This is a genomic window from Meiothermus rufus DSM 22234 (assembly GCF_000423425.1).
GTDB lineage: Bacteria > Deinococcota > Deinococci > Deinococcales > Thermaceae > Meiothermus > Meiothermus rufus.
Genome location: NZ_AUHY01000003.1, coordinates 1 through 55,061, shown reverse-complemented (window position 1 = coordinate 55,061; position 55,061 = coordinate 1). Strand labels below are relative to the sequence as shown.

Annotated in this window: 56 protein-coding genes (1 of these 56 running past the window's edge); 32 read left to right on the top strand and 24 right to left on the bottom strand. The window is 64.4% G+C overall.

Features of this window, described 5'->3' with window-relative positions; translation table 11 throughout:
- The 4 genes in view from soxA to G552_RS0100265 are tightly spaced (at most 10 nt apart) and all read right to left on the bottom strand, a layout consistent with a single transcriptional unit that may run on beyond the window.
- Positions 1-511 carry the 5' portion of a sulfur oxidation c-type cytochrome SoxA gene (soxA, locus tag G552_RS0100280; RefSeq protein ID WP_027881191.1) on the bottom strand. It extends 281 nt beyond the left edge of the window, so only the first 511 of its 792 coding nucleotides appear in the window; its start codon is at positions 509-511; the stop codon falls past the left edge of the window.
- 8 nt (positions 512-519) lie between these two features.
- Entirely contained in the window at positions 520-846 is a 327-nt protein-coding gene (gene soxZ, locus G552_RS0100275) for a thiosulfate oxidation carrier complex protein SoxZ (RefSeq protein WP_027881190.1), read from the bottom strand.
- A gap of 10 nt (positions 847-856) precedes the next feature.
- Positions 857-1,318, bottom strand: coding sequence for a thiosulfate oxidation carrier protein SoxY (soxY, locus tag G552_RS0100270; RefSeq protein WP_027881189.1), 462 nt, complete (start codon positions 1,316-1,318; stop codon positions 857-859).
- Positions 1,311-1,748 (bottom strand): thioredoxin family protein, encoded by a 438-nt coding sequence (locus tag G552_RS0100265; RefSeq protein WP_027881188.1) that lies wholly within the window; start codon positions 1,746-1,748, stop codon positions 1,311-1,313. The genes soxY and G552_RS0100265 overlap by 8 nt, the downstream gene beginning before the upstream one ends.
- A gap of 348 nt (positions 1,749-2,096) precedes the next feature.
- Here G552_RS0100265 and G552_RS0100260 point away from each other — a divergent pair, with 348 nt between their 5' ends.
- Positions 2,097-2,579, top strand: coding sequence for a TlpA family protein disulfide reductase (locus G552_RS0100260; protein WP_036270061.1), 483 nt, complete (start codon positions 2,097-2,099; stop codon positions 2,577-2,579).
- A 260-nt stretch (positions 2,580-2,839) separates the two neighbouring features.
- Here the strand turns inward: G552_RS0100260 and G552_RS15780 are convergent, their stop codons facing one another.
- From G552_RS15780 to G552_RS0100225, 7 genes are all read right to left on the bottom strand, one after another.
- Positions 2,840-3,292: a CZB domain-containing protein gene (locus tag G552_RS15780; protein WP_051195613.1), complete on the bottom strand. Its 453-nt coding sequence runs from the start codon at positions 3,290-3,292 to the stop codon at positions 2,840-2,842.
- A 138-nt stretch (positions 3,293-3,430) separates the two neighbouring features.
- Positions 3,431-4,195: a sulfite exporter TauE/SafE family protein gene (locus G552_RS0100250; RefSeq protein WP_027881186.1), complete on the bottom strand. Its 765-nt coding sequence runs from the start codon at positions 4,193-4,195 to the stop codon at positions 3,431-3,433.
- Positions 4,186-4,527 (bottom strand): rhodanese-like domain-containing protein, encoded by a 342-nt coding sequence (locus G552_RS0100245; RefSeq protein ID WP_027881185.1) that lies wholly within the window; start codon positions 4,525-4,527, stop codon positions 4,186-4,188. Before G552_RS0100245 ends, G552_RS0100250 begins: the two co-directional genes overlap by 10 nt.
- Entirely contained in the window at positions 4,527-4,856 is a 330-nt protein-coding gene (locus G552_RS0100240) for a rhodanese-like domain-containing protein (RefSeq protein WP_245575068.1), read from the bottom strand. Before G552_RS0100240 ends, G552_RS0100245 begins: the two co-directional genes overlap by 1 nt.
- Positions 4,856-5,518, bottom strand: coding sequence for a rhodanese-like domain-containing protein (locus tag G552_RS0100235; RefSeq protein ID WP_027881183.1), 663 nt, complete (start codon positions 5,516-5,518; stop codon positions 4,856-4,858). The genes G552_RS0100240 and G552_RS0100235 overlap by 1 nt, the downstream gene beginning before the upstream one ends.
- A gap of 9 nt (positions 5,519-5,527) precedes the next feature.
- Complete coding sequence (locus G552_RS0100230; protein WP_051195612.1) at positions 5,528-5,839, bottom strand: rhodanese-like domain-containing protein; 312 nt, start codon at positions 5,837-5,839, stop codon at positions 5,528-5,530.
- 72 nt (positions 5,840-5,911) lie between these two features.
- Positions 5,912-7,354 carry an MBL fold metallo-hydrolase gene (locus tag G552_RS0100225; protein WP_027881181.1) on the bottom strand — a complete coding sequence of 481 codons (1,443 nt, stop codon included), beginning with the start codon at positions 7,352-7,354 and terminating at the stop codon, positions 5,912-5,914.
- A 174-nt stretch (positions 7,355-7,528) separates the two neighbouring features.
- Here G552_RS0100225 and G552_RS14460 point away from each other — a divergent pair, with 174 nt between their 5' ends.
- Complete coding sequence (locus G552_RS14460) at positions 7,529-8,464, top strand: LysR family transcriptional regulator (protein WP_051195611.1); 936 nt, start codon at positions 7,529-7,531, stop codon at positions 8,462-8,464.
- Between the two features lie 47 nt (positions 8,465-8,511).
- On the opposite strand, the gene G552_RS14455 is transcribed toward G552_RS14460, so the two are convergent.
- Entirely contained in the window at positions 8,512-10,110 is a 1,599-nt protein-coding gene (locus G552_RS14455; protein WP_036270060.1) for a DEAD/DEAH box helicase, read from the bottom strand.
- A gap of 325 nt (positions 10,111-10,435) precedes the next feature.
- Here G552_RS14455 and G552_RS0100210 point away from each other — a divergent pair, with 325 nt between their 5' ends.
- Complete coding sequence (locus tag G552_RS0100210; protein ID WP_027881180.1) at positions 10,436-12,118, top strand: tetratricopeptide repeat-containing diguanylate cyclase; 1,683 nt, start codon at positions 10,436-10,438, stop codon at positions 12,116-12,118.
- An 8-nt stretch (positions 12,119-12,126) separates the two neighbouring features.
- On the opposite strand, the gene G552_RS16645 is transcribed toward G552_RS0100210, so the two are convergent.
- Complete coding sequence (locus G552_RS16645) at positions 12,127-12,555, bottom strand: bacterial transcriptional activator domain-containing protein (RefSeq protein WP_245575067.1); 429 nt, start codon at positions 12,553-12,555, stop codon at positions 12,127-12,129.
- A gap of 663 nt (positions 12,556-13,218) precedes the next feature.
- Here G552_RS16645 and G552_RS14445 point away from each other — a divergent pair.
- Entirely contained in the window at positions 13,219-13,503 is a 285-nt protein-coding gene (locus G552_RS14445) for a hypothetical protein (RefSeq protein ID WP_156890650.1), read from the top strand.
- A gap of 57 nt (positions 13,504-13,560) precedes the next feature.
- Positions 13,561-14,430 carry a DMT family transporter gene (locus G552_RS0100195; RefSeq protein ID WP_036270059.1) on the top strand — a complete coding sequence of 290 codons (870 nt, stop codon included), beginning with the start codon at positions 13,561-13,563 and terminating at the stop codon, positions 14,428-14,430.
- Between the two features lie 8 nt (positions 14,431-14,438).
- Here the strand turns inward: G552_RS0100195 and G552_RS0100190 are convergent, their stop codons facing one another.
- Positions 14,439-15,098: a phosphoribosyltransferase gene (locus G552_RS0100190; RefSeq protein ID WP_027881178.1), complete on the bottom strand. Its 660-nt coding sequence runs from the start codon at positions 15,096-15,098 to the stop codon at positions 14,439-14,441.
- A gap of 137 nt (positions 15,099-15,235) precedes the next feature.
- On the opposite strand from G552_RS0100190, the gene pfkA reads away from it, so the two are divergent.
- Genes pfkA through G552_RS0100175 form a run of 3 tightly spaced genes read left to right on the top strand, consistent with a single transcriptional unit; the run spans position 15,236 to position 17,463 of the window.
- Complete coding sequence (gene pfkA / locus G552_RS0100185; protein WP_027881177.1) at positions 15,236-16,204, top strand: 6-phosphofructokinase; 969 nt, start codon at positions 15,236-15,238, stop codon at positions 16,202-16,204.
- A 50-nt stretch (positions 16,205-16,254) separates the two neighbouring features.
- A complete protein-coding gene (msrA, locus tag G552_RS0100180; RefSeq protein WP_027881176.1) occupies positions 16,255-16,797 on the top strand; it encodes a peptide-methionine (S)-S-oxide reductase MsrA in 543 nt (180 codons plus the stop codon).
- Positions 16,798-16,803: 6 nt separating this feature from the next.
- On the top strand, positions 16,804-17,463 hold the full coding sequence (locus tag G552_RS0100175) for a ribonuclease H1 domain-containing protein (protein WP_036270057.1): 660 nt from the start codon (positions 16,804-16,806) through the stop codon (positions 17,461-17,463).
- A 3-nt stretch (positions 17,464-17,466) separates the two neighbouring features.
- Here G552_RS0100175 and G552_RS0100170 read toward each other — a convergent pair whose 3' ends face one another.
- The 5 genes from G552_RS0100170 to cbiB all read right to left on the bottom strand — a co-directional run bounded on the left by G552_RS0100170 (position 17,467) and on the right by cbiB (position 23,462).
- A complete protein-coding gene (locus tag G552_RS0100170) occupies positions 17,467-17,952 on the bottom strand; it encodes a hypothetical protein (RefSeq protein ID WP_027881174.1) in 486 nt (161 codons plus the stop codon).
- Positions 17,953-18,065: 113 nt separating this feature from the next.
- Positions 18,066-20,420 carry a phenylalanine--tRNA ligase subunit beta gene (gene pheT, locus G552_RS0100165; RefSeq protein WP_027881173.1) on the bottom strand — a complete coding sequence of 785 codons (2,355 nt, stop codon included), beginning with the start codon at positions 20,418-20,420 and terminating at the stop codon, positions 18,066-18,068.
- 11 nt (positions 20,421-20,431) lie between these two features.
- Positions 20,432-21,487 (bottom strand): phenylalanine--tRNA ligase subunit alpha, encoded by a 1,056-nt coding sequence (gene pheS / locus G552_RS0100160; protein ID WP_027881172.1) that lies wholly within the window; start codon positions 21,485-21,487, stop codon positions 20,432-20,434.
- Positions 21,488-21,588: 101 nt separating this feature from the next.
- Positions 21,589-22,599: a pyridoxal phosphate-dependent aminotransferase gene (locus G552_RS0100155; RefSeq protein WP_027881171.1), complete on the bottom strand. Its 1,011-nt coding sequence runs from the start codon at positions 22,597-22,599 to the stop codon at positions 21,589-21,591.
- Positions 22,596-23,462, bottom strand: coding sequence for an adenosylcobinamide-phosphate synthase CbiB (gene cbiB, locus G552_RS0100150; protein ID WP_027881170.1), 867 nt, complete (start codon positions 23,460-23,462; stop codon positions 22,596-22,598). The genes G552_RS0100155 and cbiB overlap by 4 nt, the downstream gene beginning before the upstream one ends.
- Positions 23,463-23,531: 69 nt before the next feature.
- Between cbiB and G552_RS0100145 the strand changes: the two genes are divergently transcribed.
- From G552_RS0100145 to G552_RS16875, 15 genes are all read left to right on the top strand, one after another.
- The gene (locus tag G552_RS0100145) at positions 23,532-24,824 is read left to right on the top strand and encodes a M20 family metallo-hydrolase (protein ID WP_027881169.1); all 1,293 of its coding nucleotides are present in this window, start codon (positions 23,532-23,534) and stop codon (positions 24,822-24,824) included.
- Between the two features lie 88 nt (positions 24,825-24,912).
- The gene (locus G552_RS0100140) at positions 24,913-26,301 is read left to right on the top strand and encodes a xanthine dehydrogenase small subunit (protein WP_027881168.1); all 1,389 of its coding nucleotides are present in this window, start codon (positions 24,913-24,915) and stop codon (positions 26,299-26,301) included.
- Positions 26,298-28,634, top strand: a complete 2,337-nt coding sequence (gene xdhB, locus G552_RS0100135; RefSeq protein ID WP_027881167.1) for a xanthine dehydrogenase molybdopterin binding subunit — start codon at positions 26,298-26,300, stop codon at positions 28,632-28,634. The genes G552_RS0100140 and xdhB overlap by 4 nt, the downstream gene beginning before the upstream one ends.
- A gap of 236 nt (positions 28,635-28,870) precedes the next feature.
- Positions 28,871-29,713 carry a xanthine dehydrogenase accessory protein XdhC gene (xdhC, locus tag G552_RS0100125; RefSeq protein ID WP_027881166.1) on the top strand — a complete coding sequence of 281 codons (843 nt, stop codon included), beginning with the start codon at positions 28,871-28,873 and terminating at the stop codon, positions 29,711-29,713.
- A gap of 52 nt (positions 29,714-29,765) precedes the next feature.
- Complete coding sequence (locus G552_RS0100120; RefSeq protein WP_027881165.1) at positions 29,766-31,271, top strand: ABC transporter ATP-binding protein; 1,506 nt, start codon at positions 29,766-29,768, stop codon at positions 31,269-31,271.
- Positions 31,261-32,316, top strand: a complete 1,056-nt coding sequence (locus G552_RS0100115) for an ABC transporter permease (protein ID WP_027881164.1) — start codon at positions 31,261-31,263, stop codon at positions 32,314-32,316. Before G552_RS0100120 ends, G552_RS0100115 begins: the two co-directional genes overlap by 11 nt.
- A 3-nt stretch (positions 32,317-32,319) precedes the next feature.
- Positions 32,320-33,177 carry an ABC transporter permease gene (locus G552_RS0100110; RefSeq protein WP_027881163.1) on the top strand — a complete coding sequence of 286 codons (858 nt, stop codon included), beginning with the start codon at positions 32,320-32,322 and terminating at the stop codon, positions 33,175-33,177.
- A 20-nt stretch (positions 33,178-33,197) separates the two neighbouring features.
- Positions 33,198-34,160 carry an aromatic ring-hydroxylating oxygenase subunit alpha gene (locus G552_RS0100105; RefSeq protein WP_027881162.1) on the top strand — a complete coding sequence of 321 codons (963 nt, stop codon included), beginning with the start codon at positions 33,198-33,200 and terminating at the stop codon, positions 34,158-34,160.
- 52 nt (positions 34,161-34,212) lie between these two features.
- Positions 34,213-35,376 (top strand): BMP family ABC transporter substrate-binding protein, encoded by a 1,164-nt coding sequence (locus tag G552_RS0100100; protein ID WP_027881161.1) that lies wholly within the window; start codon positions 34,213-34,215, stop codon positions 35,374-35,376.
- Positions 35,377-35,525: 149 nt separating this feature from the next.
- Entirely contained in the window at positions 35,526-37,166 is a 1,641-nt protein-coding gene (locus G552_RS16880) for a tetratricopeptide repeat protein (protein WP_342664851.1), read from the top strand.
- A gap of 93 nt (positions 37,167-37,259) precedes the next feature.
- Positions 37,260-37,415, top strand: a complete 156-nt coding sequence (locus G552_RS16175; protein ID WP_156890649.1) for a hypothetical protein — start codon at positions 37,260-37,262, stop codon at positions 37,413-37,415.
- Between the two features lie 76 nt (positions 37,416-37,491).
- Positions 37,492-38,193 carry a WD40/YVTN/BNR-like repeat-containing protein gene (locus tag G552_RS14430; RefSeq protein WP_051195610.1) on the top strand — a complete coding sequence of 234 codons (702 nt, stop codon included), beginning with the start codon at positions 37,492-37,494 and terminating at the stop codon, positions 38,191-38,193.
- A gap of 12 nt (positions 38,194-38,205) precedes the next feature.
- Complete coding sequence (locus G552_RS15775; RefSeq protein WP_051195609.1) at positions 38,206-39,030, top strand: LamG-like jellyroll fold domain-containing protein; 825 nt, start codon at positions 38,206-38,208, stop codon at positions 39,028-39,030.
- A gap of 120 nt (positions 39,031-39,150) precedes the next feature.
- A complete protein-coding gene (locus tag G552_RS0100080; protein ID WP_027881160.1) occupies positions 39,151-40,479 on the top strand; it encodes a S8 family serine peptidase in 1,329 nt (442 codons plus the stop codon).
- A gap of 134 nt (positions 40,480-40,613) precedes the next feature.
- Complete coding sequence (locus tag G552_RS16875) at positions 40,614-42,833, top strand: sensor domain-containing diguanylate cyclase (protein WP_051195608.1); 2,220 nt, start codon at positions 40,614-40,616, stop codon at positions 42,831-42,833.
- Positions 42,834-42,951: 118 nt separating this feature from the next.
- Here the strand turns inward: G552_RS16875 and G552_RS0100070 are convergent, their stop codons facing one another.
- Positions 42,952-44,910, bottom strand: coding sequence for a PhoX family protein (locus G552_RS0100070; RefSeq protein WP_036270054.1), 1,959 nt, complete (start codon positions 44,908-44,910; stop codon positions 42,952-42,954).
- A gap of 116 nt (positions 44,911-45,026) precedes the next feature.
- Positions 45,027-45,392 (bottom strand): DUF309 domain-containing protein, encoded by a 366-nt coding sequence (locus tag G552_RS14420; protein ID WP_036270053.1) that lies wholly within the window; start codon positions 45,390-45,392, stop codon positions 45,027-45,029.
- Between the two features lie 72 nt (positions 45,393-45,464).
- On the opposite strand from G552_RS14420, the gene trxA reads away from it, so the two are divergent.
- Together trxA and G552_RS0100055 are read left to right on the top strand one after the other, a co-directional pair.
- Positions 45,465-45,824 (top strand): thioredoxin, encoded by a 360-nt coding sequence (trxA, locus tag G552_RS0100060; protein ID WP_281167326.1) that lies wholly within the window; start codon positions 45,465-45,467, stop codon positions 45,822-45,824.
- A gap of 10 nt (positions 45,825-45,834) precedes the next feature.
- Positions 45,835-47,061 (top strand): cytochrome P450, encoded by a 1,227-nt coding sequence (locus G552_RS0100055; protein ID WP_027881156.1) that lies wholly within the window; start codon positions 45,835-45,837, stop codon positions 47,059-47,061.
- Here G552_RS0100055 and G552_RS0100050 read toward each other — a convergent pair.
- Genes G552_RS0100050 through mnmA form a run of 3 tightly spaced genes read right to left on the bottom strand, consistent with a single transcriptional unit; the run spans position 47,042 to position 49,787 of the window.
- The gene (locus G552_RS0100050; RefSeq protein ID WP_027881155.1) at positions 47,042-47,731 is read right to left on the bottom strand and encodes a Dph6-related ATP pyrophosphatase; all 690 of its coding nucleotides are present in this window, start codon (positions 47,729-47,731) and stop codon (positions 47,042-47,044) included. The genes G552_RS0100055 and G552_RS0100050 overlap by 20 nt on opposite strands.
- 9 nt (positions 47,732-47,740) lie before the next feature.
- A complete protein-coding gene (locus G552_RS0100045; protein ID WP_027881154.1) occupies positions 47,741-48,667 on the bottom strand; it encodes a sodium:calcium antiporter in 927 nt (308 codons plus the stop codon).
- A gap of 19 nt (positions 48,668-48,686) precedes the next feature.
- A complete protein-coding gene (gene mnmA, locus G552_RS0100040; protein ID WP_027881153.1) occupies positions 48,687-49,787 on the bottom strand; it encodes a tRNA 2-thiouridine(34) synthase MnmA in 1,101 nt (366 codons plus the stop codon).
- Between the two features lie 257 nt (positions 49,788-50,044).
- Between mnmA and pyrR the strand changes: the two genes are divergently transcribed.
- The 7 genes from pyrR to G552_RS0100005 all read left to right on the top strand — a co-directional run.
- Positions 50,045-50,587 carry a bifunctional pyr operon transcriptional regulator/uracil phosphoribosyltransferase PyrR gene (gene pyrR / locus G552_RS0100035; RefSeq protein ID WP_027881152.1) on the top strand — a complete coding sequence of 181 codons (543 nt, stop codon included), beginning with the start codon at positions 50,045-50,047 and terminating at the stop codon, positions 50,585-50,587.
- Positions 50,584-51,528 (top strand): aspartate carbamoyltransferase catalytic subunit, encoded by a 945-nt coding sequence (locus G552_RS0100030; protein WP_027881151.1) that lies wholly within the window; start codon positions 50,584-50,586, stop codon positions 51,526-51,528. The genes pyrR and G552_RS0100030 overlap by 4 nt, the downstream gene beginning before the upstream one ends.
- Positions 51,525-52,835, top strand: coding sequence for a dihydroorotase (locus G552_RS0100025; RefSeq protein WP_027881150.1), 1,311 nt, complete (start codon positions 51,525-51,527; stop codon positions 52,833-52,835). The genes G552_RS0100030 and G552_RS0100025 overlap by 4 nt, the downstream gene beginning before the upstream one ends.
- 5 nt (positions 52,836-52,840) lie before the next feature.
- Entirely contained in the window at positions 52,841-53,329 is a 489-nt protein-coding gene (locus tag G552_RS0100020; protein ID WP_027881149.1) for a hypothetical protein, read from the top strand.
- Positions 53,330-53,368: 39 nt separating this feature from the next.
- Positions 53,369-54,043, top strand: coding sequence for a response regulator transcription factor (locus G552_RS0100015; RefSeq protein ID WP_027881148.1), 675 nt, complete (start codon positions 53,369-53,371; stop codon positions 54,041-54,043).
- A 114-nt stretch (positions 54,044-54,157) separates the two neighbouring features.
- Positions 54,158-54,676 (top strand): DUF11 domain-containing protein, encoded by a 519-nt coding sequence (locus tag G552_RS0100010; RefSeq protein ID WP_027881147.1) that lies wholly within the window; start codon positions 54,158-54,160, stop codon positions 54,674-54,676.
- 66 nt (positions 54,677-54,742) lie between these two features.
- On the top strand, positions 54,743-55,061 hold a 319-nt coding region (locus G552_RS0100005), incomplete at its 3' end, for a helix-turn-helix domain-containing protein (protein ID WP_027881146.1).

Here is a 55,061-nt window from a genome sequence, read left to right as displayed (position 1 = left end):
CCCGAGGGCCCGCCCGCAGGTAGAAGAGTTTTTCCCCTAGTTCGTAGAGCCGCTTTTCCTGCGGCATCAAAGGGCGCACCGTCATGGGCTGGCCGTTGGATAGCGAGGCGATGTAGAAGGCAATGGCCACCACCTCGTTACGGCGAATCTGGTCGGGACGGAGGCCCTGTAGGTTGATCATGCAGCTGCGGATGCGCGAGTCGAGGTCTTCTACCTTGCGGGTATCGAAGAAGTAGCGGGGCAACCGTCCGACCACCCCCTCGAGCCTTCCAGGCCCACGGCCAAAGTCACAGGCCTCGAGGGAGGCATTTTTGGGGCCGCGCTTGGCTTTGAACAGCTCCTCTCCCTGGGCTGCGATCAGATCGGTGGGTAGAATGCCACCGCTTAGCTCCAGGAGTTGTTGTTTTTGTTTTTGGGCCTCCTCAAAGGGATCTACCTCCTCCTGGGCTAGGGCCAGCAAACCCACCAGAGCCAGGAGAATTACCCCTGCTAAACGCCAGAAGCGACCCATGTTCCCCCCTAGGCCAGGGTCAGGTCGGCAGTGCGCTCTCCGGTTTGGCCGTTTAGGTCCTTGCAGGTAACCTTGAGCTGGCCAGCTTTGGTGGCCTTCATCTTGAAGGCGAACAGGGGGTTGGCACTGGTGCCTGGCCCTGGCTTGACCTGGGCGATGAGCTGACCATCCATGGTGACGTTAACCTCGGTGATGTGATCAGCCGGGATCAGCTTGCCGCTGCTATCCCGCCGGGTGCCCGGCTCCATGGGGTGCTGCGCCACAATCTGCACCCGAACTTCCTCGCCGGCTTTGGGCCGGGCCGGATTGAAACGAACCAGGATATTAATCGCCATCTTTTCCTCCTTAACCGCAACCGCCTACCGTGACCCGCACAGCTTGCGAGGCCAGCAAGAACTTGCCGTCTTTGGTCTCCACCACTGCCCGCACGGGGGCGCTCTCGGCCACCCGCACCCGGGTGGCGTAGTAGGGTAGAACCCCGTTCAGCACCACCGAGAAGAGCAAGGGGTTGGCGTTCTTGTCGCAGAAGCAGTGGATGGCCTTGACCTGGTCAGCGGGCAGGCTAGCCTCGATCTCGACCGGTACATTGGCCCCCGACTCGGCGATGGTGGGGGCGACCAGCTTGACCTGCTGCGAAGGGGTCAGATCCTTGAAGCTCTTGCCCAGGGTCTGCTGTAGACCTTTTTCCAGGTTGGCGATGTCCTCACCCTCGAGGCCACCCTGGGCCAGGGCCGAAGTGAGCTGGGAGGCCAGCACCGCACCGGCTACGGCCCCTGCCGAGGCTTTCAAAAACTTCCTTCTATCCACAACCTTCACCTCCTGCTTTGGTGCAGATTTCCTGAAGCTCTTTCAGGAACTGTGCCCGGGTACGGCTGCCAAACAGCCGTCCCAATTCTTTCCACGTACCCCCCTGGGGTACGAGAAAGACGAAACTGGGTGTGCCAAAGGCCCGCATCTGTGCGCCAAGCGCGCGCCCCTCGGGGCTTTGGCTGTCCACGCTGGCCACCACAAAGCGGCGGACAAGAGCGCGGGAGACCGCTTCGTCGGAAAGCACGAAGGTGTTCATCTGGTCACAGTAGGGGCAGGCATGGCTCCAGAAATAGACCACCAGGATGCGCCCGTGCGACTGGGCGTACTGGCTGGCCTGGGCATAGGGATACCAACGGTCGAAGTCCACGCCCTGGGCCTTGACCAGTGGCAGGAGCCAGGTAAGCGCTAGTACAACCCATCGAACCATAACTCCCTTTGAGCTTTCCACTACCACCCCAGTTTATACTACCCAGGGGTATTTGCGTCAATAAGGCTTTGGGGTTTCCAGCTAGAAGCAGGCCGCAGGCGTCAGCCTAGTGTAGGCCTTTCAGGCTACTGTGGTTGAGGTTATTTCATTTGGATATACCCTACATTTCTTTAGGTATATTCCAGGTTTCTCCTTTATGATCTACTATGCCGAATAGTAAGTATGCCGAATAGTAAGGTTTTCCCGAAGTATATGTAACGCAACTCCTGGTGCTTTTGTAGGATATGCTTTTCAATGCTTTATTAACGTTGATACCCTTAGCAGGTATAGAGCGCACTGGGAGGAAATATGCACCGTTGGTTGCTAGTTCCGCTTTTTTTCGCAGTGGCCCTAGCTGTTTCGCCAGGCCAGATGGCTCCGGATTTCCGTCTGCGCGATGCTTCGGGCAAAATGTACACCCTGGCTAGCTTCAAGGGGAAGCCGGTGGTGATCACCTTCTGGGCCAGTTGGTGCCCGATTTGCCGGGCTGAGTTTCCCAAGCTGCACCAGCTTGCCCAAGAGTACAAAGTGCCCTTTGTGGTGATCAGCCGCGAGCCCCGCGACACCGACCAAGTAGTCCTCAACTACATGAAAAACCACCCTGCCTTCCTACCCCTGCTAGCGGCTCCTGGGGGGGATACCCCGGTGGCGGTGGCCAATCGTTACCGGGTGCTAGGGCAGCCTTGGACCTTTGTTTTGGATGGGGAAGGTAAGGTGGTGAACGTATACGCGGGCAGGGTGGAGGTGGAGTCGCTCAAAGATGACCTGGCTTTGGCGGGTTATCCCGAGTAGCGTGGAGCCCCGTCCAAAAACCGAGCAACCATCCGGCAGCACACCGAACGGATTGCCCGTACCGTGTTGGGGGGTGTTTCGTAGTTTGTCGCTGAGCTGTGGTTCAGCCTCTCCCATGCTGCGCCAGGACGTTATGCAGCGACAACCGACCGAAGGGAGGGGTGTCTTCTAGGATTCAGATTGTGCCGTGAGCGGCGCAACCCAGCCTCTGAACGTACTTGGTTTGAATGTTTGTCCTTTTGAATCCAGCATAAGGACGGTCAGTGTAGCGTGCGCTCCTTGTGGATGAGGCTGGCCAGGAGGAAAACGATGTCTTTGGACAGCCGGTCGAACTCGCTTTCCAGCATGGCCTGGGCAGCGGCCACGCCGCGCATCCGTAGGGTCTGAACCACCCGTGCAGCGTAAAGGTGAAAGCGCCGGTGGGCCTCGCGTAGCCGGGCAAACTCCGGGTGGAGCGAAAGGGTGCTGTGGGCGGCCTGACCGTAGAGCCACTGGCCCAGCACGCACTGGTTATCCTGCATGATGACCCCGATGTCCAGCTCTTCTTGGGACTGGCCCAGAATCTGATCCTCGAGCCGTTTGCGCCAGGCCAGATGGGCGTTGATGACTGCCTGGATGTCGAGGCCCATGAAATGCTGCTCGGATTCTTCTAGCTGGGGTGTTTCGGAGGGGGTTTTGCGGTTCCAGTTACGAAGCCAGTCAAATAGATTCATAATTTGAGTGTTATTAGGAAGTTATCAAAGATGTGTGGAAGGAGCCCTTTAGAAAAGCGTTATGCTCGTAACGGAGATTTTTTCAAGGCGACGCCTCGGAAAAAGGGTCTGCAATTGGTCTGATCGAGGTGGGCTGGTCTAGCCGTGCAAAACCCTGGGCAGGCTTTGCCAGAGGATAAAAACGCCCATCAGAAGCAAAAACCCGGCAAAGCCGCGCCTTAGGGTTAGCTGGGGGATGGAGGCAGCGATACGGCCCCCAAACAAGCTACCCACAATGCCCAAAGCGGCAAAGAGCCCGATGAGGTTCCAGTGTAGCGTGTAGCCCTGTTCGGGCAGCAGGTGCAGGTATTTGTAAAAGCCGCTGGCCGATTTCATGGCCACCACCACCAGGCTGGTGCCCACCGCCAGATGCATGGGCAGCCCGCCCAGTAGAACCAGGGCCGGTACGATCAAAAACCCTCCGCCCACCCCTACCAGTCCGGTCAGAACCCCAACCGCCAGCCCTTCCAGGAGAATTTTGAAAGGGGCACGCTTGGGTGGCCGGGCCAGGGCTTGTTGCGGGCGGAACATCATGTAGGCGGCCAGGAGCATCACCACCGCAAACAGCCCCAGTTGCCAAGCACCCGGCACCCAGCGGGAGAGGTAAGCCCCTAGGTAGGTACCGGCCATGCCGGGAAGCCCGAACCAGAGCACGCTGACCCAGTCGATCTGGCGCTTTAGGGCGTAGGGAATGGCTCCCACAAGGGCGATCAGGCCCACGATGGCCAGCGACTCGGCGATGGCCAGTTTATCCGGCTCGCCGACCAGATAGACCAGGATGGGCACCGTGAGGATAGAGCCTCCCGAGCCCAGCATGCCCAGGGCCAGCCCAATCAGCACGGCACCTGCCCAGGCTAGGAGCATGGGGCCTCCTGGGGGTGGAAGGGCGGTTCGGGATGGCTACGCTCGAGCCGGTATCCCTGGGCGGCATACCCCTGGATACCCCCCACCAGCTTACCCACCTCGAGGCCCTCGTATTCCAATACTTCGGCGGCCAGGCCAGCCCGGCTGCCGGTCGCACAGATGGTCACGATGGGGCTTTTCAGCTCGGAAAGATGCTCGAGGAGCTGTTCTAAGGGCAGGTTGCGCGAGCCTGGGATATGCCCAGCGGCATACTCCACCGGTGAGCGCACATCCAGGAGCAGTGCGCCCCGCTTTTGCCACAGGGATAGCTCGTTGGGGAAAACGTCCTGCATCACTTCACCGGGAGTTTTTGCTGCTTCCAGGATTCAATTCCGCCCACCAGATTGTAGACCTTGCTGGCTAGAAAACGCGCCGCGCGGGCACTGCGGCTGCCGCTGCGGCACTGACAGATAATTTCTTCGTTCCTGGGGAGTTTTTCCCACTCCGAAGCCAGCCTATCCAGGGGTAGCGGCAAAGAGCCGGGGATTTTGCCCTCCTGGCGTTCCAGAGGGGTGCGCACATCCAGAAGGATGGCGCCAGCCTTGGCTTTCTCGTAGGCCTCTGCAGGGCTGAGGCGGCCCACTGCCGCCCCACCGCCCAGCAGATTTTTGAGCCAGCCCATCAACGCGCCACCTCGAGCCCCGCGCTCATCCAGCCGTAGGTGCCGCCCTCGAGGTTGCCCACCTGCTCCTTGGTGAAGCCGTGCCCTACCAGGTATTCCGCCGCCTGCGAAGAACGGCCTCCCGAGGCGCAGACCACCACCAGCTTGCGGTCTTTGGGTAGGTTACCCACCTCGCCGACAAACCGGCCCAGCGGAATGTTGACGGCGCCGGGGATGTGCCCCATGGCGTACTCGTAGGGTTCCCGCACGTCCACCACATAGGCCCCCTCCTGAATCCACCGCAGGGCCTCATGGGGGGTGAGCTCGGTAAAAGCGGTGTCTTGGTAGGTTGCTTCCAGGGGCTGGGTGTCCAGGGGCAGGCCGGCCTGGTACCAGGCCATGATGCCCCCGTCTAAGTTGAACAGATGGGCATACCCCTTGGCCGAGAGCCATGCTGCGGCCTGGGCACTGCGGTTACCGCTACGGCAGTAGAGCACCACCGGCTGGTTTTTAGGCAGCTCCTGATAGCGCCCGGCAAACTCCGACAAGGGGATCAGCTGGGCCCCCTCGAGGCGCACCTGGGCGAACTCCTCTGGCTCGCGCACATCCACGAACAACACGTTTTGCCTTTGCAGCTTGCGGGCTTCTTCGGGAGTAATGTCTTTGTAGGGTACGGTCAGCATGGTTCTCCTTTAAGGGCTGGTGCAGGGGATGCCGGCCTCGCGCCAGGCTTTGAGGCCCCCCTCGAGGTGGGCCACCCGAGGGTAGCCGAGCTTCCTTAGGGTTTCCCGGGCTTCTTGCGAGCGGTTGCCGCTGCGGCAGTAGAGCAGCACTGGCTGGTCACGCTTCAGGTACTGCGCGGCCAGGCTGGACAGCTTAGAGAGCGGCAGCCTTAGGGCACCGGGTAGCACGCCCTCCTGCCACTCCTCCGGTTCGCGCACATCCACTACCTGGTAGCGGTCTAGGATCTGGTAAGCGGTTTTGGGGTCCAGATTAACCTGCATCATCTTTTGTGTGCCGTTTGCGTCATCGTCCAGAACCCACGGTGAGCCTTAGCCCACCGTGGGGAGGGAAACCTAAGCCCCTACGGCCTCGCGGGGCTGGCCTTTTTCCAGAGGGAAGCCTTCCTGCTGCCAGGCCCGGATGCCACCGGTCAGGTTGATGAGGTTGGTAAAGCCTGCCGAGAGCAAAGCGCTGATGGCAGTAGAGGAGCGGTCTCCGCCCAGGCAGTGCACCACCACTGGCTTGTCTTTGGGGATGCGGTCAAGGTTATGCATCACCCGCCCGGCGTGGATGTTCTGGGCCCCAGGGATATGCCCGGCCAGGTATTCGTCGGCTCCGCGCACGTCCAGGACGTGGGCCTGGCCTTTGTCCCACAGGGCCTTGGCCTCCGCAGCGGTGATCTGGGGAACGATTTCGAGTTCGCCTTCGGCATAGCCCTCGAGGCTGGGGATATACCCCACCACCCGGTCCAGGCCAATGCGAATGAGCTGAGCTACCAGCTCCTCAAGCCTATCCGGACTGGCCAGCAGAATCAGGTCTTTGTCGTAGGGGAGAAGCCATCCGGCCCAGGTCGAGAAATTTTTGCCTGCCGGGATGTTGATGGCCCCAGGGATATGCCCACCGGCAAAGGCCAGTTTATCCCGGGTGTCTACCAGGATGGCCCCTTCGGCCAGCTTGTGTCGGAACTGGGCCGGGGTGAACTGGTGAGGCCTGGGCAGGTCGCCTAGGATGGGCATTCCATCGCGGTTGAGCCGCTTCATCTGGGCGAAGTAGTAGGGGGCCTCGGGCTGGCCCAAGAGCAGGGCCTTCACAAAGCCTTCCTCGTCGTTCGTGCGCAGGTAGTCGGCCCACCAGGCAAAGCGTCGCTCATAGCCCACGGTGGTGCTGGCCACCGCCCCCAATCCCTTGCCACAGGCGCTGCCGGCTCCGTGGCCAGGCCAGACCTGTACGTAGTCGGGCAGGGTGAGGAACTTTTCCTTCAGGCTTTGGAACATGCGTCGGGCGCCCGGCTCGGCGGTGCCTTTGATGCCGGCAGCTTCCTCCAACAGATCGGGCCGCCCGATGTCGCTCACAAACACGAAGTCGCCGGTCAGGATGAAGCCGGGTTCGCTGGCCGCGGCCCCGTCCTGCACCAAAAAGCTGATGTGTTCGGGGGTGTGGCCAGGGGTGTGCACCACGGTGAGGGTGATGTGGCCCAGCTTAATCTGGTCGCCGTCCCGCACCAGCTGGTAGTCGAAGCCCTCGAGGCCCTTATACTTCCAGTTTTCGTCCCCCTCGTCCGAAAGGTAAAGCTTAGCCCCAGTGGCCCTGGCCAGCTCGCGGGCCCCCGAGAGGTAATCGGCGTGGATGTGGGTCTCGCTCACGGCCACGATTCTCATCCCGTTTTTGCGAGCCTCGTCCAGATAGACCTGAATATCCCGCCGGGGGTCGATCACGATGGCCGTGCCCTGCGACTGGCAGCCGATAAAGTAGCTGGCTTGGGCTAGACCTTCCTCGTAGATTTGCTTGAACAGCATTCGCAGACCTCCTGGCCTTGAGGATATATCCCTGGGGGGTATTTTGTCAAATACCCGGGGGGGATATGAAGCTGCCCGCACTCCTTCTCAGGATTGACCAAGGCCAGCGCTTGTGCAAGTAGCCCTTGGTTATGTGCGGTATGAGGGTGAGGGTATAATCCGAAACGAGCGTATATGCGGCTCAATCCGCGATATTTGGTGGTCTTTTGCGTGGTGGCTGAGCTGCGCAGCCTGAGCCGTGCCGCCGAGGTGCTGCATTTGAGCCAGCCCGCCGTTAGCAAAACCCTGAAGGCCCTCGAGGATGCCGTGCGCCAGCCCCTGTACAAGCGTACCCCGCAAGGGATTGCCCTGACTGAGGCGGGTAAGGCCTTGCTGCCCTATGCCTGTGCAGTGAACCGCAGCCTAGCCCAGGCCACCCGCTTTATTGAAGAGAAGCGGCATCAGCGGGTTCCTAGCCTCGAGGTGGGCCTGGCCTGGAGCCTGATACCCCGTTACCAGGTGGCGCTTTTGCACTGGGCCGAGGCCCAGCAGAGCCACTGCGCCTTTCAGCTGACCCACGGTACCACCTTGGAGCTCATCGCCCAGGTTTACCAACGCGACCTGGATGGGGCTTTGGTTCTGGGGGGAAGCGAGGCTTTGCCCGAGCCGTTGCAGGCCCGCCGCCTGACCACCGATGAGGCCGTGTTGGTGGTGGCACCGTCCCACCCCTGGGCCAGCCTGGGGGGGGTGGCCTTGGGCCAGCTCGAGAACATGACGGTTTTAGTGCCCCAGCGCAATTCGCGCCTGCGCCTGCGGCTAGAAGAGTTCCTCGAGCGCTACGGCATTGTGCCCCGGCGCTGGGTGGAGTGCGGTAGCCTGTTTGGGGTCAAGGTTGCAGCGGCAGCCGGACTGGGGGTGGGCATATCGGCCCGTTCCTTCGTCCAGCCGGAAATAGAGTCGGGAACCCTGCGGGTGCTTTGGATTGAAGACCCCGGCTTCACCCTGGGGGTGCACTGGGTGACCCATCCGGAAGGCTCGCTCAACCTGGCCACCCGTGAGCTATTGGGCTCGTTGTGGCGTGCCCTTAGCACACCCACAGGGGCCAGCCAGGCCCTAGCGGTGGGCGAGTGAGGCAAAGGCGGTGGGCTGAGGTCTAGCCGTTTCAGCGTTTGGGAGGCCTAGCGGTATACCACGCGGCGGCGCTCACCGGGGCCTTCTGGGCGTCGTTCTTTGCGGCCTAGGCGCGAGGGGCGCTCTTGCCGCTCTTCGGGGGGAACCTCAGTGGCCCGCATCAGGTGCAGGTCGCGCAAGGCCGAGGGGTCGAGCTGGCCGGCCTCTTCCGGACGGATGTCTACGTAGGCCGCGGTCTCGCCCTCGAGGCGAATCCGGCCCACCTCCCTTGCCCCAGCGGCCTTCAAGACGGCCACCGCTCGGTTGACGCTCAAGCGCGAGCCCCAGAGCTTGTAGGTGACCCAGTTCTCCTCGCCGGTAAGCAGGCTCTTAGGGGTAGGGGCGCCCCCAAGCAGCAAGGCCAGCAGGCCCGCAACGGCCTCGATGCCTCCTTCGGCGATGAGGCGCTCGGCCTGGTCGCGCCAGAGTTTTTTATCGGCAGCGGATTGCTGGGCAATGCGCCGAGCTAGTACCGCCCATTGGGCCTCCATCACCTCCTCGGGGGTAGGAGGGTTGACCCGTTTGAAGCTACGCTTGACCTCGCGCTCGAGGGCCTCGAGCTCACGCTTTTCCCGTGGGCCGTAGAGTATGACCACCTTGCCCGAGCGCCCAGCCCGCCCGGTACGGCCTGAGCGGTGCAGGTACGACTCGCTTTGATCGGGCAGACGGTAGTGCACCACCAGGTCTACCTCAGGGATGTCTAGGCCCCGAGCAGCTACGTCGGTGGCCACCAACACGCTCACGGCCCCGCTGCGGAAGCGCTCCATCACCCGCTCGCGGTCGATCTGGCCCATGTCCCCGTGGATGGGGGCAGCGCTGTGGCTCCGGTTCTCCAGGCCCACCGCCAGGTCGTTGCACTCGGCCTTAGTGCTGGTGAAAACGATGCTACGCTCAGGGGCATAGGCGAAGAGCAGGTCCGAGAGCAAAGCAAGCCGGTTGTGAAGGGGGGCCTGGATGGCCAGCTCCTGGTAGGAGACGGCCTCGTCTTTGATCACATTGATCAGGATGGCCCCCCGCTGGAAGCGCTCAGAAAGACGGCGGGCCCAGGTGGGTAGGGTCGCTGAGAACAAAAGGGTCTGGCGGGTGGATGGGGTAGCCTCAAGCAGCCGTTCCACCGCTTCTTCAAAGCCCATGGAAAGCATTTCGTCGGCCTCATCCAGCACCGCGATTTCGACTTTGGAAAGCTGGAGAACGCCCTGCTCGAGGTAGTCGAGGGCCCGGCCTGGGGTGGCCACCACCACATCGGTACCCCGGCGCAAGGCCTCGGCCTGCTTGCCATAGCCGGTGCCACCGTAGATGGGCGTGATGCTTAGGTGGGGGGCCAGCCATTCCAGCTCCTTGGCTACCTGCAAGGCCAGCTCGCGGGTAGGGGTGAGCACCAAGGCCCTGGGTGCCCGTCCGCGCTCGCGGGCGGCGTCCAGGCGGTGGGCGATGGGGATGCCAAAGGCCAGGGTCTTACCGGTGCCGGTGCGGGCTTGACCCAACACGTCCTTGCCTTCCAAGGCCAGGGGAATGGCCGCAGCCTGAATGGGGGTGGGGGTGGTGAACCCTTTGGCCTGGATGGCCTGGGCGACTTCGGGGCGGAGGGTGAAAGCAGAAAATTCCATACATGTCCTTTTTGGGTGTGGGCTTTGGAAGAAACCCTATGGGTTCGAGCCGCTCATCCCAGAAAGAACCGAATGTTGAGACTATACCAGTGGGGTAAGGATGTACGGCTTCACTGAACCATGCGCCTGGCCGCACCCGTGGCTTTGAGTAGGCGCAACCCTAGCAGTGTGGAGGAGAGTGGGGGTTTTGTCAAGGGCGGGGTGTGCCCGGGAATAAGGCTGGACTGGGGGCATATGGCCGCCGAATGGGTGGCCAGGGTGGTATTGTGTGTTTGTTGCAGCGAGGTGTCATCGTTGAAGAATCTGCCTTCTAGAGGGCGTTGGGATGGGAGAGGATTCCGATCTGTTTGGGCTCGAGGCCCAGCTCGAGGTGGCCACCGACCCCGTAGTCCGCACCGAGTTGCTCATTCGCCTAGCCTCGGCATGGTCGGCCAGGGATGTGCCGCGGGCCCTTGAACTGGCCCAGCAGGCCATTGCAGAAGCCAGGGCAGCCGGGTATACCTCCGGCGAGGCCAGTGCCTATTTTGAGCTGGCGTGGGCCCACCACAACCTGGGGAACCAGGCTCAGGCCTTGGACAACTTTCAGAAGGCACTGTTGCTTTACCAGGAGTTGCGTGACCCCAAGGGTACAGCAGACAGCTTGCGCGGCTTGGGGATCGTACACGACTCGCTGGGCAACTATGAGAAGGCCATGGAATATTTCGTGGAGAATTATCGGCTTCACCAAAGCCAAGGGGATTTGAGTGGGCAGGCCAGTACACTCAACAGCATAGGGATTATATGTTCGAAGAATGGGCAGCTGGAGGAGGGGCTGGCCTATTATCGGCAAAGTTGCGCCCTGGCACGGCAATTGGGAGAACGGCGGCTCATCTACATGACCCTCAGCAATATGGGAATTGCGCTGAAGAACCTGGGGCGCTTCGATGAAGCTGAGGCAGTGCTGAGGGAGGCTCTCGAGCAGATCGGGGCCTTGGAACACCTATCCAGGGGAAGTGTGTTAAACAACCTGGCCTTGGTTTACGAGCACCAGGGGCGCGCCGAGGAGGCCGAGCGATTGCATTGGCAAAGCCTCGAGCATTTCCGTCTAGGCAAGCAGGCAACAGGAGAGGTGGAGGCGCGGTTGTGCTTGGGGCGGCTATACCTGCGACTGGGACGGCTGGAAGAGGCCCTTATTCTCCTGCAAGAAGCCCTGGCTCTAGCCCAGCACACGGCACAAAAGCCCAAGCAGTCTGAAGCCCAACAGGCCTTAGCCGAGGTATATAAGCAGCGGGGAAGCCTGGCCCAAGCCCTCGAGCACCTGGAGGCTGCCCAACGGCTGGAACGGCAGGTATTCAACGAGAACACCGATCGTCGGCTGAAGAACTTGCAGATTAGCTTCCAGGTAGAGCAGGTGCGTCGCGAGGCTGAACTCGAGCGCCGCAAGAATGCGGAGCTGGCCCAGGCCTATGCCGAGCTGAAGGAGCTGCATGAAGCCCTGCGGGAGGCCGACCGGCAGAAAACCCTTTTGCTACAAGAGCTCGAGCGGCTCTCCTTGGAGGATGCCCTGACCGGGCTTTACAACCGTCGCTACCTAGATGGCCGCCTGGCAGAGGAATTCCACCGGGCTCGCCGCTACCAGCACCCCCTTTCCCTAGCCATTGCCGATGTCGACGACTTCAAACAGATCAACGACCGGTTCTCGCACGCGGTGGGCGATGTGGTTTTGCGCACCGTGGCCCGGTTGCTGCGGCAGGCCTGTCGTGAGACCGACCTAGTAGCCCGCTATGGCGGAGAGGAGTTTGTTTTGCTCTTCCTCGAGGCAAGTCAGGAGCAGGCTCGGAATGTTTGCGAGAAGATACGCTTGATTGTGGCTGAATATCCTTGGCATACCCTTCATCCGGGCTTGCGGGTTACCCTTTCCATAGGTTTGAGCAGCGACCTCAGCCTAGAGAGCCCGGCTCATCTGCTAGCCGAAGCCGATCGCAACCTCTATCAGGCCAAGCGCTTGGGCAAAAACCGGGTTGTCTAAGCCCTAGTTCAGTGGGGTAGGGAAGGGGCCGCTCGAGGGGGTGGGCTTTCGCAAGCCAATGGGCTGGCTTGCCAGCAAGGAGGGAGAGGCAGGTTGTGCTTGATGCGTTCGGCTAGCTCCTGGGTTTCGGGCATAGGGGTGTCGCCCAGTTCCTCTTTCAGAAAGCGGGCCAACCGGCGGTAGTGCTCGATGGCTCGGTAACGCTCGCCCGCGGCGGCCAGGCACCACATCAGGCGCTGGTGGTAATTCTCGCCCAGATAAGGGTCGGCTTGTAGGGCCTGCTCGAAGTACCGGCTGGCCGCGGCCCAGTCGGCCTGCTTTTGGTGGATCAGGGCTACCTCCAGCAAAGCTCGGATATAGGCGTTTTTGTGTTCTTCTCGCGGCTGGGCGACCCAGTTGTCTTTGAAACCGGGTAGATACTCGCCCAGGTAGAGCACCAAAGCCTTTTGATAGGCTTGGCTTGCAAACGCAGAGTCGCACAGGGGGCTTGCTGTGCTTCCTGGAGGGCCTGATAAAAAGCAAACAGGTCACTGCTGCGTAGTACGGCCTCAGCCAGGCGGTAGCGCCCGTATTCCTCCACGATGACCCCAGGGTAAAGGGCGGCTCGAACGCGGAACACCGTTACGCGAAAGCGGTTGTTGGCCATGGGGCTAGGGTCGAGACCCCACAAAGCCTCGAGGATTTCCTCTCTGCGGCGACCCTTAGGATGGGAGAACAGGTAGAAGAAGAAAGCTACCGCGCTGTGGGCGTGCCATTTGGCGGGCTGGCCGCCTACCCATACCCCCACCTGGCCCAAGGTATGAATCCGCAGCTCAGGTGGGGGTTGTTCCGCTCGGGGCAGCGACCTGCTCATGTCTTAATTCTGTTACAACTCCATTACCGTTTCATCCGCCAAAGGAAGTAGAAACTGGCACTAACACCCTGGTAATGTCCTTGCGTCACCCTGAGGTGGGTTGTGGGAGGCGTCCATGTTTCGCCACATCTTGGTGTTCATGGGGCTGGGCGAGGGCAGTTTGGCGGCGGTACAGCATGCTTTCTGTCCCGCTGGCTGGGGTGTAGTGTGACCCTGCTGCATGTGCTCGAGGACACCGAGGCCACCGTTGCCCAGATTTTTTGCGCTGCAAGAGGCTCGGCCTAAACCGGTAGTGCTGCTGGTAGAGGCCCAAGAGCAGAGTGTGGGCGAGGTTGTAGCTGGCGCTATCCGGAAAATCCGGGCCGGCCTGATCGTCGTTGGTCGCTGCGATGGACCCCGGCCAGGCGCGCCCAAGCTAGGACAGGTGGCGCAGAGCATAGTGGCTGGGGCTGGGGTGCCGGTGCAGGTGGTGCCCGCTGGAAAGCCGGCAGGGTCTAGGCTTTGGTCCCTTATGGAGCGGCACGAAATCTGAGGCCCACAGAACCGGCGGGGTAGCCTCCGGCCTGGTTTTGCCCGTAGACTGGCCTTTGTGTGGCAGGGTCGGTGGTTGGGTGTTGTCTATCTCAACCTGGCCACCTTGTTCTGGGGTAGCACCTTCGTACTGGTGAAGGATAGCCTGCAAACCTTAGAGCCAGGCCAGGTCAACTTTTTGCGCTTTGCCATTGCCAGTTTGGCTTTGGCCCCCTTCTTGCTTAGAGGTGAAGGGCGCTTGTGGCGGGCTGGCCTCGAGCTAGGGTTGCTGCTGTTTGTGGCCTACCTGACCCAGACCATTGGCCTGGAATACACCACCGCCAGCCGTAGCGCCTTTATCACCACCCTCTACGTGGTGATCCTCCCGGTACTGCTGGGCCTGCTGGGGCACCGCCTGGGCCGCTCGGTTTGGTGGGCGGCAGGGCTGGCCATCGGTGGGGTGGGGCTTTTGTCCTACGATGGCTCCCCCCCCAACCAGGGGGATGTGTGGACGCTGGGGACTGCCCTGGCCTATGCCCTATACATCTGGCGCCTGGAGCGTCTGGCCCCGCGTTTTCCCGCTTTGTCCCTCACCGCTGTTCAGATGTGGGTAGTGGCTCTGGGCTCGTTTTTCTGGATGCTAGGGGAGAAGCCCGCGTGGAATCTGGCCCAGTTTCCCTATCTTTCCTTGCTCTATTTGGGCTTGGTGGCCTCGGCCTTGTGTGTCTGGCTTCAGGCTTTGGGCCAGCGCCTGGTTTCTGCTCCCCAGGCAGCGGTTATTTTCACCCTCGAGCCGGTTTATGCGGCGGCTTTCGCCTTCGTGCTGTTGGGTGAGCGCCTAGGGGGGCAAGGGCTGGTGGGGGCGGGCTTGATTCTGCTGGCTACCCTCATCAGCCAGCTTCAAAGCGACCGACCCCACCCCGAGCAGGTCACCCCCGACGCGGGGTGAAGGGGCTTTCAGGGCTTGTGCCCACTTTGGGCCTTTGAGAGCAGCTCGAGCACCTCAGCGTCCGAGACCTGGGGGAAGTGTTCGTACCACAGCCCCACCGCCTGGAAGAAAGCCGGGGTTTCTAGGCACACCACCTCGTCGGCTATGGCGCGCAGCTTGGCCACGGTATCCGGTGGGGCTACCGGTACCGCCACCACCAGCCGCTTGGGCTGATGGCTCCGGGCGGCCATGAGCGCAGCCTGCATGGTGGCCCCGGTGGCTAGGCCGTCGTCTATTAGCAAAACCGTCTGCCCCTTTAGGCTGGGGAAGGGCCTATGGCCGCGGTACAACTGCTCCCGCTGCTGAAGCTCGGCCTGTTCCTGGCGTTCTACAGCGGCGATGGTCTTTGGATTAAGACCTAAACTCTCCACGATTTCCTGATTAAGCACCCGCCCACCCCCCGAGGCGATGGCCCCCATAGCTAGCTCCTCATGACCAGGGGTGCCGAGCTTGCGCACCACCCAGACCTCCAAGGGGGCTTTCAGCCTTTGGGCTACCGCATAGGCCACCGGCACCCCGCCCCTGGGCAGGCCGAAGACCCAGAGGTGAGGTTCTTGGCTGTAGCCCAGCTCCAGCAATTTTTGGGCTAAAAGCTCTCCGGCCTGAGCGCGATCTTTGAAGCGTTTCATCTAGCCTCCTAGTCTAGTTTCTAGAACGTTACGATACCCGCATTACCGGACGATTACCGCAAGGGCACAAAGCGGGCCTTTCTCGAGTAAACTAACAGGCGATTTTTGGCTTCTGGCCAAAAAGTTTGGAGTCTGGCATGAAAAGAATCGCGGTTTTTACCAGCGGAGGCGATGCTCCTGGAATGAACGCGGCCATTCGCGCGGTGGTGCGCAGTGCTGTGGCTCATGGCCTGGAGGTCATCGGTATTCGCAGCGGGTACCAGGGCATGATCGAGGGTGACTTCATACCTCTAGGGCCACGGGATGTGGCCAATACCCTGCAGCGGGGGGGAACCATCCTGCTGACCGCTCGCAGCCAGGAGTTCATGACCCCCGAGGGGCGGGCCAAGGCCGCGGAAAACCTGCGCAAGGCCGGGGTGGATGGAGTAATTGCCATCGGGGGGAATGGCACCTATGCCGGGGCAACCAAGCTCATCGCGGAACACCATATTCCGGTAGTGGGGGCTCCAGGTACCATCGACAACGACTTGTACGGCACCGATTACACCATTGGCTTCGATACAGCGGTCAACACCGCACTGGAAGCCATTGACCGTATCCGCGATACCGCCGCCAGCCACTCCAGGGTTTTCTTCATCGAGGTGATGGGGCGGCATGCTGGTTTTATTGCCTTGGAGGTGGGCATTGCGGGTGGGGCCGAGGTGATCGTGGTGCCCGAGGAGCCCACCGACCCCAAGACCTGTGCCGAGATCATCAGCCAGTCGGCCCAGAAAGGTAAGCGTTCCTCGATTGTGGTGGTGGCCGAGGGAGGGTACGAGGGGGGGGCCGAGCAGCTCGCTAAGGATGTGCGCAGTTACGCTGGCTTTGAGGGCCGGGTGACCGTGCTGGGGCACATTCAGCGGGGGGGCAGCCCCACCGCCAAGGATCGCGTGCTGGCCAGCCGACTGGGGGCGGCCTGCGTCGAGGCCCTGCTGAGCGGGGCCAGCGGGGTAGCCATCGGCGAGGTCAACGGGGAGATTCGCCTTACCCCCTTTAGGGAAGCCATCGAAAAACGCAAGGACATCGACCGTAGGAAGCTCGAGCTGGCCCGGGTGTTGGCCCTTTAGGGTGGGTTAGACCACAGCGCAAAGCCTCGAGGCTGGCCACAATGAAGGCCATGCCAAATCTGGAGCGGGCCACTTTGGGCGGTGGGTGCTTCTGGTGCTTGGAGGCGGTCTACAGCGAGTTGGAAGGTGTGGTGAAAGTGGTTTCGGGGTATGCCGGGGGGCATCTGCCTCACCCCACCTATGCCCAGGTATGTAGCCAGCAGACCGGACATGCCGAGGTGGTGCAGCTGACCTTCGACCCCGGGGTCATTGCCTACCGCGAGATCTTAGAGGTTTTCTTTGCCATTCACGACCCCACCACCCCTAACCGTCAGGGCCACGACGTGGGGCCACAGTACCGCTCGATCATCCTTTACCATTCACCAGAGCAAAGGGCCGCGGCCCAGGCGGTGATGCAGGCTCAGGCGGCCTACTGGCCTAGCCCTCTGGCCACCGAGCTGGTGCCTTTCGAGGCTTTTTACCCTGCGGAGGACTACCACCAGCAATACTTTCAGCGCAACCCCTACCAACCCTACTGTGCTCTGGTGATAAGCCCCAAGCTGGCCAAGTTCCGCCGGCAGTTTGCCCGGCGCTTGAAGCGTTCGTCCGCCTAGGTTCGCATGAAAAAGTATTACGTGGTGTGGAAAGGCCGCCAGAGCGGTATTTTTGAGAGCTGGCCCCAGGCTGAAGCCCAGGTCAAGGGCTATCCCAATGCCCAGTACAAGGAGTTCACCAGCCTGGCTGAGGCCCAGCAGGCTCTGCAGGGCCGCTATCAGGACTACGCGGCTTCACCGACCAGTCCGAAACAGCCCCAGCTTCGAACAGCCCCCCCGCCCCTTTTGCCCAGCCTGTGTGTGGATGCGGCCTGTAGTGGTAACCCGGGCCTGCTGGAATACCGCTGTGTGGAGCTTAGGGCCGATGGAGAGGCATGGAATTGCGCCGCGCGCGGCGCAATCCTGGGCCGGGAGATTTTCCGCCGGGGGCCTTTTGTTCAGGGCACCAACAACATAGGGGAGTTTCTGGCCATTGTAGAGGCCCTGATGTATTGTCAGGAGAGCGGTTGCGATTGGCCCATTTACTCCGACTCCGTCAACGCCTTGGCCTGGGTGCGGGCCAAGAAAGCGCGAACCAACCTGCGGCCCACCGAGGCCAATGCCCCTTTGTTTGCCCGCGTGGCCCGTGCTGAGGCGTGGTTGCGCCAGCATACCTACCCCAACCCCATATGCAAATGGCAAACCGAGCACTGGGGGGAGAACCCCGCCGACTTTGGACGCAAATAGGGGCTAGGGGTGGTTGAGGTTAGGCAGCAGGGCCGCTTTGAGGGTGGGGTGGCTGGCGATCCAGTCGAAGAGCGGGCGGGCAAAGGGGCTTTGCACGATGCCCTTCTTGACCCCTAGGGGTATCTGTTCGGAAGGGTAGCGCAAAGCCCCGGTGGAGGCCACAAACTCACTAGGGAAGCTGACCCAGAGGGTTAGGGCCAGCAGCAAGCCCCATAGAAGACCCCCCAGGCCCCCGACCAGGCCCTCGAGGGCTGGTCGCAGAGGGGGCAGGGGCACCCACTGGGCCAGGTAGGCCATGGCCAGCCCCAGCCCCCCGGCCAGCCAGGGCATGCCCCAGGCCGGCAGCAAAGGGGCCAACAGGGGGGCCAGCAACAGGTACAGCAGCAGGGCCGGTGCGAAGGCCAGGGTGAAGGAGGCCCCCTGCCGTATGCCCAGGGCTAGGGCAGCGGAGAGGGCCACCAGGGCCATCAGGTCGAGCCAGCTTAGCATCCAGAAGTCTCCTTGAACACCGCCTTACGGGGGCACCCGGCAGCCCCCTGGCTCAGGCTGAGTATACCCAACCAAGGGGCCAAGGGTGTGCTGGTTTGACCCAAGTATCCCTTTTAGCGGCGGATGCTGTAGCCTTTTTGCTCGAGCCCATCCACCACCTGCTGGATGAAACCGTCGACCTCGAGGTCGGTCAGGGTACGCTCGGGGTGGCGGAAGCGCAGGTGGAAGGCCAGGCTCTTATGGCCGGAGGGCAGAGGGGGGCCTTGGTAGACATCAAAGACCAGAAGCTGCTCCAGATAGGGGCCGGCTTTTTCCCGGATGAGCCGCTCTACCTCGAGGTAGGGGATTTTCTCCGGCACCACCACCGCCAAATCGCGCATGGCCGCGGGGTACCGGGCCACATCGCGGAAGCCCTTTGCTCCAGAGGGCAAGGGTAGGGAGACTTCCCACAGGAAGACCGGGGGTAGCTCCAGGGCTTGGCGGATGGCGGGGTGTAGCGCACCGATATACCCCACCTTTCGCTGGTTCCAGTACACGGCCCCGCTTACCCCAGGGTGTAGATGGGGCGTGGCCTCGGCCTCGACCCAGAGGGTGCTGCCCAGGTGGGCCGCAGCGGCCTCGAGCAGGCCCTTCAGGGCGAAAAACCCTCCTGCCAGGCCCGGCTGCCAGCGGCCTGGTATGGCTTCGCCCGAGAGCAAAGCCGCCAGGTGGGGGGTCTCCTGGGCCTGAAAGACGTGGCCTACTTCGAAGAGCAGGAAGGGCCCCTCCTCACCCTGGGCCAAAGCGGTCTGCAGGTTGCGCAATAGACCTGGGTAGAGTGCGGTGCGCAAGGCGGTACGCTCGGGGGTCTGGGGGTTTTGCATGTAGATGGTGGGGGCTGGGGCGCGCAGCAGGGCGCACTCCTCCGGCGAACTCCAGGCGTAGTTGATGACTTCCTGGAAGCCCAGGCCGGCCATGACCTGCTTGAGCCGCTCGAGGGCCTGATAAGGGGCCTCCACCTCTAGGTTGTCGGGGTGAGGGAAGAAGCTGGGCAGGGTGGTGGGAATCTGGTCGTAGCCCACAATACGGGCCACCTCCTCCACCAGGTCTTCCTCTATGGCCAGGTCGACGCGGTGGCGGGGTGGGGTGACCAGATAGACCCCGCTTTGGGGGCCGGGGGCCACGGCGCAGCCCAAGCGTTGTAATATGCCGAGCTGCTCTGCTTCGGGGTAGTCCATCCCCATTAGCCTTGAGGTGTAGGTGGGGCGGAAGGGGATGGCCTGGGGGGGCTGGGTATGGTTGAGGTCGATCCGCTCGGTGGCCACCTCTACCCCGGAACCGGCCCAGTCCTGCAGCAGGGCCAAGCAGCGGTCGGCAGCCCGGTGCTGGCCGTCGGGGTCTACCCCCCGCTCAAAGCGGTAGGAGGCCTCGGTTTTGAGTCCGTGGCGTTTGGCGCTCTGGCGGATGCGCACCGGGTCGAAATGGGCCACCTCGAGGGCAATGGCGGTGGTATCCTCGCGGATTTCGTCGTCGGCTCCCCCCATGATACCAGCCAGCCCAGCAGGACGGCTCTGGCTGCCTTCCTTCACCGCAATCAGCAGGTCTTCCGGGCTCAAGACGCGCTCCTGGCCGTCTAGGGTGCGCAGCCTTTCCCCTGGCTGGGCCCGCCGTACCACCAACCCCTCGCGGATGTAGCGGGCGTCGAAGGCGTGCATGGGGTTGCCCAGCTCCAGCATGGTGTAGTTGGTGGCGTCCACCACGTTGGAGATGGGGCGCATTCCCGCGGCAAAGAGGCGGCGCTGCACCCAAAGGGGGCTGGGGCCTACCCGCAGGCCTCGGGCGTAGGAGAGGGTAAAGCGGTCGCAAGCCTGGGGGTCCTCGATCCAGGCTCCGAAGGGCAGGGGCAGGGAGCGGGTCTGAGGTTTGGCGTTGGGGGAGACCAGGGTGAGGCCGGTAGCGGCCAGATCCCGGGCCACCCCGTAGACCGAAAGCCAGTCCGGGCGGTTGGGGGTAATCTCTACCTCCAAAACCGTTTCCGGCCCCCAGACCTCGGCTAAGGGGGTGCCGGGGGGCAGGGCCTCGGGGGGAAGCTCTATCAATCCACCGGCATACTCACCCAAGGCCAGCTCCTTGGGGGAAAGGGCCATGCCCCAGGAGGCCACCCCAGCAATGCGCCGCTCCTCCAGCTTGCTGCCATCAGGCAGTACAGCTCCGGGTAGGGCTAGGGCCACCCCTATCCCGGCGCGGGCGTTGGGGGCTCCAGAGACTACCGCTACTTCCTGGCCGATATCCAGGATGAGCTTGCGCACCTGTCGGCCTGGCAGCGGTTCGATCGCCAGCACCCGGGCGAAGACCACCTGGGGGTGGGGGGCGGGAAGGGTTTGGATGGACTCGGTCTCGAGGCCCAGCCCGGCCAAAAGCTCTTCCAGGCGCTGGGGGGCTGGGGCCTCGGGCAGGAACTCTTGCAGCCAGCTATAGACGATTTTCACGCCAACCTCGCTTATCTAAACTGCCGCAGGAAGGAAAGGCGGTTTTGGTAGAAGTAGCGGATGTCGGGGATGCCATAGCGCAAAATGGCCAGGCGCTCTACCCCCATGCCAAAGGCCCAGCCGGTCATGCCCTCATAGACCCGGGGCAGGCCCTGGCGGGCGCGGTAGTCGTCCACCGCGCGGAACAAATAGGGGTGCACCATGCCTGCCCCGCCCAGCTCGAGCCACTTTCCTCGCTCAGGCCACCACATGGCGAACTGGGCCCCTGGCTCCACAAAGGGGAAGTAGGTGGGCTGGAAACGGGCCTTGCCCTCCTTGCCGAAGAGTCCCCGGGCCAGCTCGTGAATGGCCCCCTTGAGGTCGGCCATGGTGATATTGGGCCCCACTACCAGGCCCTCGAGCTGATAGAACATAGCCTCGTGGCTGGCATCGGTCTGCTCGTAGCGGAAGACCCGGCCTGGCACCACGATGCGGAAGGGCGGGGTGTGCTGGATCATATAGCGGATCTGCATGCCCGAGGTGTGGGTGCGCAGCACCGCACCCCCCAGGTCGTTGACCGTCTCACCCAGGGGGCCTTGGAGGGTGAAGGGGGGCTTTAGGTCGACCCAGAAGGTGTCTTGCATGTCGCGGGCGGGATGCCACTCCGGCATGTTGAGGGCGTCGAAGTTGAAGAATTCGCTTTCTACCTCGGGGCCCTCCACCACGCTGAAGCCCAAGCGGCGGAAGAGGTTCACCAGTTCTCCCAGGATCAGGCTGGTCAGGTGCAGCCCCCCAGCGGGAAAGGCATAGCCAGGCAGCGAGACATCGAGGGTTTCTCGCTCGAGCTGCGCTTTTAGAGCCTCTTGGCGAAGCTCTTTTTCCCGGGTTTGCAGGGCTTCTTCCAGGGCTTTTTTCCAGGTGTTGAGCTCTTGTCCCCGCTCCCGGCGGGCCTCGGGGGGGAGCTGGCCCAGGCTTTTGAGGGCCTGGGTGATCTGGCCGTTTTTGCCCAGGTACTGCACCTTGAGGGCTTGCAGGTGTTCCAAGGTGGGGGCTTTGCCTATTTGCTCCAGCGCCTGATTTAGATCCATCGAGCCTCCAAAAGCGAGGGGCGGCCCACAGGCCGCCCACGGGAGACAGGCATCCCCCGCGGGCCTACCTAAAAAACCACCTCCCGGTCATGTGGCCCAGTCTACCATGCTTTCCAGTTGGATGCGAGGAGATCGGCCAGCGCCTCTAAGAGGGCTTTTTGCGCCTCGGGGGGTTGGGCCGAGAGGCGCAGGTACTCGTTTAGGCCGAAAGAGGTGCAGTCGCGCACCCGCAGGCCTCGAGCCCGCAGGGCCTGGGCTACCTGGGTGGCTGGGCCCACCCGCACCAAGAGGAAGTTGGCCTGCCCTTCCTGGACCTCGAGGCCTAGCTTGCGCAGCCCTTGAGCCAGTTCCCGGCGCCAGCGCCAAAGAGTCTGCCGGGTCTGGGCTACCCAGGTCTGGGAAGGGGGCTCGAGGCTGGCTCGCAGGAAAGCCTCTCCGTGAACCGAAAGTACCCAGCTGGGGGCCAGGTGGCGAAAATGGGTCAGATCCACCGGGGCCACCAGGTAGCCCGCCCGCACCCCGGTCAGGCCGTGGGCTTTGTTGGGGCCATACAGCCGCCAGACCCCTTGGGGCAGGGGGGGTGGGTTTTGGGTGAGGGCGTGGTAGGCCAGATCGAGAACCAAAGTCGCGCGGTGCCGCTGGGCGGTCTGGGCCGCCTCGGCCAGGAAAGGGTAGACCTCGCCGGTGGGGTTGTTGGGCACGCAGAGGAAGGCCAGGGTGGCCCGGGGCAGAAGCTGCAGGAACTCCTCCGGGCTGTGGGCCTGCAACAGGGGTAGCTCGGCAGGCTGGGCAGCCCGGGCATACTCCGAGAAGGTAGGGGGCAGGATGAGCATGGGCCCCCGTAGCCAGCGCCAGCGTACCAGCCGGTGAATGAGCTCGCTGGTGCCGGTGCCTACCGCCACCTGCTCGGGCGCTACCTGGTGAAAGGCTGCGATAGCCTGGTGCAACACGGTGTACAAGGGGTCGGGGTAGCGGGAGGGGTCAGCCGCCTGCACCGCTTGTAGGGCGTGGGGGTCGGGGCCTAGGGCATTGGCATTGGTGGAGAAGTCGAAGCGGGGCGGGGGGCCGCTGTCGGTGCCTCCGTGGATGGGTTTGAGTACGTCGTCGATCATAGCAACTCCAGCAGTCCTAAGGTTAGAGCTAAAACCCAACCCACCCGCCGGCAGCGGGCTAGCCCTTGGGTAAAGGCCACAGGACTGGGTGGGGGGGCTTGGGGGTTGAGCAGGTAAACCCCCGGCTTACCCAGCCGCACCCCCAGGTACAGGGCCAAAGCCCCCATGGGCCAGCCTCCGTTGGGCGAGGGGGTGCGCCGAGCCTCGCGGGCTAGGGCCGCCCAGCAGAGCGAGCCCAGCAAGGCCAGGCCGGTGAGGCGGGCCGGCAGCCAGTTGGCCAGATCATCCAGGCGGGCCGCCGCCCAGCCCCAGGCCTGGTAGCGGGGGGTACGGTAGCCCCACATGGCGTCGGCGGTGTTGAGGTAACGGTACACATAGGCTCCCGGCAGGCCCAACAACACAAACCAGAACAGCGGCGCCACCAGGCTATCGGAGAGGTTCTCCGCCAGAGATTCTAAGGCGCTTTCGCGCACCTCATTTGGGCCTAGGCAACAGGTGGGCCGGCTGACCAGCCGGGCGAGCTGACACCGGGCGGCCTCGAGGCTCTGCCCCAGGGCTTCCTCCACCTTTTGCACCTCTCGTAGCAGCAGGCGAAAGGCGAAGCTGGGCTTGAGCAGAATAGCCAGTAGGGGCAGCTCGAGGTAGGCCGGCAGGTGGGCTAAAAGCCAACTGGCTGTCCAGGCCAGGCCTCCGACCAAAAGGCCGCCTACGAGAAGCCAGAAGGCCCCTTGCCCCTTTTCCCAGCCGGGCCGGCGCTGGCCATCGGCCCAGGCCAGGTAGCGCCCCATCCAGACCACGGGATGCAGTGGGGGCGGGGGTTCGCCCAGGCGCCAGTCCAGGAGCAAGGCCAGCCAGATCGTCATGCCCCCGGCATCATACGGCGGGGTGGGGTTGCGATGGGATAGACTTTAGAGAGCGCATGGGGAGCTTTTATGCTTGTACGACCCTTGGTTGACCAGGAACGCATTCAGCGCGAGATTGAGACTCTGGCGGCGTTTTCCGAGACGCCCAAGCCAGCTATTACCCGCGTCGTTTACACCAAGCCCGACCTCGAGGCCCGGGCCTACCTAAAGCAGCTTTTCCTCGAGGCTGGCCTACAGGTGCGGGAGGACGCCCTAGGGAACCTCTTTGCCCGCTGGGAAGGCAGCGCCCCCGACCTACCGGTGGTGGCCACCGGTTCGCACATCGACGCTATCCCCTACGCCGGGATGTACGACGGGGTGGTGGGGGTGCTGGGGGGCCTCGAGGCTATTCGGGCGTTGCAGCGCACCGGCTTCAAGCCCTTTCGCTCCATCGAGCTGCTGGTCTTTGCTGCGGAGGAGCCTACCCGCTTTGGTATTGGCTGTCTGGGCAGCCGGGCCTTGGCTGGGGTGCTTACCCCGGAGTCGCTGCGCCTGCTCAGAGATGCTGAAGGGCGCAGCCTGGAGGAGGTGCGTTGGGAGGCGGGCTACATGGGCAGCCTAGAGGAGGTGCTGCTGCCCTCCGGCTACTATGCGGCCTTTGTGGAACTACACATCGAGCAGGGGCCGGTGCTGGAGCAGGAAGGGATTCCCTTGGGGGTGGTCACGGCCATTGCTGCGCCAGCTTCGCTACAGGTGAGCCTGGAGGGGGCAGGGGGGCATGCCGGAGGGGTGCTAATGCCCGAGCGGCGCGATGCACTTTGCGCTGCCGCAGAGATTATCCTGGGGGTAGAAGCCTTCGCTAAAAACAGCGGCAGCATCAACACCGTAGCCACCACCGGCTTTTGCCAGGTCTACCCCAATGCGGTCAACAGCATCCCCAGCCAGGTCAAGCTCGAGATAGATGTGCGCGATGTGGAGCAGTCCCGCCGCGACCAGGTGATCCGCCAGATTATCCAGGGCGTAGAGCAGGTCTGTACCCGCCGGGATATCCGCTATAGCGTGGAGATTATCAACATGGATCCTCCGGCCAAATCGGGCTCAGAAGTGCTGAAGGCACTGGTGGCGGCCTGTGGCGATGCTGGGGTCAGGTTCAAACTGATGGTGAGCCGGGCCTACCACGACGCCTTGTTTATGGCCCGTATTGCCCCCACGGCGATGCTCTTCATCCCCTGCCGGGGTGGGGTGAGCCACCGCCCCGACGAGTACGCCGCCCCCGAGGACATCGCCCGGGGTGTGCATGTGCTGGCCCTCGCGCTAGCCCGCCTCTCTTTGGCCCAGGAGCGGGAAAGCCCCAAGGACGAACCCACCCCCCTTGAGGACTAAAGGGCTTGTTTGTAAACCGCGCACCGGATCGAGCCTGGGCCAGGGGTAGAATAGACCTTCAAAGTTAGGAAGGCCGAGAGAGGTTTTAGTGGGCGAGATTAGCTTTACGCTGAACGGGCAAAGCGTGCGGGTGGACGGGGTGGACCCCCACCTGAGCCTGCTCGCCTGGCTGCGCCAGCAGGGCCTGACCGGCAGCAAGGAGGGCTGCGCCGAGGGGGAGTGCGGGGCCTGTGCGGTCTTGCTCTTGCAGCCGGATGGGGTGGGCGCGCGCTTCGAGGCGGTCAATAGCTGTTTGCTGCCCCTGCCCTGCCTGGCCGGGCGGGAGGTCTGGACGGTGGAGGGGCTAGGCCGCCCTGAGGCGCTGCACCCGGTGCAAGAGGCCATGCTCCAGGGAGGGTCACAGTGTGGTTACTGCACCCCGGGGTTTGTGGTGAGCCTGGCCGCGGAGTACTACCGCAAAGGCCGGGAAGGCTTCGACCTCGAGGCCCTCTCCGGTAACCTCTGCCGTTGCACCGGCTACCGCCCCATCCGCGATGCCGCCCTTTCTTTGGGGGCTCCTCCCCCTCAAGACCCCCTGGCCCAGCGGCTCGAGGCGCCCGTGGCCCCGCCAGGGCCCCTGGCCTACGAAAGCCCTCAGGGCTGCTTCTACCGGCCTACCTCGCTGGCCGAGCTTCTGGCCCGGCTGGCCCAGCACCCCCAGGCCCGGCTGCTGGCGGGGGGCACCGACTGGGGGGTGGAGGTGAACCAGCGCTTCGCCCGGGCTGGGGTGCTCCTCGACCTGAGCCAGGTGCCCGAGCTACAGGGCCTGGTCTGGAGGGAAGACTATTTGGAGGTAGGGGCGGCTTTGCCTCTTTCCGAGCTCGAGCGCCGTCTGGCTGGGCGGGTTCCCCTCTTGGCGGCGTGGTTTCCCCTGTTTGCCTCCCGCCTGATCCGCAACCGGGCCACCTTAGGAGGCAACCTGGCCACCGCCTCGCCCATTGGCGACGGGCCGCCGGTGCTTTTGGCCCTGGGGGCCCAGGTGGTGCTGGTGAGCCTGGCAGGTGAGCGGGTGGTGCCGTTGGAGCAGTTCTTCCAGGGCTACCGCCAGACCGTGCTGGCCCCTGGCGAGGTCATTAAAGCGGTGCGGATTCCCCTCCCCCTGGCCCCACTGGCCCGCTTCTACAAGGTGGCCAAGCGCCCCTTAGACGACATCTCCACCGTGGCCGCGGCCTTTGCTTTGCACCTGGAAGAGGGCCGGGTGGCCGCTATTCGGATTGGCTTAGGAGGGGTGGCCCCTACCCCGGTGCGGGCCTACAAGACCGAGGCTTTCCTGCAGGGCAAGCCCTGGGAACCCCGCACCGTGCGGGCGGCAGCCGAGCTGGTCCGGGGCGAGTTCAAACCCATCGACGATCACCGCGGCAGCGCGGCCTACCGCAGCGCCATGCTGGCCAGCCTTTTGCACAAGTTCTACACCGAGACCCAGGAGGTGGCGGTATGAAGGTGGTGGGGCGGGCCATTCCCCACGAGTCGGCCAGAGAACACGTAACCGGGCGGGCCCTGTACACCGACGACCTATGGCCGCGCTACCCCCAGGCCCTCCACGCCTGGCCGGTGCAGGCCCCCCATGCCCACGCCCGCATCCTGCGGCTGGAGACCGCGCCGGCCTATGGGGTGCCGGGGGTGGTGCGGGTGCTCACCCGAGCGGATGTGCCGGGAAAGAACGATAGCGGCCTCAAGGGCGACGAGCCGCTCTTTCCTTCCGAGGTGATGTACCACGGCCAGGCGGTCTGCTGGGTGCTGGGGGAGAGCGAGGAAGCAGCCCGGCTGGGGGCCGAGCAGGTGGTGGTCGAGTACGAGCCGCTTCCGGCCATCCTGAGCCTCGCCGAGGCCATCGCCCAGGGGAGTTTCCAGGGGGCCAGGTTGCAGGCCCGGCGCGGCGAGGTGGCCCAGGCCCTGCGGGAATCGCCCCGGGTGCTGGAGGGGGAACTCGAGCTGGGGGGGCAGGAGCACTTCTACCTCGAGACCCAGGCCTCGCTGGCCCTGCTGGACGAGACCGATAACCTCCTGGTGCACGCCTCCACCCAGCACCCCTCCGAGACCCAGGAGATCGTGGCCCAGGTGCTGGGCTGGCCGCGCCACCGGGTGGTGGTGCAGTGCCTGCGGATGGGCGGAGGGTTTGGCGGCAAGGAGGTGCAGGCCAACCCCTACGCAGCAGTGGCCGCGCTGGGGGCCTACCTGACCCGCCGGCCCGTGCGGGTGCGGCTCAACCGCTTGCAAGACATCACCCTCACCGGCAAGCGCCACCCCTTCTTTGCCCGCTGGAAGGTGGGCTATAGCGAGGAGGGCTTAGTGCAGGCTTTGTGGATGGAGCTTTACGCCGATGGGGGCTGGTCGCTTGACCTGAGCGAGGCGGTGCTAGCCCGGGCGGTCTGCCATGTGGACAACGCCTACTACATCCCTAACCTCGAGGTGGTGGGCCGGGTCTGCAAGACCCACAAAACCTCCCAGACCGCCTTCCGCGGTTTTGGCGGGCCTCAGGGTATGGTCTTCATCGAGGAGGTGATGAGCCGGGTGGCGGCCTCGCTGGGCCTGCCGCCGGAGGAGGTGCGGGCGCGCAACCTCTACGGGGTGCGCCCTTCGGCCCCAGGCCGCCCCCCCCTCGACTGCCGCATTACCCATTACGGCCAGGAGGTCAAGGACGCCGAGCGGCTCCCTTTGATCTGGCAGGAACTCTTGCAGATGGCCGACTTTGCCGCACGCCGGGCCGAGATAGCCCGCTTCAACGCGCAAAACCCCCACCGTAAGCGGGGCATGGCCATCACCCCGGTCAAGTTTGGCATCTCCTTCAACCTGACCGCCTTCAACCAGGCCGGGGCCTGGGTGCTGGTCTACCAGGATGGCTCGGTGCAGGTCAACCACGGCGGCACCGAGATGGGCCAGGGCCTGCACACCAAGGTCATGCAGATTGCCGCCCAGGCCCTGGGGGTGCCCCTGGGGGCCATCCGAATCATGCCCACCCGCACCGACAAGGTGCCCAACACCTCGGCCACTGCCGCTTCCACCGGGGCCGACCTGAACGGAGCCGCGGTGCGGGCCGCCTGTGAGAAGATCAAGGCTCGGCTAGCCGAAGTGGCCGCCCAGCGCTTTGGTGTCCACCCTGCCGATGTGGTCTTTGAGGAGGGCCAGGTCTATAGCCTCTGGCGGCCCGAGGAGCGCCTGGGCTTCGCCGAGGTGGTGCGGGCCGCCTACGCCCAGCGGGTGCCGCTCTTCGCCGATGGCTTCTACCGCACCCCTGGGCTTCACTGGGACAAGGGGCGGATGTGGGGTAAGCCCTTCCACTACTACGCCTTCGGGGCCGCGGTGAGCGAGGTGGAGGTGGACGGCTTTACCGGCCAGTACCGCCTCTTGCGGGTGGACATCCTGCACGATGTGGGCGACTCGCTCTCGCCCCTGGTGGACCTGGGCCAGGTGGAGGGGGGCTTTATCCAGGGCCTGGGCTGGCTCACCCTGGAGGATTTGCGCTGGGATGCTAAGGGCCAGGTGGCCACCCGCTCGGCCAGCACCTACAAGCTGCCCAGTTTTGCCGAGCTGCCCCCGGTCTTCCACGTGCGGCTTTTGCCCAGGGCCAGCGAGCCGGGGGTGGTCTACGGCTCCAAGGCGGTGGGCGAGCCCCCCTTGATGCTGGCTATCTCGGTGCGGGAAGCCCTGCGCGATGCGATAGCGGCCTTTGGCCCAGGGGGGGTGGTGGAGCTGGCCTCGCCGGCTACCCCCGAGGCGGTCTACTGGGCCATCGAGCGGGTGCGGCAGCAGGCGCCGGTCTCGGGGGATTGAGGGGGTAAGCCGATGCCTATAGATATCTCCCAGGCCCATCTCCCGAGCCTGCTCGAGCGGGTGTGTAAGGGGGAGGAGTTCATCTGGCCCACGAGGGCCGGCCCTGCGCCCGCCTGGTACCCTTGGAGAGGCCTAAAAAGCGCAGGCTGGGGGCCATTGGGAAGGGTAGACCCAGCCTTTTTCGAGCCTCTTCCCATGGAGGAGCTGGAGGCGTGGGGCTAGTCTAAGGGGAGGTCATGCGCTGGTTTGAGCACCTCGCCCACCTGACCCAGGCCCAGGTGCCGCTGGTGCTGGTCACGCTGCTCTCGGTGCGTGGCCACGCCCCGCGCGAGGCCGGGGCCAAGATGCTGGTCACGGCAGAGGCCACCTACGGCAGCATTGGCGGGGGTAACCTCGAGGCCACCGCGGTGGCCCTGGCCCGGCAGATGCTGGCCCAGGGGGGGCTTGTCGTGCCCCAGCTCCACACCCTGCGGCTCACCGAGAAGGCCCCCGCCGAGTACGGGGTGCAGTGTTGCGGGGGGGAGGTGACCCTTTTGCTCGAGGGGGTGAACCCGCACCGCCCTTGCGTGGCCATCTTTGGGGTGGGGCATGTGGGGCTGGCTTTGGCCAGGGTGCTTTCCCTTCTGCCCATCGAGCTCTGGCTGGCCGACTCGAGGGCGGCCATGCTGGCCCCCGAAAGGCTCGAGGGGCTGGCGCCAGGGCAGGCCCAGGTGAGGCTGTGCCCTGCCCCCATCCTCGATAGCCTGGTGCACGATCTGCCTGCCGGGGCCCACCTTGTGGTCATGACCCACGACCACGCCGAGGATTTATTCGTGCTCGAGGCCGCCCTTCGCCGGGGCGATTTAGGCTTTATGGGGCTTATTGGCTCCGAGGGCAAGTGGCGCCGCTTTCAACAAAAGCTCGCCCAGCAGGGCTTTTCGGCTGCCGATTTAGCCCGCGTCACCTGTCCCATTGGCCTGCCCCTCACCCGTAGCAAGACCCCCGAGGCCATCGCCATCGCCACCGCCGCCCAGCTACTGCCCTTGCTAGAAGGTGGCTTGGTGGAAAGCGCCAAACCATCGGCCCCTGCCGAGGGCTAAAGCTTCAAAACCCCCGCCTCGGTTCACTGGCTTTGCGTTATGATTTGCGGCGATGGCGGAGCCTCTTTTGCGGCTGCAAAATATCACCAAGCGCTTCCCCGGGGTGGTGGCCAACGACGGCGTGAGCCTCGAGGTCTACCCCGGCGAGGTGCTGGCCCTTCTGGGCGAAAACGGGGCCGGCAAGAGCACCCTGGTCTCTATCCTCTATGGTCTCTACCGCCCCGATGCGGGCCAGATACTGCTGGAGGGCCGGCCCGTGCACATCGGCTCTCCCCTCGAGGCCTTGCGGCTGGGCATCGGTCTGGTGCCGCAGCACCCCATGCTGGTGGGCCGGCATACCGTGGCCGAGAACCTGGCTTTAGGTATCGGCAGCCCGCTTTGGCCGGCCCGCCGCATCGTTCCCCTGATTGAGCGCATTGCCCAGGGCTACGGCCTGGAGGTGAACCCCATGGCCCGCATCGCCGACCTTTCCCCAGGGGAAAAGCAACGGGTGGAGATCGTGCGGGCCCTTTTACGCGGGGCCAAGGTGCTCATCCTCGACGAGCCCACTAGCGTGCTCACCCCCCAGGAGGCCCAGGCTCTCTTCCGGGTGATGCGGGAGCTGCGCCAGGCCGGTAAGTCGCTCATTTTCATCTCGCACAAGCTCGAGGAGGTCTTGGCCATCGCCGACCGCGCTACGGTGCTGCGCCGGGGGCGGGTGGTGGGCAGCCTGGCGGCCTCGGAGGCCAGCCGGGAAAAGCTGGCCTTGCTGATGGTGGGGCGCAACGTGAGCTTCGAGCGCAAACGAAAGCCCGCAGAGCTGGGTGAGGTGGTGTTGCAGGTAGAGGGCCTCGAGGCCCGCTCCAACCGGGGCCCGCTGGCTTTGCGGGGGGTGAGCTTCGCGCTTAGGGCCGGCGAGGTGCTGGGCTTAGCCGGGGTGGCCGGCAACGGCCAGAGCGAGCTGGTGGAGGTGTTGGCGGGGCTGAGGCGGCTCGAGGGAGGACGGGTGCTGTTGGCGGGGCAGCCGCTTGGGCCAAACCCGGCCCAGCTCTTCGCGCAAGGGGTGGCCCACATCCCCGAAGACCGCATCCAGATGGGCACCGTGCCCAGCCTGAGCGTGGCCGAAAACCTGGCCCTGCGCACCTTCCACCGTCCTCCCCTGGCCCGGGGGTGGCTGACCCAGCCGGCGGCCTACCGGGCCTTGGCCCAGGAGCGCATCCGGGCCCTGGATATCGCCACCCCTGGCCCCGCCACCCCCACCCGCCTGCTCTCGGGGGGCAACATCCAGAAGGTCATTCTGGCCCGCGAGCTGGCCGGATCGCCCCGGCTGGTTCTGGCGGTGCACCCCACCTATGGTCTGGACGTGGGGGCCACCGAGCTGGTGCACCAGGTGCTTTTGCAAAAGGCCCAGCAGGGCGCGGCGGTGTTGCTGGTCTCGGAGGATTTGGAAGAGCTTTTGGCCCTGTGCGACCGCATCGGGGTGCTCTACCAGGGCAGCCTCAAGGGCCCCTTTGCCGTGGAGGAGCTTTCGCGCGAGCAGCTCGGCCTTCTCATGACCGGAGGGAACCTTGCGGCTTGAATACCTGCCCAGCCCCTCCCCCTGGCGGCAGGCCGCCGCGGTGGCCCTGGCCATTCTGGCGGCTTTGGGGGTGGCGGGGCTGGTCTTCTGGGCCTACGGGGTGCCCCCCCTCACCGCCTACGCCACCCTGCTGCGCGGTACCCTGGCCGACCCCAACGGCTGGGCCGAGGTGTTGCGCCGGGCCATTCCCCTGATTTTGGTGGGGGCCGGGCTCAGCCTGGCCTTCCGGGCCCAGTTTTACAACATCGGGGCCGAAGGGCAGATCGCCATAGGGGCTACGGCGGCGGCGGGGGTGGCTTTGTTCTGGCCTATAGAGGCGCCCTGGATGCTGCCCACTATGTTCCTGGCAGGCTTCCTGGCTGGGGCGGCCTACGCCCTGGTGGCTGCGCTGCTGCGGGCCGGGCTAGGGGTGAACGAAATCCTCACCACCCTGATGCTCAACTACATCGCCTACTACCTGGTGCAGTATCTGGTGCAGGGGCCCTGGCGGGGCCGCAGCCTGTTTGGCTTTGCCTTCACCGACCCCTTTCCCCCCCAGGCGGTGCTGCCTACTTTACCCGGCACCCTGGTGCACTGGCCCACCCTGGTGCTGGGGGTTTTGCTGGCCTTACTGCTACAGTTTTTGCTCTCCCGCACCACCTTGGGCTTCCGCCTGCGGGTGGTGGGGGCCAACCCCCAGGCCGCGCGCTACGTGGGCATCCCGGTGGGGCCGACCTTGCTTGTGGCTGCCCTGATTACCGGTGGACTGGCCGGGCTGGCCGGGGTGGGGGAGGTGGCCAGCATCCACAAAAAGCTGCTCGACTCCAGCAACATCACCCTGGGCTACGGCTTCAGCGCCATCATCGTGGCCTATCTGGCTCGAGGCCAGCCGGCCTGGGCCATCCTCACCGCTTTTCTGATGGCGGTGCTCTTCGCCGGGGGGGATGTGCTCAAGGTAGCCTTCCAGATGCCCTTCAGGGTGATGGACGTGTTCAGCGGGCTGTTTTTGCTCTTTCTGATTGCCAGCGATTTCTTTGCCCAGCACCGCGTGCGCTGGGGGAGGTAGGTTGTGGAAGAGGTCTGGGCTGCGCTGTTGCGCTCGGTGATTTTCGGCACCCCCATCCTGATTGCCGCCTTGGGTAACCTGCTCAACGAGCGGGCCGGGGTGGTGAACCTGGGGGTCGAGGGGATGATGGCGGTGGGGGCCTTGGCGGCCTTTGCCACTGCCCAGACCACCGGCTCAGGGGGGCTGGGGGTGCTGGCGGGGGTGCTGGCCGGGGGGCTGTTTACCCTGCCGCACGCTTTTGTAGCCATCAGCCTGCGGGCCAACCAGTTCGTCTCGGGGCTGGCCCTGGCCATGCTGGGCCTGGGGCTGGCCGGGCTTCTGGGCAAGCGCTTCGAGGGGCAGCCGTTGCTGGCCCCGCTGCCGGAGATGCCTTTTGTCTACCTGGGCTTTGGGCTGGCGGTGGCGTTGTGGGCCTTCCTTTACCTGACCCATGCCGGACTGGTGCTGCGCTCGGTGGGGGAGAACCCGGCGGCTGCCGATCTGCTGGGCATCCCGGTCTACCGGGTGCGCTACTGGGCGGTGGCGGCGGGGGGAATGTTCGCCGGGCTGGCCGGGGCCTTTCTGGCGGTGAGCTACCGCAGTAGCTGGACCGAGGGCATGACCAACCAGCTGGGCTGGATTGCCATTGCCCTGACCATCTTTGTGGCCTGGGAGCCTTTGCGGGCGGTGCTGGGGGCCTACTTTTTCGGCCTCTTGTACTATCTGGGTTTCGCCCTGCAGGATAGTGCCATTCCCTCGGTTTTTCTGCAGGCCTTGCCCTATGCACTAGTAATCGTGGTGCTGGCCCTGGTGGCCTGGCGGCGGCGGCAGGGGGCCGCCCCCGAGGCCCTGGGCCTGCCCTACGAGCGCGGGCGGCGGTAGTTTGGGTATAGTCTGGGACTATGGGCGAGGTGCTGTACCACCACTGGCACCCTGTGGCGATGAGCGCGGCGGTGCGGGAGAAAGGGCTTCTGGCGGCTAGGGTGCTGGGGGAAGAGGTGGTGGCCGTGGCGGTGGGGGAGGGCCTCGAGGTCTGGCAGGATTTGTGCATCCACCGGGGGGCCCGGCTCTCGCTGGGCCGGGTGCAAAACGGCGAGGTCATCTGCCCCTACCACGGCTGGGCCTATGCCGCAGGAGGGCGCTGCGTGCGTTTCCCCGCCCACGCTGGCCAGACCCCTCCGGCCAAGGCCCAGGCCCGGGTCTACCCCAGCCGGGAGGCCTACGGGATGCTCTGGGTGGCCCTGGCCGAGCCCCAGGCTTCCCTGCCGCCCTTCTACGAGTGGGGCCAGCCGGGGTTCCGCACGGTGATGTGTGGCCCCTATGCCTTCCGGGCCAGTGCGCCCAGGGTGGTGGAGAACTTTCTGGATGTGGCCCACTTTCCCTTCGTGCACGCCGGCTTTCTGGGCGACCCTGCCTACCCTGAGATTCCCGACTACGAGGTGGAGGTCTTGGGCGAGCGCATCGTGGCGCGGGACATCCGGGTCTACCAGCCCAACCCCGACGGGACTGGCGTAGGGCGCTACGTGCGCTACACCTACGAGGTGCTGGGGCCCCTGGCCGCCTACTTCCGCAAGCAGGACGAGGAGGGGCGGGTGTTGGCCATCTTCATGGCGGTCACCCCCCGAAGCGAGCTCGAGTCGTTGGGCTGGTTTTATGTGGCCATGAACTACGGCGATCTGTCCGACGAGGAGATTCGCGCCTTCCAGGATCAGGTAGCCGCGCAGGACATTCCCATTGTGGAGTCGCAACGCCCCGAGCGGCTGCCGCTCGACCTCCAGGCCGAGCTCCACCTCAAGTCCGACCGGGTGGCCATCGCCTACCGTTCCCTGCTGCGCCGGCTTGGGGTAGGATTTGGCACAGCCTAGACGGTTGTCCGGGCTCCCGTACAGCGAGGCGTTCTGGCACAAGGAGGCAGGCATGAAAAAGACCCTCTTTTTACTGTTGGCGGTGTGGGTGGTGGGCTTCGGTTTGGCCCAGGACAAGCTCAAAGCGTGCTGGATTTACGTAGGCCCCATCGGCGACTACGGCTGGAGCCACGCCCACGACGTGGGCCGCAAGGAGGCCATGAAGGCTTTGCCCTGGCTCGAGACCGCCTATGTGGAGTCGGTGCCGGAGGCCCAGGTCGAGCCCACCATCGACAAGCTGGTGAGCGAGGGCTGCAAGGTGATTTTTGCCACCAGCTTCGGCTACATGGACGGGGTGCTGAACGCGGCCAAGAAGTACCCCGAGGTGCTCTTCGGCCATGCCACCGGGTATAAGCGGGCCCCCAACGTGATGACCTATCTGGCCGAGTTCAACGAGGTGTACTACCTCAACGGCCTGATTGCCGGGGCCCTGACCAAGAGCGGCAAGGTGGGCTATGTGGCGGCCTTCCCCATCCCCGAGGTCAAGCGCCATATCTCGGCCTTTGCCCTGGGGGTACGCGAGGTTAACCCTCGGGCCACCATCAACGTGCGCTGGATTAACGCCTGGTTCGACCCGGCCAAGGCCACCGAGGCCACCAACGCCCTGATGGCCCAGGGCAACGATGTCTTCGCCTTCACCGAGGATACCCCGGCGGTCATCCAGGCCGCAGCCAAGCGCAACCTGCCGGCTTTTGGCCACTACTCGCCCATGCAGAAGTTCTCCCCCAAGACCGTGCCCTCGGGCCAGCTAGTGCGCTGGGAGAAGATTTACATCGACTTTTTGAGCAAGGTGCGCAATGGCACCTACACCAACCGAAACCTGGACAAGGTGGACTACTGGTGGCTGCTCAAGGAGGGCGCGGTGGAGCTGGGCGGCGAGTTCGGCGTGCCCATCAACCCGGCCTTTGTGCCAGCCCTTAAGGCCAAGCGGGTGACCGATAAGCTCACCGGCAAACAGACCACCGTCTACGACCTGGTAATGGCCCGTTACGAAGCCATGAAAGCGGGCAAGTTTAGCCCCTTCACCGGCCCCATCCGCGACCGCAATGGCATTTTGCGGGTTCCGGCGGGCCAGGTGTACCCCATCTACTCCGACAAGCCAGGGGCCAACCAGGCCAGCATGGAGTGGGCTGCCCCGGGAATTGTGGGGCAGTGGCCCAACGAACCCAAAAACTGACCCGGCCTTTGGGCTGGGCACCCCGCCCCAGATAGGGGTGGGGTGTTTTCACCAAAAGGGGGCCTCGAGGGTGGGTAGACTAGGGCCATGCTGCGTACCTTGGGAGGCCTCGAGCTCGAGGGCAATTCCTTTGCCCGTACCAAACCCTTTTGCTGGTAGCCTACCTGGCCCTGGAAGGCCCCCAGGCCCGGCGCTACCTGGCCGAGCTGTTCTGGCCTGAGGCGCAAGACCCCTTGAACAACCTCTCGGTGGCGCTGAACCAACTGCGCCCTTTGGGTTTGGTGGAGGGAGAGGAGGTGTTGAGCACGCCCCTAAACACCGACGTGCACCGGTTGCGCCAGGCTCTGCACACCCTGAACCTGGCCGAGGTACGTTCGCTGTATGGGGGGGCTTTTTTAGAGGGCGTGGAGGTAAGGCTGGGCGAGGAGCTGGAAGAATGGCGCTGGCGCACCCGCGAGGGGGTGGCCCTCGAGGTCTACCAAGGCTTTGTCCGGGCGGCCCGGATTCGCTACGCCCTGAACCTGGCGGAAGAAGCCCGGGCTTTGCTGCGGGAGGCCCAGGGGCTGCCCGGGGTGCGCTGGGTGCTGGAGGTGGAGGAACCCGCCGCGCCCGACCCTACCCCTTTGCCCCGGGAGGTTCGCCGGGCTTTTTGGGCGTTGTACCTGGACAAAAGGCGGGCTGGGGAGGTGGTGGCCTTGCTACCCGAGGCTTTGGATCTGCTGTACCGCGAGGGGCTGGTGAGCGCGGCTGGCAACCCCCTGCCCAAGGGGCTTCCCCTGCCCCTCGAGGCCCAGGAGGTGGCCCTGGAGCTGGCCCGTAAGCTTCCTCTGGGGGAGGCGCTGGGGTTTTACCGCCAGGCCCGGGACTTGTGGGGCCCAGAAGACCGGGAGCGGGCCGGAACGGCCCTTTTGGCCGAGGCCCGGCGCCTGCTTTCGGAGAACCCCCTAAGGGCCTTGGAAATCCTGGCCGAGGCCCCCGCCCAGGAGGCCACCCAGCTCTACCAGGCCCGGGCCTTAGAACGCCTGGGCCGCTATGGGGAAGCCCTGGGGCTGCTGGCGGGCCTGCCCGCTACAGCCGAGGCGGCAGCGGTACGGGCCAACATTCTCTTCCGCCTGGGCCAGGTGGCCGAGGCTTTGGAAGCCGCCGAAGAGGCGGCCAGGGGTGGGGCTTGGCCCCAGGGGGAGGCCCTGAACCTCAAGGGGCTTCTGGCCTTCGGCCAGGGCCGCTTCGCCGAGGCCGAGGCCCTCTTTGCCCGGGCGGCGGTGCGCTTTCTGGCCGTGGGCGAGATCGCCCGCCAGATCGATGCGCTCAACAACCGGGCTGCCGCGCTTTTTGAGCTGGGCGATGTGGGGGCGGAAGGGGTTTTGGCCGAGGCCCAGGAGGCGGCCCAGGGGGTGCCGCTTCTGCTGGCCAGGGTTACCCTAAACCTGGGGGTGGTGCGGGAGCGCCAGGGCCAGGCCGCCGAGGCCGAGGCTTTGTACCGGGAGTCGCTGGGCTGGAGCCAGAAGGCCGGGAGTCTAGAATCGGTAGGCCGGGCCTGGAACAACCTGGGAGCCCTGTACCACCGCCAAGGACAGCTTTTAGAGGCCGAAAAGGCTTATCAGGAGGCCCTTTCTGCCGCCCGTGGGGCACGCGAGTGGGTGTTGACTGCGGCGGTGCTGGCCAACCTGGCCGAGCTTAGGGCCGACCCCGCCACCCTCGAGGAGGCCGTGGCCCTCTTGGAAGAGGCCAACTACCCGGTTCTGGCCCAGCGCTACCGCAGCCGCTTGGACGGTTTCAAGGAGCGTTAAGGCTGGTTTAAGGGCCCACTACCTACACTCTACAGGCGTAGGAGGTGAACCATGCGGAATAGGCTGATTCCCATAAGTATCCTTTTGATCCTTATGGCTGGATGCGGGGGCGGCCCTCCGCCCTCGAGCTGCCCCTGGCCGGGAGGAACAGCCTGGACGGTACAGTCGGCCCCGATCCTTCCCACCGACATCCTCTACACCGTGACCCGGAGCCCCAACACCTGGGTGGCGGCGGGCCTGGGGGGGTAGGCTGATCACCTCCCTCAACGGCTTTATCTGGACCGCCCAGAACTCGTCCACAACGAACACCCTCCTGGGCTCGGGGGTGAGCCTGAGCCACTACCTGGTGGTGGGCCAAAACGGCACCATCCTGAGCGCCCCCCTGAGCATGCCGGGCAACTGGACCGCCCTCTTTTCTTCTACCACCGATAGCCTCTACGACGTGGCCTGCGGGGCGGGCCTCTACGTGGTGGTGGGGAACAATGGCACCATCCTTACCTCGGGCGGGCCTCCGGGCTGGGGCTGGACCCCCTTGTCCCCCGCCCCCACCCCGGAGAACCTACGCGGGGTGGCCTACGCCCCGGACCTGGGCCTCTTCGTGGCCGTGGGCTGGGGCGGCGTACCCCTTTACTCGGCTAACGGAGCCGCCTGGAGCTTCGGGACGGTCAACCCTCCCAATCCCCTTAACCACCTGAACGGGGTGGCCTATCGGCCGGCTGCGGCGGGGGGGCCTCTCTTCGTGGCCGTGGGCAATGGGGGCTGGATCCTGACCTCCCCCGATGGGATCCACTGGACCCCCCAAACCTCCGGTACCAGCCAGGACCTGCGGGGGGTGGACTACGGGTATGGCTCGGGCCTCTTCGTGGCCGTGGGGGCTGGCGGGACGATCCTGGCCTCGGCCGACGGCGCGAACTGGACCCCCCACAATGCCAACGCTCCTGGCACCTACCTCTTCGGCGTGGTGGGGGATCTCTGCGACCGGTTTGTGGCGGTGGGTGGGAACGCCACCCTCCGCACCCTGCCCTAGAGGAGGTAGGCGATGAAGACCCGCATCCTCGTTGGCTTTCTGCTCCTGCTCGGCCTGCCGGCCTGCTCTCCTCCGCCGACAAGCGGCCCCTGCACTACGGCCGGCCCCATCCTCTCGGGCAACCCCGCGGTTCTCTACTGCTTTAACGAGCCCGTTCTGAGCAACGCGGTCCAGGACACCGCCCCGCCCCCAGGCTCCGCTTCCCCTGACAAGGCTCTAGTGTATGACTCCTCCGGCAACCAGGGATTTTTGGATCCGGTGCCCGACCTAGGGAACCACGGCCCCGCCCAGGATCCCGGCACCCCCAACGGCTCGCTCTACTTCTACGGCCCCTACCTCGAGGCCCCCGATAGCCCCGACTTTACCCCCACCGGGAACGCCACCTTCCTGGCCTGGGTTCGGGTGGTGGGGTGCGGCTCCGGGTTTATCGCCAGCCTCATAGACAAGTACGACCCCCAAAGCCAGACCGGATACGCCGTCTGGCTGGATCAAAGCGGCGGGCAGGCCATCCCCAAGGTTCAGATCGGGGCTAACACCTTCACCGCTAGCGGAGGCTTTCCCGCCAACGCCACCGTCAATAGTGGGATCTGGCACCTGCTGGCCGTGGTGGTGGGGGGTGGGAGCCTGACCTTTTATATAGACGGTAACCCCGCGGGGAGTTTCCCTTTGGGTTCGGTGAACGCGGCGAACAACCTGTCGGTTCTGATCGGGAAAAGCCGGCTTCCGAATACGAATACCCTCTGTGAGTTCGCCATGGCCGGTTTAGGTTTGTACCATCAGCCTCTTTCCCCTGCAAGCATCAATAACATCTACAACCTAGGTGTGGGGGTTTTCTAGGCCTGGCCCCAAGGCCGGGGTTTTAAGCTTGCGTTAAGGGTGCCTGGGCTAGAGTCTGGGGCATGCCAATACGGGTGCTCGACATGGATGGTCGCACCGTTCCTAGCAGAGAGGATGGGTATGCGTTTTTGCTGGTTATGCTGGCTCTTTTTGATAGTCGCCTGCTCGCCCCAGCCGCCTTCGATCAGCCTGTACCCGGGCCGGGCGGCGGTGGGGGAGGAGATCGAAATCCAGCTCTCGGGCCTCGAGGCCTCCTCGGCCCAGGTACGAATCAGCGGAACTGAGGCCCCAGTCACCCGGCGGGAGGGCAGCCGGATTTACGTCACCGTCCCCAGCCTGCCTGGAGGGCCACAAGAAGTGGTGGTGCAAAGCGCAGGCCGGGAAGCCAGGGCCAGCCTGGGGGTGCTGGGCCGGTTGGGGCAGGAGGTGGAGGCCGGGGTGGCCGTGGTCTCCCTCCCGCCTAGGGCCAGCCTAAGCCGGCTGGAGGGCCGAGGCTTTAGCCTTCTAGAGCGAGAAAGTCTAGGCAACACCTGCGCCCGCGATTTGGTGCGGGTAGGGTTTGATAAACCCCTGGGCCAGGCCCTGGCCGAGCTGGAAAGCCTGGACCCCGAGTACAAGGCCGACCCCGAAAGCCTCTGGAACCTAGGCGGGCTGGATGGCCCCGGAGCGGTGGGGGCTCCGGCGGCCCACGGGCGGGGCCACCGGGGCCGTGGGGTGGTGGTGGCGGTGCTGGATACTGGGGTAGACGAAAGCATTCCCCAGCGCCCCGGCTACGACTTTGTGGAGGATGACCCTATCCCCCAGGATGCTTTCCCGGGAGGGCACGGCACCGGGGCGGCCTACCTGGTTCTGGGGGTGGCCCCCGAGGCCCAGATTCTGCCGGTAAGGGTCTGCGACGAGAACGAGATTTGCAAGGCTAGCCGGGTGGTGCGGGGGGTCTGCTGGGTCTTGGACAACGCCCAGGGGCCTACCGTGCTCAACCTGAGCCTGGGGGGGAGTGTGCCGGTGGAACTCCTGCGCGCGGTGTTGGCGCTCGCCCTAGAGAAGGGCTACCCGGTGGCCGCGGCGGCGGGGAACCAGGGCCAGCACGGAAGCCCCACCCACTACCCCGCGGCCTTCCCCCTGCCGGGCCTGGTGGCGGTGGGGGCTTTGGAGGCTACCCCCACAGGCTGGGCCCCGGCGCCCTACAGCACCCAGGGGGCCTATGTGGATCTGGCCGCTCCGGGCACAGAGCTTACGTGTGCCCAGCCGGGAGGGGGGCTGGGCCTCTGCACTGGGACCTCCTTCGCCACCCCCTTGGTGGCGGGGGCCATGGCGGTCTGGCTTTCCGCCCAGCCCGGCCTGAGCCCGGCCCAGCTCGAGGAAAACCTGAAGAAAACGGCCAAGTCCCTTCCTTACCCCCCTCAGGCGGTGGGTAGCGGGATGCTGGACTTGTCTCAAGCGCCCTAGGGTTGCTCTGGCGCTTTGTGGGCTCAGCGGACACCCCGCTGGGCCATTTTGCATGCGGCATATATCACCGCCAAAGCCCCGGCGATTGCGGCAAATTAGGCTCAAGGTGTAGTGTAGGCCAAAAGGTGCTTGGTATGCCCAGACGCCACCTTGCGCAGGTTTACCTGATCAGCGGCCTGGCCCTGCTGGCCTACGTACTGGTGCACCTGCTAGGGCCCTTCCTCCCCCTTTCGGTAGCCCCCACCAGCCTCTACGCCTTGCCCTGGCTGATGATGGCCTTGGCCACCCTGGCCTCGAGCCTGGGCTGGCTCTGGGCCTTGCCCTTAGCGGGTCTGGCCTGGGGGGTTGAAGCTCTGGGCCACGGCCTGGGCCAGGCCCTCTGGCTCCTACCCGTTCTGGCCGCGACCTTGTACCTGGCCGACCGGGTGGGGCATAGCCTGCGCCGGGCCCACCGCCGCCTGGCCTGGCTGCTGGAGGCATCGGAGCAGGTTTCCCGTGCGACCCGCTTCGATGAACTGGTAGAGGCACTGCCCCGGTTGCTGGCCCCGCTGGCCCGGTTTGTAGAGGTATGGCAGCGGGATGCCCAGGCCGACCTGCTGACCGACCTGCCCCTGCGCAAAGCCACCCTCTCCTACCACCCATCGGTAGGCCTGCGCCTGGTGGCCGCCTGGAATAGCGCCCACGCCCTGGGGCAGATGGCTTTGCTGGAGCAGCTGGATAGGGCCGGGGGGTTCACCCTGGTGTTGTCGGTGGAGGGGGAGGGGCTCTACCTGCTCCGCCTGGTCACGGCACGCCCCCTAAGCCCCACCGAGGCCAAAAGCCTGGAGCGCTTTGCCGATATGGTCGGCCAGCGTCTTACCCGGCTACAAGGAAGGGAGCAGGCGGCGTTCTTGCAACGCCTAAGCGAGCTACTCGAGCAGGCCGACCGCGATGCTTTGGAGGACGGCCTCGAGGCCCTTTGCCACTTTTTGCAGCTAGAGGCAGGGTTTATTTTCAAGCAAAGGGGCAGCCGGTTGCTTCTTCTAGTCTCGCGGGGCGATACAGCGGGGCTGATGGCGCTGTACCCCGAGGGCATTCCCTTTGCCGAGGGGCCGGGCTGGCAGGTGTTAGCGACCGGGGAAGCCCGATTCACCAGCCGCTACTGGCTGGAGCCCGATGCGCCGCCCCACCTGGCCCAGGCCGGGGTGGGTGGGCTGGCCTTGTTGCCGGTGCCTACCGGCCCACACCGTGCACGCCATCTGCTGGTGCTGGCCCAGCGCGAGGCCCACTGGTGGACCGAGGGGGAACGGCGGCTTTTGCTGGCGGCAGCCCGCATTTTGGGCCGGGCTTTGCAGCGGCAGGAAATGCTGGTGCAACGGGAGACCATCCTGGGTCTGTCGCAGAAGGCCCACCAGGGCCTGGAAGAGGGTTTATACCAGGAGATTTTGCAAAAGGCGGTGGAGCGGGTGCCCGGGGCGGAGGCGGGTAGCCTGCTGGTGTGGGAGGACTCGAGCTACCGCTACAAAGCCGCTTTGGGCTACGACTTGGTCACCTTTAGGGGCCTGGCGTTCAGTGAAGACCAAGTCTTCCGGTGGTACGACCAAGACCAGCAGAGCTGGCTTCAAGGAGAGCCCCGGCTGCTGCAGGGCGAGGCCTTGCGGCGGGTGATTCAGGCCGAATCCCAGGGGATAGCCGGCCTCGAGGAGGCTGGTCGACTGGAGCAGATCCAGGCCAGCCTAGCCCTGCCGGTGGCCTACCGGGGGCGGGTGGTGGCCTTGCTCAACCTGGAAAACCTGCATGACGCTAGGGCCTTTGCCGAGGACTCCCTGGAAGCAGCCCGCTTTTTTGCCGAACCCATTGGGGCACTAATCTATGGCCTACATCAGCGGGCTTTGCTCGAGGCCACCGCTCGCACCGATCCCCTTACCGGCCTGGGGAACCGGCGGGCTTTCGACCAGGATTTTGCCCAGGAGCTAAACCGGGCGGAGCGGTATGGCTATTCGCTGTCGCTACTGGTGCTGGACTTGCAAAATTTCAAACCAGTCAACGACCGCCTGGGGCATGCGGCGGGGGATCAGGCCTTGCAGAGGGTAGCCCAGGTGCTGCGGCAGCACACCCGCGATAGTGACCGGGTATACCGCTGGGGTGGCGACGAGTTCGCCTTGCTGCTGCCCCATACCGATGCGAGCGGGGCCAAAACCCTGGCCACACACCTGGCGGAACAGATCGCTTCGGTTGCCCTGGGCGGCATTCACCTGGGAGCCAGCTTTGGTCTGGCCAGTTTTCCTCAGGATGGGGCCGACTTCGATAGTCTGCTTTCCCTGGCCGATACACGGATGTATCAGGCCAAGACCCGGGGCGTGGCTTTGATCTAGGCCGGGGCCAGCAGGGATACCCGTTCACCAAAGGCACTACCAGGGCCCCCACCCTGACCTCGCTGTTACCTAGGCCACCCTCCCCCTTTGGGGAAGCTGGCCTAGGGGTGTGGCTTTTCTAGCTGCCGATGAGGCCACCATCCAGCTTGCGCACGGCAACCACCGAGGGGCGCGGGGGGTTGGTGCCATCGGGCCACAAGCTCACCGGCTTCTCTACGGTACCGCCCTCGCCGGGGTGCTGAATGCCGGCGAAGAAGTTCTTGTTGTCGGGGGTGAAGATGGGGCCGCAGATTTCCGCCCCCACCGGCGCCGACATGAACTGCCGCACGTAGCCGCGCTCGGGCCCCTGGGTAGGCACAGCGTATACGGCGTCGTTTTTCTTGATGGAGCTATCCTGGCCGTCGGTGGCAATCCACATGTTGCCGGCTTGGTCGAAGGCGATGTTGTCGGGACAGGAGAAGGTCGAAACCTTGTCCTTGGGGAAGCCGGCAAAGTAGGTGCTGGGGTCGGAGGGTTCCCCGGCTACCAGGAACAAAGCCCAGCGGAAGGTGGTCGCGGTGGGGTCGTTGCCCGCTTCCAACAGCTCGATGATGTGCCCGTGGCGGTTGTCGGGCCGGGGGTTGGCCGCGTCCACCTGGGCTGCGGTGCGGCGGGAGTTGTTGGTCATCACGGCATAAACTGCGCCCGTAACCGGGTTGCGCTCCACATCCTCGGGCCGGTCCATCTTGGTCGCGCCCAGCAGATCGGCAGCCAGCCGGGTGTGGATCAGCACATCGGCCTGGCTGCTAAAGCCGTTGGCCTCGGTGAGAGGGCCGTGGCCATAGACCAGCGGCAGCCAGACCCCCGTACCGTCGGGGTTGAACTTGGCCACGTAGAGGGTGCCCTCGTCCAGCAGGTTCAGGTTGGCCTTGCGGTCGGTGGGGTTGAAGCGGCCCTTGGTGACAAACTTGTAGACGTAGTCGAAGCGTTCGTCGTCGCCCATGTAGAGCACCACCTGACCGTTGGGGGCTAGGGTGGTCTCGGCCCCTTCGTGCTTAAAGCGGCCTAGGGCGGTGCGCTTCTTGGGGGTGGAGGTGGGGTCGTAGGGGTCAATCTCCACAATCCAGCCGTGGCGGAAGGGCTCGTTAGGCTCCTTGGTCAGGTCGAAGCGGTCGTAGAACTGCTCCCAGCGGCGCCCACTGGCCCCGCCCGGCAAACCGTAGCGGGCATGGCTGCGCTTGACCGGGCCATCCGCCAGGGCGTTGTTGCCGGCAAAGTACTGGTTGAAGTTCTCCTCGGCGCTCAGCACCGTGCCCCAGGGGGTAGTCCCGCCGGCGCAGTTGTTGAGCATGCCCAGCACCCGTTTGCCGCTGGGGTCGGCCTTGGTCTGCAACAGGGGGTGGCCGGCGGCGGGGCCGGTGAGCTCCATGGGGGTGGTGGCGGTGATACGGCGGTTGTAGACCGAAACCGGCAGGTACTCAATGCGGCCATCGCGGCTGCGAGCCACCTCTACCACGCTCCCGCCGTGGGCGGCTAGTTCAATGTCCACCTGTTCCTGGGTGGGCTTGCCCTGCTGGTAGCCGGGGAAAATCAGCTCGGGGTTGGTGTACTCGTGGTTGGCCCAGATCAGGGCCCGGCTCGAGTTCCCCGAGGCGAAGGCGGGCAGGGGAAGCCAGGTGATGTAGTCGTTGTTGTAGCCAAAGGCGGCTTCTTGCGAGCGGGCGTCCCAGTTGTTGATGTCGAAGCGCCTGGCTCCGCGCAGAATGGGGTCGCCCCAGCGGATGACCACGTTGTGGGCGTAACCTTCTGGTAGGAGCACTTTGTCTTCAGTGGAGAGGCCAATGGGTTTGAAGCCCAGGCTGCTGCCCTGGGCTTTGGCCAGGCTCGAGAGCCCCGAGACCACGAACAGCCCCCCCAGGCTGGCCGCCAGGAAGCTACGGCGGCTCAGGGCCTCTTCCACCACGTCGCGCAGGTAGTCGTTTTCACTCTGGTTCAGGATGGGTTGGGCACAGGCGTCGCCGCACTTCCAGTGGCAGGTTGCCGGGGAGCGCCCACCGACGTGGGCCTGGGGGTTGAACGCTTTTTCTAGTTCAATCATGACACCGCTCCTTCGGGGGTAGCTCCAAAAGGGTGGTTGTGGTTTTCTACCCCGCTATTGAACCTAGGGCTGCCTTGTCAAAGCGCTGTCAGGTGTATAACTTTTCGATTTGCGCGTCAGGTGTTGTTTCTGCTGGCGCTGCTTTTCAAGGGAAAATTGGGGTGAGTGCGCAGCCCTTCCTGCAAGGCTCGGCGCACCTCCTCGATTAGGACGGCTACCTGAATGCCCTGGTATGCTTGGGGAAGGTTTTCTAGGTGTTTCAGGGCCTTGGCAAAGTTGCGCCAGCCACCTTTGGGGTTGGTTCTGGCCTTGTGTAGCGCAGCCGCCAGTAGGATGATGCCGTGGGTGAGTTCGCGCTCAGGCCCGGAAAGCTCGAGCCAGAGAGGCTCCAGCGCTTCGTGTACCTCCCAGAAGGCCCCCATGGACCATAACCGGATGGCCTCGAGGTACTCGGGGGTTTCCAGCAGGGCCGATCCTTTCACTATAAAAAGTGTATCGGCTTTCCCTGACCCCTACCAAGGGTGCTAAAGTGGAAGACCGGAAGGGCCTCTGCCCTGGCCCTAAAAGCGAGGCAAAGAACTATGGCAAAACCCATTGAAGTTACCGACGCAACCTTCGACGCAACCCTCAAGGAAAACCCATACGTGCTGGTGGATTTCTGGGCCGAGTGGTGCGGACCCTGCCGTATGGTGGCCCCGGTCATGGAGGAGCTGGCTAAGGAGTACGAGGGCAAGGTTACGGTGGCCAAGCTCGACGTAGACGCTAATCCCCAGACGGCCATGCGTTACCGGGTGATGAGCATTCCCACCATTATCCTCTTCAAGAACGGGCAGCCGGTGGAGGTGATGGTCGGTGCTGCGCCCAAGAGTAACTTCGTGGCCCGCTTAAACAAACACGTCTCGGTGGGGGCCTAAGCTAAAACTGATGCAGACCCATCACCTCAACATCAACGACCCTGGCTTCATCTACGACCCCTATCCCACCTTGGCTGAGCTGCGGGAAAACCTGCCAGTCTTCTTCGACCCGGTCTGGAACAAGATTTTCTTTCTTCGCTATGCCGAGATTGCCCAGCTATTGCGGGACAAAAGGCTAGGCCGCTCGATTACCCATATCCTCTCCCGCGATGAGCTGGGCTGGCCCCCGCCCAACCCCCTGACCCGCGACTTCGACCACTTCCAGGAAAACCACATACTCGACAACGAGCCGCCCAAACACACCCGGCTCAAGGGCCTGATGATGAAGGCCTTCACCCCAGCCCGGGTGGAGAGCTTGCGGGGCAAGATACAGGCCATCGTCAACAGCCTGCTTGACCAGGCTGAGGATAGGGGGGGGATGGACCTGCTCAAGGACTATGCCGAGCCGTTGCCGGTAACGGTAATTGCCGAGCTTTTGGGGGTGCCGGAGGAGGATCGGCCCCTGCTGCGCCCCTGGTCAGCCAAGATCGTCAAGCTTTACGAGCTGGGTTATACCGATGCGCAGGCCCGCGAGGCTAACCAGGCGGTGGTGGAGTTCTCGGCGTATATCCGTGCCCTAGCCGATGAACGGCGCAAAAACCCCCGCGATGACCTGATCTCGGCTTTGGTCGAGGTGGAAGAACAGGGTGACCGGCTCACCCCTGACGAGCTGGTGGCAAACTGCATCCTGCTTTTGAACGCGGGGCACGAGGCCACGGTCAACGGCACCACAGCGGGGTTTTTAGCCCTGGAGCGCAACCCCGGCGAGAAGGAGCGGGCCCTCGAGGCCGCGGCCAAGAACCACACCGAGTTTTTCAAGCTGGCAGTGGAGGAGCTCTTGCGCTACGATACCCCCCTGCCCATGTTCGAGCGTTGGGTGCTAGAGGACTTCGAGTTTGGCGGCATTCCCCTCAAGCGGGGCCAGGAGGTAGCCCTGATGTATGCTTCGGGAAACCGCGATCCACGGCAGTTTGCCCACCCCGACCGGCTCGACCTCACCCGGCGGGAAAACCCCCACCTCACCTTTGGCCTAGGCATCCACTACTGCCTGGGGGCCCCGCTGGCCCGCCTCGAGCTGCAGGTCTCCTTCCAGACCCTGCTCAAACGCCTGCCCAGCATTCACCTGGCCACCGACCAGGTGGAGTACGCTGGGGGGTTTGTCATCCGGGGGCACAAAGCTATGCCGGTGGCCTGGTAGGGCCGGCCGGCAACAGGTCGGCGAAGCAGAACCCCTCGCGCCAAAGGGTTTTTCCCACCCGCAGCGGGATGCTTTGGGCAAACATAGGGCCAGCATAGCAGAAGGTGTGAAACTCCCCTCGCTCGCCACAGGGGTCGACCCCTGGCGGCAGAGCGGCCAGCAGTTTGGCGTCGTAGGGTTGGCCCAGCCACATAGGGGAAAGGCGCTTGGGGTCCAGGCAGGTGAGCACCGCTTGCAACCCCGCCGCCAGCATTTCTTGGGCGAGCTGGGCGGTCTTTTCGGGGGCTGTCCAAAGGGGAAAGAGGGCCTCGAGGCCGCTTCCTTGCAGCAAACGTACCCGGTAGTCGCGCACCTCTTGCAGGAACAAATCGCCAAAGGCCAGGTGAGTGATGCCTTCCTGCCGGGCTTTTTGTAGCACGGAGTGCATGGCTTCCTCGTACTGAGCGTTGGTGCAGGGGTGGGGTAGGTATACCGGCCACAAAGGCAGCCCAACGGCCCTGGCCTGGGCTTCGACCAAAGTGCGCCGTACCGCGTGCATGGAAACCCGGTCGGCGGTCTGGTTGAAGGTGGTCAGAAGGCCCACCACCTCTACCTGGGGTTGCTGGCGGAGCTGGTAGAGCGCCCAGGCGCTGTCCTTGCCTGAGCTCCAGGAAAGTAGGACGCGGTGCACAATAAGAGTCTAGGCCAGCCCGCTGATCTTGAGCACGAACAGGCCGTACATGCCCAGGTACAATAGCCCCTCCCAGCTAGAGATGCGCCGATCCTGCACCAGCAGGTAAAACAACAGCGTGGCCCCCAACACAAAAGGCAGGGCAAAGCTGGTGAGTTCGGCGGGCACCTGTACCGTGCCATAGACCGCCCCTGCCCCGACCACCACCAGGGCATTGAAGATGCAAGAGCCCAGGATGTTGCCCACCGCCAAGGCCGCCTTGCCCCGCCGGGCCGCGCTGAGGCTGACCGCTAGCTCCGGCAGGGTGGTGCCCAGGGCCAGAAGGGTTACCGCCACAATGGCCGGGGGCACGCCCAGGCCCGCCGATAGCCCTTGCAGGCTATTCACCGTCCACTCCGCCCCGAAGTAGAGGCCCACCGCGCAAAGCACGAGGATAAGCAGGTCGAGCTTTTTCAGAGGGGGGCGGGGGCTTTTGGCTTCCCCCGAGCTGCCTTCCTTGAGCAAGTACAGCACATACACCAGGTAGACGCCCAGCAGGCATAGCCCCTCGAGCCGGCTAACCACCCCGTCGTACATCACCACGCCTAGGACAAAGGCCGAGCCCACCAAGAACTGTAGGTCGATGGCGATGTAGCTCTCGCCCAGGTACACCGGGCGCAGCACCGAGAAGACCGCGCTTACCCCCAGAATCAAGAGCAGGTTGGCGGCATTGGCCCCCAGGACGTTGCCGCTTACAATTTCCGAGACGCCCTGGCTGACCGAAAAAAGCCCTGAGATTAGCTCCGGCAGGGAGGTACCCACCCCCACGATGACCACGCCGACCATGAAGGTAGACATGCCCAGGGCTAGGCCCACGCGCTCGGCGGCTCTGGTAAAAAGCCGGGCAGACAGTAGCAGCAAGGCCAGGCTGCCTATAAAGGCGAGGAAAAGTAGCATAGATGGCTCCGGCTCGAGGTTACCGGGCCATAGCGGGAAAAGGCAAACCTTGGGAGGCCTCGAGGGCGTTGTACAAAGGCCGGGCGATAAAGCCCCCACCCAAGAGCCGGTCGCCCTGGTAGAAGACCGCCGACTGCCCCGGGGTTACGGCAAACTGGGGCCGTTCTAGCCGGATGACCATCCGCCCTGGGTGGATTTCCTCTACCCAGGCCGGCACCGGCTGGGTGCGGTAGCGCACCTGGACTTCGATTTTTTCCGGCAGCTTTTCCACCAAGAGGTTGGTCTCGCGCACCTCGAGGCCCCCCCACAAGCAGGCCTCCTTTGGCCCCACCACCACCTCATTGGTGGCGGGGTTGACCCGCACGACGTAGCGCTCGAGGTGGCTTTTCCAAAGCCCCAGGCCCTTTTTCTGGCCCACCGTGTAAAACTGCGCCCCGGCGTGCTGGCCGATTTGCTGGCCGGTCTCGAGGTCAATCAAAGGGCCGGGCCGGGCCTCGATGTGCTGGGCCAGGAAGTCCTTCAGGTCTCCCTGCACAAAGCAGATGTTCTGGCTCTCGGGCTTCTTGGCAGTAGGTAGGCCGTACTGCTCCGCCAGGGCCCGTACCTGGGGTTTTTCCATGTGCCCTACCGGGAAGAGCAGGTGGGGGATGGCTTCTTTGGGCGTGCCCCAGAGGAAGTAGGTCTGGTCTTTCCTGGGGTCGCCCCGGTACAGGCCCCCCTCACGGTTGATGACGTAGTGCCCGGTGGCGACGTAGTCGCAGCCCAGCGTCCGGGCTTTCTTCAAGAGCGAGTCGAACTTCACCCTTGTGTTGCAGTTCACGCAGGGGTTGGGGGTCTCGCCGGCCTGGTAGCCTGCGATGAAGGGGGCGATGATTTTCTCTTCGAACTCCTCACGGTAGTCGAGCAGGTAAAAGGGTATGCCGATGATGTCGGCCACCCGCCGGGCCTCGTAGGCGGCGTCGGGCGAGCAGCAGGTCTCGAAGCAGTCGTCCTTCTTGTGGTCGGGCCAGAAGCGCATCATGGCCCCAATCACCTCGTAGCCCTGCGCCTTGAGCAAAGCCGCAGCCACCGAGGAGTCTACCCCCCCGCTCATGGCGGCCAGTACCCGACCCTTCGACATCCCAAGCCATTCAGTTTAACGTAGTATGCACCAAAGAATGGCAGCTAGCTTACCCAAGGGGATACGCCATCCTAGCAATGGTTGACCGTTGAACCCCCGGGCTTTAGCATGGCCTGGGGGTAGCCCCCTACCTTTAAGCCGATCCTGCGAGGTCGGAAAGGAGAGCTGATGAACGGTATCGAAGGTAAAAACAAACCTAGCGCCGCGCCCGTTTGGGGCGCTTTTTTTAGGCCTCGAGGTGGCCCATGGAAAAGAAGCTGACCTTCAAATCCAAGCTGCTCAACGAAGACGAGGTGCGCCGGGCCCTGACCCGCATCGCCCACGAGGTGATTGAGAAAAACAAGGGTACCCAGGGTCTGTGCTTTGTGGGGATTCATACCCGGGGCATTAGCCTGGCCCGCCGGCTGGTGGAGCTGGTGGAGCGCTTTGAGGGCAAGTGCCTTCCGATGGGCATTCTGGACATTACCCTCTACCGCGACGACCTGACCGAGATTGGCCTCCAGCCCAAGGTGCGCGAGACCCGCATCCCCTTCGACCTCAATGGCAAGGCGGTGGTGCTGGTGGACGATGTGCTCTACACCGGGCGCACGGCCCGGGCAGCCCTGGACGCCCTGATTGACCTGGGCCGGCCCAGCCGTATCTACCTGGCGGTGCTGGTCGACCGGGGGCACCGCGAGCTGCCCATCCGGGCCGATTTTGTGGGCAAGAACCTGCCGACCGCCAGAAGCGAGGTAGTCAAGGTCAAGACCCAGGAAGACGACGGCGAGGACGCGGTGGAGCTGTGGGAGGTGGAGGTATGAGTGCCTCGGCCACCCCTACCTTTCCCCCCCACCTGCTGGACTTCCAGGACTGGAGCCGGCCCCAGATCGAGAGCCTCCTCGAGACCGCCCGCATGATGCAGGAGGTGCTGGCCCGCCCGGTGAAGAAGGTGCCGGCCCTGACCGGTTTCACCGTGGCCACGGTTTTTTTCGAGCCCTCCACCCGCACCCGCATCTCCTTTGAGCTGGCGGCCCGGCGTATGTCCGCAGATGTGGTGAGCTTTAGCGGGGCCATGAGCTCCACCACCAAGGGCGAGACCTACCGTGACACCCTGCGTACCCTCGAGCAGCTGGGCATCGACGCCTACATCATCCGGGCCGATGCGGCTGGGGTCTGCCACCAGGCCTACCGCTGGCTGGGCAAGCCCGTTCTGAACGCCGGGGATGGCTGGCGGGCCCACCCCACCCAGGCCTTGCTGGACGCTTTTACCCTGCTGCAGAGCCTGGGGAGCCTCGAGGGCAGGAAAATTGCCATCGTGGGGGATATTTTGCACTCCCGGGTGGCCCGCTCCAACGCCGAGCTTCTGCCCTTGCTGGGGGCCGCGGTGGTGGCCTGTGGCCCGGCCACCCTGCTGCCGGCCAGCCTGCCGGGGGCCCGCCTTACCACCGATTTGCGCGAGGCCCTAGAAGACGCCGATGCGGTGATGGTCTTACGCCTGCAAAAAGAGCGCATGGACAAGGGCCTGCTCCCCTCCTTGCCGGAGTACATCGCGGCCTACCAGGTCACCCAGGCCCGCTTGGGCTGGGCCAAGCCCCAGGCCCCCTTGCTCCACCCCGGTCCCATGAACCGCGATGTGGAGCTGGAAGGCATTCTGGCCGAGGCTCCGCAGAGCCTGGTGGAGCGGCAGGTGGCCAATGGGCAGGCAGTACGGATGGCGGTGTTGTACCACCTCTTGGTGGGGCGCAAAAGGAGTGAAGGATGAAGGGCGAAATCCTTTTCAGGAATGTGCGGCTGGTGGATGGGCGGGGCGACTTCGGCCAGGCCGATGTGCTCATTGGCGAGGGGCGGATTCTCTCGCTGGCGGGCGGGGAGGCCCCTAAGGTGGTGGAAGCAAAGGGCCTGGTGCTTTCCCCTGGTTTTTGCGACCCCCACGCCCACCTACGCGAGCCTGGGCAGGAGGTTAAGGAAGACTTAGAAAGCGGCCTCACCGCAGCGGCCCGGGGGGGCTATACCGATGTGGTCTCGATGCCCAACACCCAGCCGGTGGTGGACACCCCCGAGGCGGTGCGGGCCTTGTGGGAAAAAGCCCGCCAGATTGGCCAAGCCCGGCTTCATCCCGCCGCCGCCCTGACCCAGGGGCAGGAGGGGCAGTGGCTGAGCGAGGCCCGGCTTTTGCAGGAGGCTGGGGCGGTGATGCTCACCGACGACGGGCGCACCAACGAGGAGGCCGGGGTGCTGGCTCTGGGCCTGCGCTACGCCGCCTCCTGGGGCCTGGTAGTGGCGGTGCACGCCGAGGATGCTGGCCTAAGGCGAGGGGGGGTGATGCACGAGGGGGAGGTCTCCTTCCGGCTGGGCCTGCCGGGTAACCCAGCCTACGCCGAGTCGGCCCGTGTGGCTCGAGACCTCGAGCTTTTGCGCTACGCCCTGGAGTACGCTCCTTCCGTACCCCGGCTCTTGCACATCCAGCACCTGAGTACCCGGCGGGGGCTGGAGCTCGTCCGCCAGGCCAAGCGGGAGGGCCTGCCGGTCACTGCCGAGGTGACCCCCCACCACCTGACCCTGACCGATGCGGCTTTAGCCTCCTTCGACCCTGTGTACAAGGTGGCCCCACCCCTGCGCCCCCGGGCTGACCTCGAGGCCCTGCTCGAGGGCTTGCTGGAGGGCAGCATCGACTGCATCGGCACCGACCACGCCCCCCACACCCCGGATGAAAAAGCCCTCGACCTGCTACGGGCCCCCTTCGGGATACCCAACCTCGAGGTGGCCTGGCCTTTGCTCTACACCGAGCTGGTCGAGAAGCAAGGCTTCCCCCTGGCCACCTTGGTCGAGCGCTTCACCGATGGCCCCCGGCGGGTGCTGGGCCTGGCCCCCATCCACCTGGAGGAAGGGGCTGAGGCCAGCTTAGTGCTGTGGAACCCTGCCGAGGCCCGCCCGGTCGACCCTCAGGCCTTTGCCTCCAAGGCCCGCTACAGCCCCTGGGCCGGTTGGCGGCTACAGGGCTGGCCTGGCCTGACCTTGGTGGCGGGGCGGGTGGTCTTTTCTGCTTCTCATCCTGAGCTGCTGTACTGAGCTATATGCGCTTCTGGAAGATTTTGCTACTGGGCCTGCTAGCCGGCTGCACCAACGCCCCACTGCGGGTGCCGTTGGCCGATTTCGACGTGAACATCGCCCTGGTGCCCAGCGACCGGGTGCTCTTCGTCAAGCAGAGCTTCGACAAACCCCCCCTGCCCCTCTCCCAAGTAGCCCTCGAGGGCTACCTCACCTACCGGCAGGAAAACACCACCCTGGGCTTTTACGCTGCTGATACCACCCCCTGCTCGCCTACTCGGGTAGGTTCGGAAGAACTTTACCTCTGCGACCCCAACGGGCCGGGCATCGCCTCTTTAGGGCAGGTGGGCTTTAGTGGCGGGGCCATCCAGCGCTTCGAGTTCAGCCACAGCAGGCTGACCAGCGGCATTAACAGCGGGGAGCTATGGCTGGGGGTGCGGCTCGAGGGGGGGCTGCCTACCGCGGGCACCCTCCAGTTCCGTAGCCTGGTGGCCCGGGTAGCGGTACTGCCTTAGCGCAGCCCGGGGCAACTTCGCTATACTCAGCAAGCGCAGATGGAACGCTTGCTGGTTGTAGAAGACGACCCCCAACTGGCCCACCTGATGACTTCAGCTCTAGGGCGCGAGGGGTATACTTTGTGGCTGGCCGACAACGGCCTGGATGCGGTGCAGATGGCTCCCCAGGCCGACCTGATGCTCTTGGATCTGGGCCTGCCCGGGTTGGGCGGTCTCGAGGTCATCCGCGAGCTGCGGGAGGCCGGGTGGAACCTGCCTATCCTGGTCATCAGCGCCCAGGGCACGGAGGAGATTCGAGTGCGGGCTTTGGAGCTGGGGGCCGACGACTACCTGACCAAGCCCATGAGCGTGCGCGAGATGGTGGCGCGGGTTCGAGCCCTGCTGCGCCGCAGCCGGCCCGAACAGGAAATCCAGGTAGGTGACCTGCGCATCCTGCTCAAACGGCGCCAGGTCTACCAGGGCGAACGTCTGCTGGATTTGTCGCCAACGGAGCTCGAGCTGTTGCTCAGCCTGGCCCTCCACCCCGGCGAGGTTTGGAGCCGCGAACGCCTGCTGCAGCGGGTCTGGGGGGCCGAGCGGGGCAGCAGCGTAGACGAGCGGGTGGTGGACAGCTACGTGGCCCTCCTGCGGCGCAAGCTAGGCGACGGCCCCAAAACCCCCCGCTACATCGCTACCGTTTTTGGTCAGGGGTATCGCCTGGTTTCTCCCCAATAGATAGGGCCACCCCCCCAAATGGGGGGATGTGCATTTGCATAAGTCTTTGAACAGTAGGCTGCTATAATCGCACCTCGGTACAAACCCCCCAAGGGGTGTACGCAGGTGCCTATGATGCAACTTGTTGAAGCTAAACGATGGTGGAGTTTAGGGTTGGCTCTGCTGCTGGCCCTAGCCCTAGCCCAGCGGAGTGATGTCCGGCTCGAGCTGAAGGCGTTTCGGGTTCTGGTGGTAGAGGAGCAGGGTCGCAGGGTGGAGCGCCTTGAGGCAGCCCTCGAGGCCAAACCGGGCGAGCTACTGGAGTACCAGCTTTCCGCTTTGAACACCAGCAATAGCCCGCTACGCCAGGTGGCGCTGGTCATCCCCATCCCCCCCGGCACCGCCTACCAGCAGGGTAGCGCCCAGCCTTTGCGGCTAGGCCAGGCCCTGGTGGCCCCGGAGTTCAGCTTCGATGGGGGGCGCACCTACGGCCAACCCCCCCTCAAGCGCAAGGTGCGGGTGGTGGAAGGGGGCAAGGAGGTCGAGAAAGAAGTGGAGGTCAAACCCGAGGAGTACACCCATGTGCGTTGGATTTTGCCCCAGATGGAAGCCAAGCAAACCGTTTTGCTCAGGCTTCGCGTCGTCGTGCGTTAGTTTAAGGAGGAATCCAGGAATGAACCGACTCTTTTCTTTTAAGTACACTCACGATAGACTTTTACAGTGGGAAACTTTCGGTACATTGAGTTGAGCCAAGAAGAGGATGAACAACTGCGGGCTATCGAGCAAAGCCCCCACATGAACAAGAAGGTGAGGCTGCGCAGTCAGATGATTCGGTTGTCGAACCAGCGTTGGGAGATGAGTCGGATTGCCGGGTATGTCGGATGCCACGTGCGGACGGTTGGCGCAGCGCTGAATGCCTGGGTAAGCCGGAAGTTCGAGGGACTGGCGGATCGTCCCCAGAAAGGCAATCGGCGCAAACTCCACGCAGAGGCCTTGCAGTTTATGCGGGATAAGCTGGCGGAAGACCGCTGTTGGAATG

What these genes read in the sequence shown, in the direction of transcription:
- G552_RS0100015 (WP_027881148.1), top strand. Translation starts at nt 53,369, where the DNA reads ATGGAACGCTTGCTGGTTGTAGAAGACGACCCCCAACTGGCCCACCTG.
- G552_RS0100210 (WP_027881180.1), top strand. Translation starts at nt 10,436, where the DNA reads ATGGGAGAGGATTCCGATCTGTTTGGGCTCGAGGCCCAGCTCGAGGTG.
- G552_RS0100235 (WP_027881183.1), bottom strand. Translation starts at nt 5,518, where the DNA reads ATGCTGACCGTACCCTACAAAGACATTACTCCCGAAGAAGCCCGCAAG.
- G552_RS0100230 (WP_051195612.1), bottom strand. Translation starts at nt 5,839, where the DNA reads ATGCAGGTTAATCTGGACCCCAAAACCGCTTACCAGATCCTAGACCGC.
- pfkA (WP_027881177.1), top strand. Translation starts at nt 15,236, where the DNA reads ATGAAAAGAATCGCGGTTTTTACCAGCGGAGGCGATGCTCCTGGAATG.
- G552_RS14460 (WP_051195611.1), top strand. Translation starts at nt 7,529, where the DNA reads ATGCGGCTCAATCCGCGATATTTGGTGGTCTTTTGCGTGGTGGCTGAG.
- xdhC (WP_027881166.1), top strand. Translation starts at nt 28,871, where the DNA reads ATGCGCTGGTTTGAGCACCTCGCCCACCTGACCCAGGCCCAGGTGCCG.
- G552_RS16875 (WP_051195608.1), top strand. Translation starts at nt 40,614, where the DNA reads ATGCCCAGACGCCACCTTGCGCAGGTTTACCTGATCAGCGGCCTGGCC.
- G552_RS0100155 (WP_027881171.1), bottom strand. Translation starts at nt 22,599, where the DNA reads ATGATCGACGACGTACTCAAACCCATCCACGGAGGCACCGACAGCGGC.
- G552_RS0100120 (WP_027881165.1), top strand. Translation starts at nt 29,766, where the DNA reads ATGGCGGAGCCTCTTTTGCGGCTGCAAAATATCACCAAGCGCTTCCCC.
- G552_RS0100240 (WP_245575068.1), bottom strand. Translation starts at nt 4,856, where the DNA reads ATGGGCTGGCTCAAAAATCTGCTGGGCGGTGGGGCGGCAGTGGGCCGC.
- G552_RS0100250 (WP_027881186.1), bottom strand. Translation starts at nt 4,195, where the DNA reads ATGCTCCTAGCCTGGGCAGGTGCCGTGCTGATTGGGCTGGCCCTGGGC.
- mnmA (WP_027881153.1), bottom strand. Translation starts at nt 49,787, where the DNA reads ATGTCGAAGGGTCGGGTACTGGCCGCCATGAGCGGGGGGGTAGACTCC.
- G552_RS15780 (WP_051195613.1), bottom strand. Translation starts at nt 3,292, where the DNA reads ATGAATCTATTTGACTGGCTTCGTAACTGGAACCGCAAAACCCCCTCC.
- G552_RS0100020 (WP_027881149.1), top strand. Translation starts at nt 52,841, where the DNA reads ATGCGCTTCTGGAAGATTTTGCTACTGGGCCTGCTAGCCGGCTGCACC.
- G552_RS0100175 (WP_036270057.1), top strand. Translation starts at nt 16,804, where the DNA reads ATGAAAAAGTATTACGTGGTGTGGAAAGGCCGCCAGAGCGGTATTTTT.
- G552_RS0100265 (WP_027881188.1), bottom strand. Translation starts at nt 1,748, where the DNA reads ATGGTTCGATGGGTTGTACTAGCGCTTACCTGGCTCCTGCCACTGGTC.
- G552_RS0100245 (WP_027881185.1), bottom strand. Translation starts at nt 4,527, where the DNA reads ATGCAGGACGTTTTCCCCAACGAGCTATCCCTGTGGCAAAAGCGGGGC.
- G552_RS0100145 (WP_027881169.1), top strand. Translation starts at nt 23,532, where the DNA reads ATGCTTGTACGACCCTTGGTTGACCAGGAACGCATTCAGCGCGAGATT.
- G552_RS0100080 (WP_027881160.1), top strand. Translation starts at nt 39,151, where the DNA reads ATGCGTTTTTGCTGGTTATGCTGGCTCTTTTTGATAGTCGCCTGCTCG.
- xdhB (WP_027881167.1), top strand. Translation starts at nt 26,298, where the DNA reads ATGAAGGTGGTGGGGCGGGCCATTCCCCACGAGTCGGCCAGAGAACAC.
- G552_RS0100170 (WP_027881174.1), bottom strand. Translation starts at nt 17,952, where the DNA reads ATGCTAAGCTGGCTCGACCTGATGGCCCTGGTGGCCCTCTCCGCTGCC.
- G552_RS16175 (WP_156890649.1), top strand. Translation starts at nt 37,260, where the DNA reads ATGGCTGGATGCGGGGGCGGCCCTCCGCCCTCGAGCTGCCCCTGGCCG.
- G552_RS0100070 (WP_036270054.1), bottom strand. Translation starts at nt 44,910, where the DNA reads ATGATTGAACTAGAAAAAGCGTTCAACCCCCAGGCCCACGTCGGTGGG.
- G552_RS14455 (WP_036270060.1), bottom strand. Translation starts at nt 10,110, where the DNA reads ATGGAATTTTCTGCTTTCACCCTCCGCCCCGAAGTCGCCCAGGCCATC.
- G552_RS0100105 (WP_027881162.1), top strand. Translation starts at nt 33,198, where the DNA reads ATGGGCGAGGTGCTGTACCACCACTGGCACCCTGTGGCGATGAGCGCG.
- pheS (WP_027881172.1), bottom strand. Translation starts at nt 21,487, where the DNA reads ATGGATCTAAATCAGGCGCTGGAGCAAATAGGCAAAGCCCCCACCTTG.
- G552_RS0100025 (WP_027881150.1), top strand. Translation starts at nt 51,525, where the DNA reads ATGAAGGGCGAAATCCTTTTCAGGAATGTGCGGCTGGTGGATGGGCGG.
- G552_RS0100010 (WP_027881147.1), top strand. Translation starts at nt 54,158, where the DNA reads ATGCAACTTGTTGAAGCTAAACGATGGTGGAGTTTAGGGTTGGCTCTG.
- G552_RS0100045 (WP_027881154.1), bottom strand. Translation starts at nt 48,667, where the DNA reads ATGCTACTTTTCCTCGCCTTTATAGGCAGCCTGGCCTTGCTGCTACTG.
- soxZ (WP_027881190.1), bottom strand. Translation starts at nt 846, where the DNA reads ATGGCGATTAATATCCTGGTTCGTTTCAATCCGGCCCGGCCCAAAGCC.
- G552_RS0100030 (WP_027881151.1), top strand. Translation starts at nt 50,584, where the DNA reads ATGAGTGCCTCGGCCACCCCTACCTTTCCCCCCCACCTGCTGGACTTC.
- msrA (WP_027881176.1), top strand. Translation starts at nt 16,255, where the DNA reads ATGCCAAATCTGGAGCGGGCCACTTTGGGCGGTGGGTGCTTCTGGTGC.
- G552_RS0100055 (WP_027881156.1), top strand. Translation starts at nt 45,835, where the DNA reads ATGCAGACCCATCACCTCAACATCAACGACCCTGGCTTCATCTACGAC.
- G552_RS15775 (WP_051195609.1), top strand. Translation starts at nt 38,206, where the DNA reads ATGAAGACCCGCATCCTCGTTGGCTTTCTGCTCCTGCTCGGCCTGCCG.
- G552_RS0100260 (WP_036270061.1), top strand. Translation starts at nt 2,097, where the DNA reads ATGCACCGTTGGTTGCTAGTTCCGCTTTTTTTCGCAGTGGCCCTAGCT.
- G552_RS0100100 (WP_027881161.1), top strand. Translation starts at nt 34,213, where the DNA reads ATGAAAAAGACCCTCTTTTTACTGTTGGCGGTGTGGGTGGTGGGCTTC.
- G552_RS0100225 (WP_027881181.1), bottom strand. Translation starts at nt 7,354, where the DNA reads ATGCTGTTCAAGCAAATCTACGAGGAAGGTCTAGCCCAAGCCAGCTAC.
- cbiB (WP_027881170.1), bottom strand. Translation starts at nt 23,462, where the DNA reads ATGACGATCTGGCTGGCCTTGCTCCTGGACTGGCGCCTGGGCGAACCC.
- G552_RS0100190 (WP_027881178.1), bottom strand. Translation starts at nt 15,098, where the DNA reads ATGAAACGCTTCAAAGATCGCGCTCAGGCCGGAGAGCTTTTAGCCCAA.